At 65.4% G+C, this 57,115-nt stretch carries 48 protein-coding genes (2 of these 48 cut by a window edge); 22 read left to right on the forward strand and 26 right to left on the reverse strand.

Features of this window, described 5'->3' with window-relative positions; translation table 11 throughout:
• Positions 1-318 carry the 5' end (the start) of a pyridoxine 5'-phosphate synthase gene (locus AC1HIY_RS12955; protein WP_479577167.1) on the reverse strand. Its footprint begins 405 nt before the window's first position, so only the first 318 of its 723 coding nucleotides appear in the window; the start codon lies at positions 316-318; its stop codon lies beyond the left edge, outside the window.
• On the opposite strand from AC1HIY_RS12955, the gene AC1HIY_RS12960 reads away from it, so the two are divergent.
• The 6 genes from AC1HIY_RS12960 to radC all read left to right on the forward strand — a co-directional run bounded on the left by AC1HIY_RS12960 (position 289) and on the right by radC (position 5,454).
• Positions 289-999, forward strand: coding sequence for a hypothetical protein (locus tag AC1HIY_RS12960; RefSeq protein WP_479577168.1), 711 nt, complete (start codon positions 289-291; stop codon positions 997-999). The genes AC1HIY_RS12955 and AC1HIY_RS12960 overlap by 30 nt on opposite strands.
• A 122-nt stretch (positions 1,000-1,121) precedes the next feature.
• On the forward strand, positions 1,122-2,042 hold the full coding sequence (locus AC1HIY_RS12965) for a hypothetical protein (protein ID WP_479577169.1): 921 nt from the start codon (positions 1,122-1,124) through the stop codon (positions 2,040-2,042).
• A 91-nt stretch (positions 2,043-2,133) separates the two neighbouring features.
• Entirely contained in the window at positions 2,134-2,787 is a 654-nt protein-coding gene (rsmD, locus tag AC1HIY_RS12970; protein ID WP_479577170.1) for a 16S rRNA (guanine(966)-N(2))-methyltransferase RsmD, read from the forward strand.
• Complete coding sequence (gene coaD / locus AC1HIY_RS12975; protein ID WP_456427371.1) at positions 2,784-3,260, forward strand: pantetheine-phosphate adenylyltransferase; 477 nt, start codon at positions 2,784-2,786, stop codon at positions 3,258-3,260. Before rsmD ends, coaD begins: the two co-directional genes overlap by 4 nt.
• Before the next feature lie 135 nt (positions 3,261-3,395).
• Positions 3,396-4,604, forward strand: coding sequence for a pyridoxal phosphate-dependent aminotransferase (locus tag AC1HIY_RS12980; RefSeq protein ID WP_479577171.1), 1,209 nt, complete (start codon positions 3,396-3,398; stop codon positions 4,602-4,604).
• A 103-nt stretch (positions 4,605-4,707) separates the two neighbouring features.
• Positions 4,708-5,454 (forward strand): RadC family protein, encoded by a 747-nt coding sequence (gene radC / locus AC1HIY_RS12985; RefSeq protein WP_479577172.1) that lies wholly within the window; start codon positions 4,708-4,710, stop codon positions 5,452-5,454.
• 2 nt (positions 5,455-5,456) lie between these two features.
• On the opposite strand, the gene AC1HIY_RS12990 is transcribed toward radC, so the two are convergent.
• The gene (locus tag AC1HIY_RS12990) at positions 5,457-6,503 is read right to left on the reverse strand and encodes an endonuclease/exonuclease/phosphatase family protein (RefSeq protein WP_479577173.1); all 1,047 of its coding nucleotides are present in this window, start codon (positions 6,501-6,503) and stop codon (positions 5,457-5,459) included.
• A 202-nt stretch (positions 6,504-6,705) separates the two neighbouring features.
• Between AC1HIY_RS12990 and AC1HIY_RS12995 the strand changes: the two genes are divergently transcribed.
• Together AC1HIY_RS12995 and AC1HIY_RS13000 are read left to right on the forward strand one after the other, a co-directional pair.
• Positions 6,706-8,145, forward strand: a complete 1,440-nt coding sequence (locus AC1HIY_RS12995) for a glycine--tRNA ligase (RefSeq protein ID WP_479577174.1) — start codon at positions 6,706-6,708, stop codon at positions 8,143-8,145.
• Between the two features lie 571 nt (positions 8,146-8,716).
• Positions 8,717-10,306: a sensor histidine kinase gene (locus AC1HIY_RS13000; protein WP_479577175.1), complete on the forward strand. Its 1,590-nt coding sequence runs from the start codon at positions 8,717-8,719 to the stop codon at positions 10,304-10,306.
• Here the strand turns inward: AC1HIY_RS13000 and AC1HIY_RS13005 are convergent.
• From AC1HIY_RS13005 to AC1HIY_RS13040, 8 genes are all read right to left on the reverse strand, one after another.
• Entirely contained in the window at positions 10,284-11,546 is a 1,263-nt protein-coding gene (locus AC1HIY_RS13005; protein WP_479577176.1) for a dipeptidase, read from the reverse strand. The genes AC1HIY_RS13000 and AC1HIY_RS13005 overlap by 23 nt on opposite strands.
• A gap of 96 nt (positions 11,547-11,642) precedes the next feature.
• The gene (locus AC1HIY_RS13010; RefSeq protein ID WP_479577177.1) at positions 11,643-12,434 is read right to left on the reverse strand and encodes a helical backbone metal receptor; all 792 of its coding nucleotides are present in this window, start codon (positions 12,432-12,434) and stop codon (positions 11,643-11,645) included.
• Between the two features lie 13 nt (positions 12,435-12,447).
• Positions 12,448-13,947 carry a UDP-N-acetylmuramate:L-alanyl-gamma-D-glutamyl-meso-diaminopimelate ligase gene (gene mpl / locus AC1HIY_RS13015; protein WP_479577178.1) on the reverse strand — a complete coding sequence of 500 codons (1,500 nt, stop codon included), beginning with the start codon at positions 13,945-13,947 and terminating at the stop codon, positions 12,448-12,450.
• Between the two features lie 117 nt (positions 13,948-14,064).
• Positions 14,065-14,382, reverse strand: a complete 318-nt coding sequence (locus tag AC1HIY_RS13020) for a hypothetical protein (RefSeq protein ID WP_479577179.1) — start codon at positions 14,380-14,382, stop codon at positions 14,065-14,067.
• An 85-nt stretch (positions 14,383-14,467) separates the two neighbouring features.
• Positions 14,468-18,391 (reverse strand): efflux RND transporter permease subunit, encoded by a 3,924-nt coding sequence (locus AC1HIY_RS13025; RefSeq protein ID WP_479577180.1) that lies wholly within the window; start codon positions 18,389-18,391, stop codon positions 14,468-14,470.
• Positions 18,392-18,433: 42 nt separating this feature from the next.
• Positions 18,434-19,576, reverse strand: a complete 1,143-nt coding sequence (locus AC1HIY_RS13030) for an efflux RND transporter periplasmic adaptor subunit (protein ID WP_479577181.1) — start codon at positions 19,574-19,576, stop codon at positions 18,434-18,436.
• A gap of 93 nt (positions 19,577-19,669) precedes the next feature.
• Positions 19,670-21,295, reverse strand: coding sequence for a TolC family protein (locus AC1HIY_RS13035; RefSeq protein WP_479577182.1), 1,626 nt, complete (start codon positions 21,293-21,295; stop codon positions 19,670-19,672).
• Positions 21,296-21,297: 2 nt separating this feature from the next.
• The gene (locus AC1HIY_RS13040; RefSeq protein ID WP_479577183.1) at positions 21,298-22,014 is read right to left on the reverse strand and encodes a TetR/AcrR family transcriptional regulator; all 717 of its coding nucleotides are present in this window, start codon (positions 22,012-22,014) and stop codon (positions 21,298-21,300) included.
• A 359-nt stretch (positions 22,015-22,373) separates the two neighbouring features.
• Here AC1HIY_RS13040 and AC1HIY_RS13045 point away from each other — a divergent pair, with 359 nt between their 5' ends.
• The 6 genes from AC1HIY_RS13045 (at position 22,374) to AC1HIY_RS13070 (ending at position 32,646) form a co-directional block, all read left to right on the forward strand.
• On the forward strand, positions 22,374-23,267 hold the full coding sequence (locus tag AC1HIY_RS13045) for a DUF4097 family beta strand repeat-containing protein (RefSeq protein ID WP_479577184.1): 894 nt from the start codon (positions 22,374-22,376) through the stop codon (positions 23,265-23,267).
• Positions 23,268-23,653: 386 nt separating this feature from the next.
• Positions 23,654-24,289: a TetR/AcrR family transcriptional regulator gene (locus AC1HIY_RS13050; RefSeq protein ID WP_479577185.1), complete on the forward strand. Its 636-nt coding sequence runs from the start codon at positions 23,654-23,656 to the stop codon at positions 24,287-24,289.
• A gap of 134 nt (positions 24,290-24,423) precedes the next feature.
• Entirely contained in the window at positions 24,424-26,313 is a 1,890-nt protein-coding gene (locus tag AC1HIY_RS13055; RefSeq protein ID WP_479577186.1) for an AMP-dependent synthetase/ligase, read from the forward strand.
• Between the two features lie 60 nt (positions 26,314-26,373).
• Positions 26,374-28,788, forward strand: coding sequence for a 3-hydroxyacyl-CoA dehydrogenase/enoyl-CoA hydratase family protein (locus tag AC1HIY_RS13060; RefSeq protein WP_479577187.1), 2,415 nt, complete (start codon positions 26,374-26,376; stop codon positions 28,786-28,788).
• Between the two features lie 70 nt (positions 28,789-28,858).
• Positions 28,859-30,046 carry a thiolase family protein gene (locus AC1HIY_RS13065; RefSeq protein WP_479577188.1) on the forward strand — a complete coding sequence of 396 codons (1,188 nt, stop codon included), beginning with the start codon at positions 28,859-28,861 and terminating at the stop codon, positions 30,044-30,046.
• 86 nt (positions 30,047-30,132) lie between these two features.
• Entirely contained in the window at positions 30,133-32,646 is a 2,514-nt protein-coding gene (locus tag AC1HIY_RS13070; protein WP_479577189.1) for an acyl-CoA dehydrogenase, read from the forward strand.
• Between the two features lie 205 nt (positions 32,647-32,851).
• Here the strand turns inward: AC1HIY_RS13070 and AC1HIY_RS13075 are convergent, their stop codons facing one another.
• The 8 genes from AC1HIY_RS13075 to AC1HIY_RS13110 form a co-directional block, all read right to left on the reverse strand.
• Positions 32,852-33,562: a hypothetical protein gene (locus AC1HIY_RS13075; protein WP_479577190.1), complete on the reverse strand. Its 711-nt coding sequence runs from the start codon at positions 33,560-33,562 to the stop codon at positions 32,852-32,854.
• 40 nt (positions 33,563-33,602) lie between these two features.
• On the reverse strand, positions 33,603-34,481 hold the full coding sequence (locus AC1HIY_RS13080; RefSeq protein ID WP_479577191.1) for a 2-keto-4-pentenoate hydratase: 879 nt from the start codon (positions 34,479-34,481) through the stop codon (positions 33,603-33,605).
• The gene (locus tag AC1HIY_RS13085; protein WP_479577192.1) at positions 34,456-35,289 is read right to left on the reverse strand and encodes an SDR family NAD(P)-dependent oxidoreductase; all 834 of its coding nucleotides are present in this window, start codon (positions 35,287-35,289) and stop codon (positions 34,456-34,458) included. Before AC1HIY_RS13085 ends, AC1HIY_RS13080 begins: the two co-directional genes overlap by 26 nt.
• Before the next feature lie 149 nt (positions 35,290-35,438).
• On the reverse strand, positions 35,439-35,837 hold the full coding sequence (locus AC1HIY_RS13090) for an ACT domain-containing protein (RefSeq protein ID WP_479577193.1): 399 nt from the start codon (positions 35,835-35,837) through the stop codon (positions 35,439-35,441).
• Positions 35,838-35,876: 39 nt separating this feature from the next.
• Positions 35,877-37,574 (reverse strand): acyl-CoA carboxylase subunit beta, encoded by a 1,698-nt coding sequence (locus AC1HIY_RS13095; RefSeq protein WP_479577194.1) that lies wholly within the window; start codon positions 37,572-37,574, stop codon positions 35,877-35,879.
• A 189-nt stretch (positions 37,575-37,763) separates the two neighbouring features.
• Positions 37,764-37,958 (reverse strand): general stress protein CsbD, encoded by a 195-nt coding sequence (locus AC1HIY_RS13100; RefSeq protein WP_479577195.1) that lies wholly within the window; start codon positions 37,956-37,958, stop codon positions 37,764-37,766.
• Between the two features lie 149 nt (positions 37,959-38,107).
• A complete protein-coding gene (locus tag AC1HIY_RS13105; RefSeq protein WP_479577196.1) occupies positions 38,108-38,566 on the reverse strand; it encodes a hypothetical protein in 459 nt (152 codons plus the stop codon).
• Between the two features lie 102 nt (positions 38,567-38,668).
• A complete protein-coding gene (locus tag AC1HIY_RS13110; protein ID WP_479577197.1) occupies positions 38,669-39,397 on the reverse strand; it encodes a hypothetical protein in 729 nt (242 codons plus the stop codon).
• A 464-nt stretch (positions 39,398-39,861) separates the two neighbouring features.
• Between AC1HIY_RS13110 and AC1HIY_RS13115 the strand changes: the two genes are divergently transcribed.
• Positions 39,862-41,490 (forward strand): AMP-binding protein, encoded by a 1,629-nt coding sequence (locus tag AC1HIY_RS13115; protein WP_479577198.1) that lies wholly within the window; start codon positions 39,862-39,864, stop codon positions 41,488-41,490.
• A gap of 129 nt (positions 41,491-41,619) precedes the next feature.
• Here the strand turns inward: AC1HIY_RS13115 and AC1HIY_RS13120 are convergent, their stop codons facing one another.
• The 4 genes from AC1HIY_RS13120 to AC1HIY_RS13135 all read right to left on the reverse strand — a co-directional run bounded on the left by AC1HIY_RS13120 (position 41,620) and on the right by AC1HIY_RS13135 (position 45,566).
• Positions 41,620-42,363, reverse strand: coding sequence for an MBL fold metallo-hydrolase (locus AC1HIY_RS13120; protein WP_479577199.1), 744 nt, complete (start codon positions 42,361-42,363; stop codon positions 41,620-41,622).
• 76 nt (positions 42,364-42,439) lie between these two features.
• Positions 42,440-43,480 (reverse strand): polyprenyl synthetase family protein, encoded by a 1,041-nt coding sequence (locus AC1HIY_RS13125; RefSeq protein ID WP_479577200.1) that lies wholly within the window; start codon positions 43,478-43,480, stop codon positions 42,440-42,442.
• A 125-nt stretch (positions 43,481-43,605) separates the two neighbouring features.
• Positions 43,606-44,634, reverse strand: a complete 1,029-nt coding sequence (locus AC1HIY_RS13130) for a FecCD family ABC transporter permease (RefSeq protein ID WP_479577201.1) — start codon at positions 44,632-44,634, stop codon at positions 43,606-43,608.
• Positions 44,631-45,566, reverse strand: a complete 936-nt coding sequence (locus tag AC1HIY_RS13135; RefSeq protein WP_479577202.1) for an ABC transporter substrate-binding protein — start codon at positions 45,564-45,566, stop codon at positions 44,631-44,633. Before AC1HIY_RS13135 ends, AC1HIY_RS13130 begins: the two co-directional genes overlap by 4 nt.
• A gap of 197 nt (positions 45,567-45,763) precedes the next feature.
• Between AC1HIY_RS13135 and AC1HIY_RS13140 the strand changes: the two genes are divergently transcribed.
• From AC1HIY_RS13140 to AC1HIY_RS13150, 3 genes are all read left to right on the forward strand, one after another.
• Positions 45,764-46,732: a diacylglycerol/lipid kinase family protein gene (locus AC1HIY_RS13140; protein ID WP_479577203.1), complete on the forward strand. Its 969-nt coding sequence runs from the start codon at positions 45,764-45,766 to the stop codon at positions 46,730-46,732.
• A 252-nt stretch (positions 46,733-46,984) separates the two neighbouring features.
• Positions 46,985-47,695 carry a deoxyribose-phosphate aldolase gene (deoC, locus tag AC1HIY_RS13145; RefSeq protein WP_479577227.1) on the forward strand — a complete coding sequence of 237 codons (711 nt, stop codon included), beginning with the start codon at positions 46,985-46,987 and terminating at the stop codon, positions 47,693-47,695.
• 15 nt (positions 47,696-47,710) lie between these two features.
• Positions 47,711-48,265 (forward strand): SPOR domain-containing protein, encoded by a 555-nt coding sequence (locus tag AC1HIY_RS13150; protein ID WP_479577204.1) that lies wholly within the window; start codon positions 47,711-47,713, stop codon positions 48,263-48,265.
• Between the two features lie 33 nt (positions 48,266-48,298).
• Here AC1HIY_RS13150 and AC1HIY_RS13155 read toward each other — a convergent pair whose 3' ends face one another.
• From AC1HIY_RS13155 to ppgK, 4 genes are all read right to left on the reverse strand, one after another.
• Positions 48,299-48,466 (reverse strand): hypothetical protein, encoded by a 168-nt coding sequence (locus AC1HIY_RS13155; protein WP_479577205.1) that lies wholly within the window; start codon positions 48,464-48,466, stop codon positions 48,299-48,301.
• 787 nt (positions 48,467-49,253) lie between these two features.
• Positions 49,254-49,724, reverse strand: a complete 471-nt coding sequence (locus tag AC1HIY_RS13160; RefSeq protein ID WP_479577206.1) for a cupin domain-containing protein — start codon at positions 49,722-49,724, stop codon at positions 49,254-49,256.
• A gap of 10 nt (positions 49,725-49,734) precedes the next feature.
• Complete coding sequence (locus AC1HIY_RS13165; protein WP_479577207.1) at positions 49,735-50,853, reverse strand: RuBisCO large subunit C-terminal-like domain-containing protein; 1,119 nt, start codon at positions 50,851-50,853, stop codon at positions 49,735-49,737.
• A gap of 79 nt (positions 50,854-50,932) precedes the next feature.
• The gene (gene ppgK, locus AC1HIY_RS13170; RefSeq protein WP_479577208.1) at positions 50,933-51,694 is read right to left on the reverse strand and encodes a polyphosphate--glucose phosphotransferase; all 762 of its coding nucleotides are present in this window, start codon (positions 51,692-51,694) and stop codon (positions 50,933-50,935) included.
• A gap of 212 nt (positions 51,695-51,906) precedes the next feature.
• On the opposite strand from ppgK, the gene AC1HIY_RS13175 reads away from it, so the two are divergent.
• The 4 genes from AC1HIY_RS13175 to AC1HIY_RS13190 all read left to right on the forward strand — a co-directional run.
• Entirely contained in the window at positions 51,907-52,041 is a 135-nt protein-coding gene (locus AC1HIY_RS13175) for a hypothetical protein (protein WP_479577209.1), read from the forward strand.
• 44 nt (positions 52,042-52,085) lie between these two features.
• Complete coding sequence (dnaG, locus tag AC1HIY_RS13180) at positions 52,086-54,002, forward strand: DNA primase (RefSeq protein WP_479577210.1); 1,917 nt, start codon at positions 52,086-52,088, stop codon at positions 54,000-54,002.
• A 347-nt stretch (positions 54,003-54,349) separates the two neighbouring features.
• Complete coding sequence (gene ppk1, locus AC1HIY_RS13185; RefSeq protein WP_479577211.1) at positions 54,350-56,569, forward strand: polyphosphate kinase 1; 2,220 nt, start codon at positions 54,350-54,352, stop codon at positions 56,567-56,569.
• 228 nt (positions 56,570-56,797) lie between these two features.
• A protein-coding gene (locus tag AC1HIY_RS13190) for an energy transducer TonB (RefSeq protein WP_479577212.1) crosses the window boundary here: on the forward strand, positions 56,798-57,115 show its 5' end (the start). 342 nt of this gene lie beyond the right edge of the window; only the first 318 of its 660 coding nucleotides appear in the window; the start codon lies at positions 56,798-56,800; the stop codon falls past the right edge of the window.

Below are 57,115 nucleotides of genomic sequence, written 5' to 3' on the forward strand. Positions count from 1 at the left end.
GTCGAGGCCGCCTTCGGTGGTGACCTCCTCGCGCCGTTCGGGAACGAGCGTGGCGAGGTCGGGCCGCGTCTCACAGCAAATCTGCACGATCTCCGTATTCGTGGAGAGTTCGAAATCGAGTTTGCCGCGCACGGTCTCCCGGAGCAGGCGCACGTCTCGGTCGGTGATGTGCCGGCGGTCTTCCCGGAGGTGGAAGACGATGCCGTCCGCGCCGGCAAGTTCGCACAGAACCGCCGCCTGGACCGGATCAGGGAAGCTTTCCCGGCGCGCGTTGCGGAGGGTGGCTACGTGGTCGATGTTGATCAGCAGGTCGGTCACGAAGAATCGGAAAGCTTGGAAGCAACTATTGACGAACGCGATAGTCTAGAAAAAGGCGCGCCGGAAAGCAACCCGCCGGTTCGCCGGGTTCGGAGCGGCGCGCGGCGCGCGGTTGCATTTCGGGAAGGCGACCTGTATTTTCCCGCGTTCCGTTCGGACCCCTTCTTCCCCTTCGAGCGGACTTCCCGCCATCTTTTTTGCACAAACCATATCGGAGCACGACGCATAATGGGCCAGCGTTTCCGAGTTGCCCTCCAGATCGTTCTGGGCATTGTCATCGTCATACTTGCCTACTATCTCTACGTCTCCATCACCGAGCCGTACAAGGTGATTGAACGGCAGAAGGAATTGACGCGTCTGACGCGCGAACGAATGGATGACGTGCGCACGGCGCTGGTGCTCTATGAGCGCGACAAGGATCGTTTTCCGCTTACGCTCGACTCGCTCGTGATGTATGTCAAGACGGACTCCGTGTTCATGCTCCATGCCGACAGCATTTTCGGCGGTCCGGTCAACCCGGACTCGCTCCCGTACTCGCCGCGCACCGGCAAGCCTTTCGAGTATGCGGTGAACGATACGGCCAAGGTGAAGATTTATCTGCTCAAGGACCCCGATTCCGACGATCAGATCGGCTCGCTGATCCCCGACGTCACCCTGCTCAATGCCGCCAATTGGGAGTGAGCGTTGACCGCCACGGCCTGTCCGCCGGGGATGTGAGGTCGGCCCCGTTCCGGAGGGCTTGAGGGGACCCGGCTCCGGCCCAGAATCCCACGATCATTCGCAGCGATCATTCGCAGTGGCGTATGGATGCACAGGCACGAGCAGGCATCGATCTCTATGGTAGCGTCATGCGTTATGCCGAAGTAGAGCAGATCGACGGACGCTACCGTCTCCTTCGGCTGGGCAGTTGCGACTTCGAATTCGACGTGGCCCACGAGGTGTTCGAGCGCCGGGATCCGGCGCATCTCGAGACGGTCTCCGAAGCCATCGGCGACGTGTTCAGCGGCTCGGTTGCTTCCGAAGTGCGCGTGGTGGCGCATCCACCGGAGGGGTTGGCGTTTTTTTCTCCGGTGGCCGCCGGGACGCCCGCGCCGGCGACGGAGACGCAGCTTCGCCGCGAGGCGGCGCTGCTGACCGAAGGCGGCCGCTTCGGCGGCGTGCACCTCACCTCCGACGTCGCCTGTGAGGCGACCCTGGCGGACGGAGCGGCGGTGACGTGGCATCAGGTCCTGGCCGTGCCCCGGGTCATCCATACCCGCTTCGAGCGGGTCCTGCGTGTGCTCCCGGCCCATGCCTTCCGCCTCATGACGAGCATGCACGGGGTGGCGAACACGCTCAATCGCCTCGTTTCCAAAGGCCTCGCCCCGCCCGAAGACGCTCCGTATACCCTGTCGCTGGGCTGGTATCCCACCCACGTCGAGGGCCTGATCACGCGGCAGGGACAGTGGCGGTTCAGCCAGCCTTTCGACCCCGGCGCTCCCGCCGACGCCGCATACTTCACGCTCGCGCTGCTCGATCACCTCGGCCTGACGCCGTCGGACGTCGGTCGGGTGTTCTTCTACGGCGTCGAACTCAAGGTGGGAGCCTTCGAACTGTTCGAGAAGCTCTTCGAAAGCATGCCGGTGAAACTCAACGCCATCCCCGTCGTGGACCTCGACCCGAGCAGCCTGTCCTCGGAGTTCGACGTCGAAGCGTATGCGCCGTGCATCGGCGTCACGCTCTGAGACGCTCGGTTCACGCGGCGCCCGGGGGAAACCGTCCGGGGGCGTAGCGGGTTGAGAGACGCGTCTATCGGAACCATAACCTCCTCTTCCCATGCGCATCATCAGCGGACGCCTGCGTCGGAGAAGCCTGCATGCCCCCCGCGGCCACCTGACCCGCCCCACGACCGATCGCACGCGGGAGTCGCTCTTCAGCCTCATCGAGAGCCGTATGTCGCTCGAAGGGGCCGACGTGCTCGATCTCTTCGCGGGCACGGGCGCGCTCGGTTTCGAGGCCGTCAGCCGGGGGGCGCATGCGGTCACGTTCGTGGAAAAGGACGGACGCGTGCTCAAATACACCCGACGCAATGCCGCCGAACTCGGGGTGGAGGAGTATTGCGTCTTCTTTCGTGCCGACGCCGTCCTGTACCTCGAGCGGTATCACGGCCCGCCTTTCGACCTGATCCTCGCCGATCCGCCGTATGATCTCCCCGCCCTCCCGCGCCTGCCTGATCTGGCCCTCCGGAGCCTGAAGCCGGGCTGTCTGTTCGTCCTCGAACACGACCGGCGTCACCGCTTCGAGGCGCATCCCTCGCTCGAAACGACCCGTTCGTACGGCCGCACCATCGTCTCCGTCTTCCGGAAAGAGGAAGCCCCCGCCGCCGAAGGGGACGCCGCCGAAGGAGACGCCGCCGAAGGAGACGCCGCCGAAGGGGACGCCGCAGAAGGCGCCGGCGGCTCAGGACCTGAAGCCCGCACATCGCCATGACCCTCGCGCTCTATCCCGGCACTTTCGATCCGTTCACGAACGGACACCTCGACGTTCTCGAACGGGCCTGTCGGCTGTTTGACCGGGTGGAGGTGACCGTGGCCGTCAACGTGGGCAAGACGCCGCTCTTCACACTCGAAGAACGCTGCGATCTCATCCGCCGGTGCGCCGCCCATCTGCCGGGCGTGACCGTGGCGACGTTCGAGGGGTTGCTCATGGACTATGCGCGGGCGCGTGGGGCGACGGCGCAGGTGCGCGGGCTCCGGCAGGTGAGCGACTTCGACTATGAGTACCGCATGCTCTTCGCCAACCGTCGCCTGCATCCGGGGCTCGAAACGGTCTTCCTCATGCCCTCCGAGGCGCACGCGCTCATCCACGCCTCGCTCGTCCGTGAGATCCACCGGTGGGGCGGAGACGTGTCGTCGTTCGTGCCGCCTCCGGTGCTCGAAGCGCTCCGGGCAAAACGGAAGTGACTCGGCCGACCGGGCCGACTCTCGCGGCTTCGTTCCCTCTCAAACTCCCCGGAATCTTCCCGGGGAGCAGTTCCGGGTTTCGGAGCGCGGGCGTAACTTTTTAGCCGCGTACATCAACCCTTGAGCTTCGAACGTATGACCGTATCCGAACCGACTTTCAACCCGAACGTGGCGGCGATGAAGCCGTCGGCCACGCTGGCGATGACGGCGCGCGCCAAAGAGCGCATCCGGGCGGGTTTCCCCGTCGTCAGCCTGAGCGCGGGCGAGCCCGACTTCGACACGCCGGCGCCCATCGCCGACGCCGCCGTGGCGGCGATCCGGGAGGGCTTCACCCACTATACGATGAATGCCGGGATGCCGGAGCTTCGGGAAGCCATCTGTGAGAAGCTCGCGCGCGACAACGACCTCGCGTACACGCCCGATCAGATCCTGTGCTCGAACGGCGCAAAACAGTCGCTCGCGCTCACCATTGCGGTGCTCGCTCGTCCCGGGGACGAGGTGCTCATCCCCGCGCCGTACTGGGTGAGCTATCCCGAGATGACCCGTTTTGCCGGAGCCGAGCCGGTCATCGTGCCCGCGACGGTCGAGAACGACTATCGCCTCACCCCGGAAACCCTCGAAGCCGCCCTGACCGAGCGTACGCGGATGCTCGTCCTGTGCTCGCCCTCGAACCCGACCGGATCGGTCTATTCGCCGTCGGAGCTCGAAGCGCTCGCCGGGGTGCTTCGACGACACCCGCAGGTCTACGTCCTCTCCGACGAGATCTACGAGTACATCGTCTATGACGCCGAGCACGTCTCTTTCGCGTCGCTTCCGGGGATGAAGGAGCGGACGATCACGATCAACGGTTTCTCGAAGGGCTATGCGATGACGGGGTGGCGGCTGGGCTATCTGGCGGCGGAGACGGCGATCACGAAGGCTGCCGCGAAGGTGCAGAGCCAGTTCACCTCCGCGCCGTGCAGCATCACGCAGAAAGCGGGCGTGGCCGCCCTCGCCATGGACATGGAGCCGATCCGGGCGATGGTGGCCGCCTTCCGCGCGCGCCGCGACTACGTGCTCGAGCGCCTCGCCGCCCTCGAGGGGGTGCGCTGCCCGAAGCCGGAAGGGGCGTTCTACGTGTTCCCCGAGGTGGCGGACTATTTCGGGCGAAAGACGCCGGAGGGAAAGACCATCGAAGGGAGTGAAGACCTGTGCTTCTACCTTCTCGAAGCCCACGACGTGGCGCTCGTGCCCGGCCATGCCTTCGGCGCGCCCGGCGGCGTGCGCCTCTCCTATGCCGCCTCGATGGAGGACCTCGAAAAGGCCATGGACCGCATCGAGGCAGGGCTGTCGGCGCTCCGCTGAGAGGCGTTTTTCCGGGGCGGAAGGTTATGAATCGGGCCGGTTGTGTGTTTAGGGGACGAGGACGCCGAGGCGTCCGCACCGTATCACGTTTTCCCGAAGCGCCATGTCCAACGAAGCCCTTCCCTCCATCATGCCGGCGGGTGAGCCGGAGATCCGGTATCACGCGCCCATCCATCAATGGGACGAGGCGGATCGTCCCCGGGAGAAGCTCATCGCGCGCGGTCCCGCCGCTCTCACCGACGCCGAGTTGATCGCGCTCATCTTCGGCACGGGCACGCATACGAAGGACGGCCCGGTCTCCGCCGTGCAACTCGGGCGGGCGCTCCTTCAGGCGTATCCTTCGCTCCACAACCTCTCGAAGCGTGAGATGAAGGAGATGACGCGCGTGAGGGGGGTGGGACGGGCGAAAGCGGTGAAGCTCATGGCCGCGTTCGAAATCGGGCGGCGGGTGGAGTCGCAGCGTGGCGGCGAGCGGGTGCAGGTGCGCACGCCCGAAGACGTGGCCGCCGTCTATGGACCGCTCATGCGCGACCTCAAGCGCGAGGTGTTCAAGATCGTCCTTCTGAACACGGCCAACTATATCATCGGCGACGAGACGGTGAGCGAGGGCGGGCTGGCAGCGAGCATCGTCGAGCCGAGGGGCGTCTTCCGACGGGCCATCCTCGAGAACGCCGCCGCCGTCATCTGTCTCCACAACCACCCGTCGGGCAACCCGGAGCCGAGCCGCGAGGACATCCGCATCACGCGGCAACTCGTCGAGGCGGGGAAGCTCATGGGCATTCCCGTGCACGACCATCTCATCATCGCCGGAGCCGGATACACCTCGCTCGCCGAGCGCGGGTTGATGTGATCTCAGAGCGAGAGCCGGACGATGACGGGGCGGTGGTCGGAGAGCGCGAAGGCGGGGACGTGCGCCGAGAGGATGCGCCACTGCGGGCCGACGAAGACATAGTCGATGCGGAAGAGCGGACGGCGGGCATGGTAGGTCGCGCCCCATCCCCGGCCCGCGTGTGCGAAGGCGTCCCGGAGTCCCGTGGCGAGGCGGCGATAGGCCCACTCGTGGGGGGTGGCGTTGAGGTCGCCGCAGAGGAGGAAGGGGAGCGTTTCGGCGTCGAGGCGTGTGCGGAGGCGGTCCGCCTGATCGGCTCGGGAGCAGACGTCTTCCCGGAGGCGACGGAGCTGCCCGCGCCAGGCGAAGGGCGCACCCCCACGCCGCCGCCACGGCCGGGCGAAGGTGAACGAGCGGAGGTGCGCGTCGTACACGACGAACTCGCGCCCGTCCCACCGCACCCGCGCCCGTGTGACGCCGCCGCCCTCCCCGAAGGGCAGGCGGGTCAGTTCGAGCACTTCGAGGCGCGTGACGATGGGGTTGGGGATGAGCCAGTCGAAGGGAAGGGGCAGGTCGTAGTGCCGACGCAGGGGTTCGGCGAAGAACGGCGGCTCGGAGGCGGGATAGATCCGGGCGAGCGGCAGGAGGTTGGCAAGGACGGGCTCCTGAAGCGCCAGGAGGTCGGGCCGCTCCCGCCGGAGGAGGTCGAAGAGCGGATGGCGGCGCGGCAGACGGCGGCGGGTGTGCGCGTTGAACGTCATCACCGTCAGCGCCGAAGCCGGGACGGGCCGCTTCCGGCGGACGAGACGAGGCCACGGGACGAAACGCACGGCGATGAGCGCCAGCAGCGCCAGGTGGACCCCGACGAGCGCGTCCGGAGCGAGCGGAAGGACGACCGGCGTGAGCGCGGCGAGCGCAAGCGCGGTGAACGGCAGCCCCACGGCGGCGATCTGAAGGCCCCACCACCGGCGCGGGCGCACGTGACGCGCGAGGCAACCCCCGGCGAAGGCCGCGACGAGCACGGCGTACGGTATGACGGGCAACAGGTGAAGCATGGGGCGGATATACATCCTACCAGACGAGCAAGCCGGCCTGATCGGGTCACGCTTCCTCTAAATCATTCAGATTTCAAGTGAAAACATTGAAACCAAGGGCGGGAGCCGGTAGTTTTCCGGTCCGTCATACAGGCATCTCCCCGTCGAGGTGCCTTTTTTCTTAGCGGCCGGCGCGCTTCGGCAACCGGCGCTCCCACCTCGTCTTCCGTCTCGAATCATGAGCGACCTTTTCGAAAAAATCGTCTCGCTGAGCAAGCGGCGCGGGTTCATCTTCCAGTCTTCCGAAATCTACGGCGGGCTGGCGGCTACGTACGACTACGGCCCCCTCGGCGTTGAACTCAAACGCAACGTTCGGGAACGCTGGTGGAACGCGATGGTCTACCGGAACGACAACGTCGTCGGGCTGGACGCGGCCATCCTCATGCATCCGAAGGTGTGGAAAGCCTCGGGCCACGTCGACGCGTTCAACGATCCGCTCATCGACGACCGGCAGTCGAAGATGCGCTATCGCGCCGATCAACTCATCGAAGGGCATATCGCGCGGCTGCGAAAGAAGGGCAAGGAGGAACGCGCCGAGGCGGTGTACGAAAGGCTCGTGCAGGCCCTGAACGCCGAGGACATGTGCGGCGCGCTGTACGACCTCATCATGGAGGAGGAGATCCGCTCGCCCGACTCCGGCGCTTTCGACTGGACCGAGGTGCGGCAGTTCAACCTCATGTTCTCCACCCACATCGGCCCCCTGACGGAAGAGGAGAACCGCATCTATCTCCGCCCCGAGACGGCGCAGGGCATCTTCGTCAACTTCCACAACGTGCGCGAGACGGCCCGGTTGCAGATCCCGTTCGGCATTGCCCAGATCGGAAAGGCGTTCCGCAACGAGATCGTGGCGCGGCAGTTCATCTTCCGGATGCGCGAGTTCGAACAGATGGAGATGCAGTATTTCGTCAAGCCGGGCGCACAGATGGAAGCCTATGAGATGTGGCGCGAGCGGCGTATGCAATGGCACGTCGACAACGGCGTCCGCCCGGAAAAACTGCGGTGGCACGAGCACGAGAAGTTCGCCCACTATGCCGACGCCGCCCACGACGTTCAGTACGAGTTTCCCATCGGATGGCAGGAGGTCGAGGGCGTCCACTCGCGCACGGACTACGACCTGAGGCGGCACCAGGAGTTCTCCGGGAAAAAGATGGAATACTTCGATCCGCACACGCACGAGCGGTACATCCCGTACGTGGTCGAGACGTCGGCCGGACTCGATCGGACGATCCTGATGCTCCTGTGCGATGCGTATCACGAGGAGGAGGTCAACGGCGAACCGCGCAACCTGCTTCGCTTCCACCCGAAGCTTGCGCCGATCAAGGCGGCGGTGTTTCCGCTCGTCAAGAAAGGGGGGATGCCGGAGGTGGCGCGCGCCCTGCAGGCGGACCTCCAGCCGCATTTCTACACCGTCTACGACGAAAAGGGGGCCATCGGGCGGCGCTATCGCCGGATGGACGAAGTCGGCACGCCGTATTGCATCACCGTCGACGGCCAGACGCTCGAAGACGGCACGGTGACGGTCCGCGAGCGCGACACGATGGCGCAGGCACGCCTCCCGAAAGAGAACGTGGCGGCGTACGTCCGGGACAAGATGGAGGCCTGGTCGCCGCCCGCCTGAACGCGACGGCGTGTGCCGCGTGCGCTGGGCGCGCGTCAGGCTCCATATCAACGGGTTTCGCCGTTGCTCAGGATTCCGATCACGCGACGTGTTGCGTCTGGTCATGCGTCCGTCCGAAAGGACCCGCTTCCGGTTTGCGGACCGGCCGAACCGTCATTGAACCGTCTCCGGGCCGGTCATTTGACGATGAGGTTTCGAAAGAGGCGCAGTATTCGTACCTTCGCACCGCACACCCTGAGTTTGGCCTGATGATTGAAAAGGGACCTGACGCTGAATAAAGCCGGAAACCCCACCACCCTTCCGGCGCATAATTGCTCCCACGGCGTTCTGGAATGAACCATCGTGTTCGTTTTTCAGACGTTCTCCCGGAGTTTTTATGTCGGCGCGGGAGACGCCCTTTTCTTCCCCCCATCGATGGAGTACGTCGACACCGATCCCCCCGTCGGTGCGGCGGGTCATATACGGATTTCTCCACAGGCGAGACAGCATGTTTGGTAGCTCAGAAGTACGGGCGCCGGTTCCTGAACCTCCACATGGGAGAGAAATGCCGGGACCGGATCAGGAAGGATTCATGACGCGCCTCGCCCGCATCGCGGTGCAGGCATGTGATATGTCGCTGGCGGCGCTCTCGCTCGTGGGCCCCGAAGGTCGGCACCGGATCGTGGCTCTGTGGGGGCGGAAGGGGCTGCTCGGGGCCGAGACGCTGGCTTTTTGCGACGAAGTGCTTCGGAAGGGCGCGCCGCTCGCACAGGAGACGGAGTGTCCCGGCGGTTCGAGAGGGCGGAAAGGGAGGGCTTCCGGGCGCTGTTTTGCCGCCGGGATGCCGCTGCGGGAGCCGAACGAAGCGGCATGGGGCACGCTGTGCGTCTTCGGCGACGAGGCCCCGGGAGCCTCGCCGAGGGTCCTCGCGGCGCTGGACGACCTGGCGCAGATCGCCGTGGAGCGGCTCCGGGCGCAGGGCGCGCGGAAGCAGGCCGAAGCGGCGGCCGCCACGCTCCGCTCCTTCTATGAGAACGTGCTCCACGAACTGCCCATCGCCGTGGAGGTGCTCGATGCCGAAGGACGGTTCGTATGGGCGAACCGGGCCGCCGAAGCCGAGAGCGAAACCCGCCTCGACCGGATGATCGGCAAGACAACGGAAGAGCTCGGGCGCGACTTCGAGCGCAACGCCTCGCTGTACCGGCAACGGCACGAGTGGATCATGCAGGTCGTGGCGCGGAAAGAAATCAGCGACCTCGAGGAGACGATGCGTCTCCCCGACGGAACGGTGCGGCATCTGTTTCATGTGGCCGTCCCGGTGCTCGGCGCGGACGGCGCGGTCGATCACGTCATCGGATACCGCGTCGATCAGACGGAGACGAAGGCGTACGAACGCGACCTCGTGGCGGCCATCGATCGGGCGGAAGCGCTCAACCGGCTCAAGTCGGCCCTTCTGACGAACATGAACCACGAGGTGCGCACGCCGCTGACGGCCATCATCGGTTTCGCCGATATCCTGAGCCGGAGCGCCTCCGCCGAGGGGCGTGAGTTCGCCGGGCTGATCCACAAGAACGGACGCCGGCTGATGGATACGCTCAACGCCGTGCTCGATCTGGCCCAGCTCGAAAGCGGAAGCATGGAACTGAGGCCGATGCCCTTCGATCTCGCCGCGCTCATCCGGGAAGTGCTGGCGCTGTACCAGACCGAAGCGGACGCGCGCGGCCTCCACCTCCTCTTCGAGGCGCCCGAGCGCCCCTACATCATCGTCGCCGATTATCTGGCCGTGCACCGCATCGTCGGCCACCTGGTCTCGAATGCGCTCAAGTTTACCGAGCGAGGCGGCGTGACCGTCCGGGCGGAGATGGACCGTGCGCACGTGGACATCCGTGTGGAGGATACGGGGGTGGGCATCAGCCCCGCCTTCACGCCGCAACTCTTCGAAGCCTTCACGCAGGAATCGAGCGGACTGGACCGGAGCTTCAACGGCATGGGCCTGGGGTTGGCCGTCGCTAAGAACCTTCTGGACATGATGGACGGCGAGATCTTCGTCGAGAGCGAGAAAGAGGCCGGAAGCATTTTCGTCGTTCGGATCCCACGTCAGGCCTCCGACCTGATGAGGGGCGACGGGTTGCCGTCACGACAACGGGAGGTGCGTCATCTCATGGGCGATCATGAGGGGTAGACGGGGCGGCCGACGCCCCTGAGGCCGCCTGCTTTTCCCGGGCCACGCGCTCGACCTCGGCCCATACCCGCAACGCATTGCCGCCGAGAACCTTCTCGAGGTCCTCATCCGAGTAGCCGCGCCGGAGAAGCTCTGCGACGAGGTTCGGGTATTCGGAAACATCCTGAAGGCCCTCCGGAAGGGCGAATACGCCGTCGAAGTCGGAGCCGAGGCCCACGTGATCGATGCCGACGAGATCGACCACGTAGTCGATGTGATCGGCCACGTCGGCCACGGAGCCGACGGGATGGGCGCGCCGCTGTTCGGCATAAAAGGCAAAGCCCTCGGGGTCGTCCTCCGAAAGCCCGCGCTTCTCCATCTCTTTCCGGATCTCTTCGCGGATGGCCGCCCCTTCGTCGGCGTACTCGGAGCGGAGGAACGAGGAGCCGAAGTTGATCATGATGACGCCGCCGCGTTCGGCAAGGGTCCTGATGAGGTCGTCGCTCATGTTGCGCTCCCATCCGGGCGTGAAGTGCCGCACGGAAGAGTGCGAGGCGAAGACCGGCGCTTCGGTGACGCGCATCACGTCTTCGAACGCGGCGTCGGAGATGTGTGAGACGTCGACGATGATGCCGAGGCGGTTCATCTCACGGACGACGTCCTCGCCGAAAGGACTGAGCCCGCCCCACGTGCCGGTGGTGTCGTACGAAGAGTCGGAGATGCGGTTGTCCGTCGCGTGGGTGAGCGTGATGTACCGGATGCCGCGCTCGTAAAAATGCGTGAGGTTGGCGAGGTCGTCCTCGATGCCGGAGCCGTTCTCCATGCCCATCGGCAGCGAGATCAGGCCCTTCTCATGGTTTCGGCGGACGTCCTCGACGGAGGCGGCGAGGGCAAACTTGTCCGGCGCGCGCGCGACGAGGCCCTCCACCATGTCGATGAGCGAGTCGGCGAGGGCCTTCGAGGCGCCGGGCGTGTCCTGGAGCCGGGCGGGGAGGTAGATCGACATGAACGGGGCGTCGAGGCCGCCGGCTCTGGCGCGGGGGTAGTCGAAGTCGCCGCCCACGGTGGCTCCCGTGACGTCTTCCTCGTGTTCGCGGAGCCGATACGGCACGTCGATGTGCCCGTCCACGATGATGTATTCGTGCGCGAGTTCGAAAGCCTTCGCCCGAAGCTCTTCGTCGGGAGCGGGCGCTTTGTCACAACTCATGAGTCCGAGGGTGAGGAGGAAGGGGACGGCGATGAGGATGCGGAGACGAGCCATGGATTCGGGGATGAAGGGTGGGAACGTGTGGCGCCCAAGAATACGAAATGAAACGGAGAACGAGAAGGGCGGGCGGGGTGGAAAGCGGCGGCTTGCTCATTGCCGGTCGACGAGGGAGCGGCGGAGGCGGTCGAGATAGGCGGGGGAGCGGCGGAGGCGGCTGCCGTACCACGAAAAAAGCTCGCCGTCGACGAAAACGATGGGGACGTCGGGGAGGAAAGCCCGGAGTTCGTCGCGGTGTTGCTCGGAGAAGGGGAACGGCTCGCTCGAAAGGAGCACGACCTCGGGGCGGGCCGCGACGAGCGCCTCGGGCGTCACCTCGGGATACCGCGTCCGGTCGGCGAAGACGTTCGCGAATCCCGCCCGCGTCATCACGTCGTGGATGAAGGTGTCGCGCCCGGCGCTCATGTACGGTTTACGCCAGATGAGGTATGCGGCGCGCAGGGGCGCTCGGGCGGCGAGGCCGGCGAAGCCCGCTTCGATCTCGTCGGCGAGCGTATCGGCCCTTTCCGCTCGTCCCGTCATGCGCCCCACGGTGCGGATCATCGCCGTGGCGCCCGGCACGTCCCGCACGTCGGTGACGAAGACGCGCGCGAAGGCGTCGAGCGCCTCCACGTCGGCGCGGGTGTTCTCCTCGAGGTTGGCCAGGACGAGATCCGGCGCGAGCGCCCGCACCCGTTCGAGGTTCACGTTTTTCGTCCCCCCGACGATGCGCTTGCGTGCGTTCCAGCCTTCGGGATGCACACAAAACCGGGTCAGGCCGACCACTTCGGCGTCGAGGCCGAGGTCGGCGAGGAGTTCGGTCTGGCTGGGCACGAGCGAGACGATGCGGCGCGGGGGGGCGTCGAGCGAGAGGGTGTGTCCGCGCGCGTCGGTGAAGGGAGGCATGGGGCGGGAAGGACTATTGGCGGTCCGAAACGGTTCTTTTCGAGCGGCGGGCGAGCCTCGAGAGCAACTTCTCGTGGATGCCGCCGAAGCCTCCGTTGCTCATGATGAGGGCCACGTCGCCGGGGCGGAGGTGGGCGGCGAGCGGCGGCAGCAGGGCGTCGGCGCTCGGATAGACGGCGGCGGAGAGGCCGCGCGCGCCGAGACTGCGAACGAGCCGGTCGATGTCGATGAACTCCTCGGGACGGTCGTTATGGCGGAACGGCGGAGCGCTGAGGAAGACGGCGTCGGCTTCGTCGAATGCCTGCCGGTAGCCGTCCTCGAAGATTTTCCTCCGGCTGGAGTTCGAGCGCGGTTCGAAGACGGCGGTGAGGCGTCGCTCGGGCCATCGTTCGCGGGCGGCCCGGAGGGTCTCGCGCACGGCCGTGGGGTGATGGGCGAAGTCGTCCACGACGAGCACGCCGTCGGCCTCGCCGCGCACCTCTTGCCGCCGCCGGATGCCCTTGAAGGTCGTGAAACCTGCCGCGATCGTCTCGGCGGAGAGCCCTTCGTCGAGGGCGACCGCGCAGACGGCGAGGGCGTTGAGGAGGTTGTGGCGTCCGCTCATCGGGAGGAAGATCTCGCCGAGCGCTTGACCGTCGGCGACGAGTGTGAAGCGTTGCCCGTCGGCGCTCGCGCGGACGTCGCGCGCGGTGACGGCGGCGTCGGGGTCGAGGCCGTAGGGCCGGACGCGCGCCCTCGTGTGGGCGGCAAGGGCGCGCACCTCCGGGTCGTCGCCGCAAAGAGCAAGCAGGCCGTCTTCGGGCACGAGCGCGACGAAGGCCCGGAAGGCCTCGCGGTAGTCGTCCCACCCCTCATAGATGTCCGCGTGGTCGAACTCCATCGAGGTCACGAGGGCGCTCGTGGGCCGGTAGTGCATGAACTTGGGCCGCTTGTCGAAATACGCGCTGTCGTATTCGTCGCCCTCGACGACGAAGTGCGGCCCGCTCCCGACGGCATAGCTCATGCCGCCGTTGCGCATCACGCCGCCGACGAGGAAGCCCGGGTCGAGCCCCGCCGAGCGGAGCACGTGCACGAGCATGCTCGTGGTGGTCGTCTTGCCGTGCGTTCCGGCGACGACGAGCGAGCGGCGGTCGCGGATGAAGTACCGGGTGAGCGCCTCGGGAAGTGAGAGCTGAGCGAGGCCGCGGTCGCGGGCATACGCCGCCTCCGGGTGGGTGGGCGTGCATGCGTTCCCGACCACGACGAGGTCCGGCGGAGGATCGAGGTGCGCCGGGTCGAAGCCGTGGTGCACGGGAATGCCGAGTTCGGCGAGCCGGGTGCTCATGGGCGGGTACACGTTGGCGTCCGCACCGCGCACCCGAAAACCGGCCTGCTGAAAGAGGCCCGCCAGCGATCCCATGCCCGTCCCGCAGATGCCGATGAGATACACGTCGTCGAGGGCTTCCGGGGCGGGCGCGTCCGGGCGCTCGAAGATCCGGAGGTGCGCGTCAGGCAGGTCGGCGATGTTTTTCATGGAAGGAAGAGCCGGGAAAACGAAAGCGAGAAGATACGCGTCGGGGCAGGTTCGTCCGGGAGCAGCCTTGCGAAAGTGCGGGGAAGATTACCGGAGCAGAGAGGGCGGAGGGGGCGTTCACAACTTCCAGTGAAGGGTGGGCGCGGTCGTGGTCGGGAGGGTGTCTTCCCCGCAGGGATGATCCTTCTCGATCGTGCGGATCTTCATCGAGCGCACCTCGCCTTTCTTCCCGTCGATCTCGAAAACCTTATACCGGCGGTAGGAGCCGAACGCATCCCAGGGGAGAGGCAGGGAATAGCCGAGGGTGATGCGCCAGACGTGCCCGTCGGCGTCATACTCGGTCTCTTCGGGCAGGACGTTCGTGAAGGGCTGATCGTGGTACAGATCGGAGAAATAGGCTTCGGCTATACGCACCGCCTCTTTGACGTCGATCATGGCGCGGGAGGATAAAAAAAGGGGCTTCACGGGTATGAAGCCCCCGGGGTCGGAAGGGTTCCGAAAGCACCGGCAAATCCCTGCGTCACGGCCGTTCGGTTGGTTCGGCTACTTCCGCTCCGGCGCCGTTGCCATGCTCCTCGTGCGGGATGGCCGCGCGCGTCTCCGCGATGGGCGTCTTCGTGAACCCGTCGCCGACGGTCGTCGGGGCGGCGTCGTCCGGCGCGGGGGCGGCCTTGAAGAGGGCGGTCAGCCGAAGGGCCAGCGAGTCGAAGGACGAGTACATGATCGGCACGATCACGAGCGTGAGGAACGTGGCAAAGGTCAGCCCACTGATGATGGCCGTCCCCATCGGTCCCCAGAACTGCGTGTTCTCGGATCCGAACTGGAAGTCGGGGTCGAGCCGGGTGAGCAGTCCGACGAAGTCCACGTTGATGCCGAAGGTGAGCGGGATCAGGCCGATCACGGTGGTGAGGGCCGTCAGCACGACCGGGCGCAGGCGCGTGGCCCCGGCTTCGATGATGGCGTCGTGCTTGTCCATGCCCCGCGCGCGAAGCTGCATCGTGTAGTCCACGAGCACGATGCTGTTGTTGACCACGATGCCGGCAAGGCTGATCACCCCGATGAAGGTCATCAGCCCGAAGGGGGTCCGCGTGAGGATCAGGCCGAGGATCACGCCGATGAGGCTGAAGCCGGTGGCGACCATGATGATGAACGGCGAGCTGACGTGATTGAACTGCGCCACCATGATCATGAAGACGAGCGCGACGCCGACCAGGAGCACCACCGTGAGGAAGCCGAAACTCTCCTGTTGCTCCTCGTTCTCGCCGGTGTATTTCACCGAATAGCCGAGTGGAAGCGACTCCACGTAGGGGGCAAGGAACGTCCGCACTTCGCCCAGCACGGCCTGTCCGTTGTACCCCGGCGCGACGTTGCCCGTGACGGTGGCCACGCGCGAGAGATCGAGGCGGGTGATCGAGCCGAGACCGCCGGAGAGTTCGAGGTCCGCGATGGCCACGAGCGGGATCTGACGCCCGTCCTTGAGCACGGTCAGGTTTTTCAGGCTTTCGAGGTTCGCCCGGTCCTCCTCCCGCAGCCGGACGACGATGTCGTATTCATCCTCGCCGGTGCGGTATTTCCCGGCGTCGATGCCGTTGATGGCGGCGCGCACGGTGCTGGCGACGAGGCTGGTGTTCAGCCCGAAGCGGGCGGTGCGCTCCCGGTTGATCCGGACCTTGAGCTCGGGGCGGCCCGTGTTCAGGTCGTCCGTCACGTCCACAAGCCCCGGGATGCGCCCCGTCTCCGAGGCTTCGACGAGCCGCTGCCGGATCTCCTTCGTGATCCGAACGATTTCGTCGAAGTTCTCCCCGGAGACCTCGATGTTCACCGGCGCGCCCGTGGGCGGCCCCTGCCGGTCCTTGTCGAACTCGATGGTCGCGCCGGGGATGCCCTGAAGCTGTTGGCGGAGCTTGGTGAGCGTCATCTGGCTCGATTCCGCCCGGTCCGAATAATCGACGATGTTGAGCGTCACGCGGGATTTTTCGGGGCTCGGCGCCCCTCCGCCGAAGCGCGCATCGCCGCCCACGCCCACGTTGACGAGCATGTTCTTGATGTTCGCCTTCACTTCCGGGTTCCGGTCGAGCAACTCGTTGATGCGATCCTGAACCGTCTGTGCGATCTCGTTCGACGCCTCGATGTTCATCCCGAGCGGGCCTTCCGCCGTGACCATGATCTGACGCGGGTCGGTCTCGGGGAAAAACACGACGCCGGTCGGCTCCATGGCGTACATGACGAGGATCGAGACGAGCATGCCGAGCGTGCCGGTGAGCAGGCGCGCTCGGTTGTCGGTGAGGATCAGGTGCGTGCGCCGCTTCCGGTTGGTGAGCACGCCGATCAGGCCGACCCCGACGATCGTCGCGGGCAGCGCCATCAGTTCGATCACCGTGCCCGGGCTCACCTCGCGGGCGCCGAGCGACATCAGGCCGAGGACGACGAGCGCGAGCGCGCCGAAGCCCAGACCGCCCTTCACGCTCGCCCGACCGCCGAGGTAGATGCTCTCCAGGGTGTGGAGGACGATTCCCAGCAGACCGACCACGGCCAGCACGCCGCCCGGAACAAGGAGGATCACCCCCGCTTTCGGAGCCACGGAACCGACGATGCTTCCGAGCAGCAGGAGGGTCAGTCCGCCGGTGAAGGAGCCGAGCGCAAACGTGTTCCGAAGCATCGCGCGGGGGACCGAATAGTCGCGCCGGAGCATCCAGTCGAGGAGGCGTCGGTACCGGGCGATGAGGTTCGGGAGGCCGCTCCGCACGAAGCGGTCGCCGAGGGGCTTGAAGGCGCGGACGTGGAGCAGGTACAGGAGCGGGATCGCCGTGGCGAGCACGAGGAGCGTGCGCCAGTTCGCAAAGCCGAGCACCATCGCCAGGAGCACGACGACGACGGCCGAGGCGAGCTTCGCCGCGCGCTTCATCGGCGGGCGCTCCTCGCCTTCGAGCTTGATGAAATATCCCGTGACGACCGGGTTGATCACGATGGCTACGAAGAGCGAACACGTCAGCGTCACGATGAGCGTGAGCGGCATGTACGACATGAACTCGCCGATGATGCCGGGCCAGAAGAGCATCGGCACAAACACGGCCACCGTCGTGGCCGTCGAAGCAACCACCGCCCCGCCGACCTCCGCCGTGGCGAGCCGGGCCGCCTCGAAGCGCCCGTGCCCTTCCTCGCGATACCGGTAAATGTTCTCCACGATCACGATGGCATTGTCCACCAGCATGCCGAGCGCGATGATGAGGCTGAAGAGAATGATGAAGTTCAGCGTGTAGCCCAGCGTCTGAAGCACGATGAACGAGATGAACATCGAGAGGGGAACGGCGATGCCCACCAGCGTCGCATTGCGCACGCCGAGGAAGAAAAGCAGCACGGCGATGACGAAGATGAGGCCGCTGATAATGTTGTTTTCGAGATCCTTGATGAGTTCATTGACAAACTCGCTCATGTCGCCCGTGATGACCACCTGTGTGCCGCTCGGCATCGGGAAGGCATCGAGCTTCTCGTGGACGGCTTCGACCGTCTCGAGGATGTTGTCGCCGGAGCGTTTCTTGACGTTGAGGCTGATGACCTGCGCCGACCGCGTCATCTCTTCGGGCAGCGCGTAGAGGTTGCCTTCTTCGTCTTCCCGGTGAAACTCCTGAAGCCGGGCGAAAGACGTTCGGTCTTTGAAGCCGAAGAGCACCGAGGCCAGGTCGCGGACATAGATGGGCGTCTCTTCCGGCGTCTTGACGACGAGGTTGTTGATCTCTGAAGGCTCCTCGAACTCCCCGTCGACGCGGATGAGGTAGTTGAGCCGGTCCACGTCGATCGAGCCGCCGGGAATATTCGTGTTCTCGTTCCGGATCGTCTTGATCAGGTCGTCGAACGTAAGGTTGTAGCCCTGAAGCGCATTCAGGTCCACGTTCACCTGCACTTCTCGGTCGAGCCCGCCGACGACGTCCACCTCGAGCACGCTCGGAATGGATTCGAGCTCTTCCTCCAGATCCTCGGCCACTTCCTTGAGGCGGGCGAGCGAATAGTTGGCGCCGAGGTTGATCGTCATGATGGGAAATTCCTGCACGTCGATCTCGTTCACCATCGGCTCTTCGGCGTCCTCGGGAAGGTCGGTCTTGGCGATGTCCACCTTGTCCCGCACCTTCTGAAAGGCGTCGTCCATCGACACTTCGGGGTCGAACTCGATGATGACCGTCGAGATGCCTTCGGTGGAGGTCGAGCGGATCTCTTTGATGCCGTTGATGCTCTGCACTTCGAGCTCGATGGGCTGCGTGACGAGCGACTCGATGTCGTCCGGACTCGCGCCCTGATAGAGGGTCGTCACGACGATGTTCGGGATCTCGATGGACGGCTGGGCTTCCTTCGGGATGGTGACGTAACTGTACAGCCCGCCGATGACCAGAATCACCGTCAGCACCATGACGCTGGTGCGGTACTTGATGGCGAGGTTCGTGATTTTCATGCGATGAGGTCTCGGTCAAAGGGTTCGAGAGAGGAACTCCTGTCAGTCGGTGGCAACCTGAAGGGAGGAATCGACGATTTGCACGACGTCGCCGTCGGTCACCTTCGATTGCCCGACGACGATGACCTCGTCCCCGGGGTTGAGCCCCTCCGAAATGACGGTGCGCCTGCCGTATGAGGGCCCGAGCGTGACGGACCGCCGCCGGGCGACGGGGCCTTCCGGGGTGTGCTCGACGACGAAGAGGGTCGTGCCGTTTTCGTCGAGGAGGACGGCCGTCTGCGGCACGACGAGCTGGTCTTCGAGGCGCGCCCGCGTCACGTACACCTCGGCGATCATCTCCGGCTTGAGGGTCCCGTCCGCATTGTCGAGGATAACCTCGATGGGGAAGGTGCGGTTGCTCGGGTTGATGACGTTCCCGACGAACGAGACGCGGGCCGACCGCCGGGGGATGCCGTAGGCGTTGAAGCCGATCTCGACCGAAGCCCCCGTCCGGATGTCGAGGGCGTATCGCTCGGGGACGCCGGCGGTCACTTTCACCTTCTTCGCATTGACCACCCGGGCCACGGGGGCGCCCGGCATCACCTGCTCGCCGACCTCGACGAGGTGCGCCTCCACGACGCCGGCGAAGGGCGCCGTGATGCGGGTGTATCCGAGCTGTTGCTCGGCCTGCGCCAGCGCCGCCCGGGCCTGGTTCAACTGCGCCTCGGCCTGGTGCTTCTGGCTGCGGATGTTTTCGAATTCGAGCGCGCTGATGATGGAATCGCGGTAGAGGGGTTCCTGACGACGGTAGGTGTCTTCGGCGAAGGCGAACTGCGCCTGCGCCGTCTCGACGAGCGCGCGGGCCTGTTCCACGGCGGCGCGGGCCAGGCTCGGATCGAGGCGGGCGACGGTCTGTCCCTTGACGACGCGCTCTCCGAGGGGCGCGAGCGCGCGCACGGTGCCCGACGTCTGGGCCGAGAGTGTGGCGTCGTCCGACGTATCGACCGCCCCGGTGATCTCAACCACGTCCACGAACGTAGTCGGCTCTACGACGACCGTCTCCACACGCACGGTGCGATGGGATGAAGGGGGGGTGGCCGGCTCTTTCGGCGGAGCCTCGCCGCTGTCGCTGCCGGCGCATCCGGCCAGGGCGAGCGTGAAGATCAGAACGGCTGCAGGGACGAACGGGCGAAATCTATGTTGCATCGGATGGCTCATACGGGTAGGAGACTCGGGCGCCGGGAGGACGCCGAAAATGGGCAGGCGGGATTGGACGCGCGTGTGGTTCATGTCCGGGGCTCAGTTGCTCGTGAGTTGCACGTTGCCCGAAGCAGGCACCGGCACGCCGACGGCGGCTTCGAAGGCGCTGCGGGCGACCATGAGGTCGTGGACCGCCTGGAGATAGTTGAGGCGGCTCTGGTCGAGCTGTTCGGACGCCTGCCGCACGTCGAGCGGGCTGGCGACGCCCTCCCGGAGCCGGGCGGTGGCGTACTCGTAGCTCAGCTCGGCGCGGGCCACGTTGCGTTCCTGCGCGGCGATGCGTTGCCGGGCGGCGTCGAGGTTGCGGAGCGCCCGCTCGACCTCCAGCCGCACCTGATGCGCCAACTCTTCATACTGAAGCTGCGCCTGGCTCGTCGCGATTTTGCGCTGCTGAATCTGCTGGTGGGTCTGGAACCCGTTGAAAAGGTTCCACGACAGGCGCACCCCCGCGTTGACGTTCCATCCCCAGTAGTTTCCACTGAAGAAATCGTTCTGCCGGGTCGTGAAGGAGAACGGATCCGTCGGGTCCGAAATCACCGCGAGCCGGTCGTCGGGGACGTTGCCGATGTAGCCGAAGTTGGCGAAAGCGTCGAGGTTGGGCAGGTACCGGGCACGCGCCACTTTTTCCTGCACCTTCTGCAACTCGACGTTGATCCACGCCTGCTCCAGGTCCGGGCGACGTTCCAGGGCCAGTTCGGCGGCCTTGTCGGCGGAGATGTTGAGGAACCGGCTCGGGTCTTCGGCTTCGAGCGCGCCGCGAAGCTCGATCGGCTGCTCGACCGGGATGCCGAGGAGCAGTTTGAGGTCGTCCGTGGCCTGAGCGGCGTCGTTGCGGGCCTGCACGAGTTGGGTCTGGAGATTGGCCAGTTCAACTTCCGTGCTCAAGCGCTCGAACTTCGGCGTGACCCCCTGCGCCACGCGCCTGCCGACTTCCTGAAGCGTCTCGGCCGTCCGGGCGACGCTCTGTTCGGTCACATGGGCGCGCTCGGAGGCCAGGAGCGCGCGGTAATAGGTTTGCTTCACCTGATCGATGAGCAACTGTTCCTGACGCTTCATGCCATACTCGTTGAAGGGCTCCAGGTATTTGTCGGCCCCCCTCGCGCCCCAGATGGCCCGCCCGTCGAAGATCTTTTGTGTGATGCTCAGACTGGTGTTGAACTGATTGGGCACATTGAACGGGTTGCCGTTGTCGGAGGGCGGGATGCCGGCGGCGTCAAGGCCGGCCTGCCGGCGCGCGAAGAACTCGGCCACCGAGATCGGCTGCGTGGCGGGGTCGTCGTCCGTGCGGGCCTGCTCGTTGAAAGCAAGCCAGTCGACAAAACCAAGCGTCTGGAAGAAGCCGCCGGCCTGGCTTCCGGAGAAGGGGTTGATGGTCTTGATGTTGCGGGTGTAGCTCGAACTCAGGTCGACCTGAGGCACGAGTTGCCCCCAGCCCTCCTTGACCTGCGCCGCGGCGTTCTTGACATCGAGACGGCTGCGCTGAATGGCATAGTTGTTCACGAGCGCGATCTGGATTGCTTCGTCGAGCGTCATCGTCAGCGGCGCGCTCGTGGCGGCCGGCTGCGACTGCGCGAAGGCGCGGGCCGGAACGAGAAACGTCAGAGCGAGGAGGCCCGTGAAGAGGATGCGACTGTTCTGCATGCGATGGATAAAGGGTCTGTGCATGGTCACTCGGTTGGCTGAGGCGTCGCGGCGGTGGGGGGGGGCGCAGGCGCGGCAAGCAATCCGTCAAAGAGCATCGTGGTGAGGAACGTCGCCATCTCGTCCGGAGCGTCGCAGGAGGCGGGGCAACCGTCCCGTTCCCCGGCTTCGAGCATCATGTGCGTCTGACATCCCTTGATGTTGCCGAGAATCATGTGCGCGAGCGCATGCGCCGGCAGAGGCTTAAGCTCGCCCCGTGCGATGGCGGCTTCGATCGGCGGAACGAGCGCCTCGACCACCCGCCGACGCTGGCGTATGAAAAAGCGCGCCTTCGCCGAATCCTCGCTGAAAATCATCAGATGCGCCTCCTTGATGAGGATCATGAAGAGATTCTTTCGTTCGAGGAAGAAGCGGAAACAACCGGCGATGAAGGTGTGGAAGAGTTCCCGTATGGGATGGCGTTCTATCCGTTCAGGCGTGAAGGAAGATGCGATGAGCCGGCAAAGATCGTCGTAAATCTCCTCGAAGATGGCGAAGAGGATGGCTTCCTTGCCGCCTTCGAAATAGTTGTAGAGCGTGCCTTTGCCGAACTCCGCCCGTTGGGCGATTTCATCCAGCGTGGCGTGCGTGTAGCCTTTCTCGGCAAAGACGGCCTGCGCGGCTTCGAGCATGGCCCGGCGGCGCATCAGGCGCTCCCGCTCCCGACGGCTCAGTTTGACGGGCTCTGCAAACTGCGTTTCCATAGGCGGTGTCGTGAAGAGAGGGACCGGTCGCGAGAGGCGGGTTCCCGAAGAACCGCACCCCGACTGACAGCCCCGGGTCAGGTGTGTCGAAGGTTGGAGCTTTTTGCCTGGAGCGCTTCCGACCTGTTGCCTGACTCATTGAAAAAAAGTGACTGATGAGTCATGATTTGGACCCGTACGTCAAATTGGAGTCCGGGATTCACGGCGATTGTTAAGAAAGTGCCAAGAAGGGGGAAGGGCGAGGGCGCGCAGAGGAACGCGGGGGCGGCCTGGAGCGCGCGGTCATGCAACCCGTCGGGGCAGACTGCGTAGGGACAACGTGCTTGCGGCCCACCCATAGAAAAACAAAGGAAAAGACGATGCTCCGACGCCTGACCGGTATACTCTTGATGACGGCGCTTACGGTCGTTGCCGTGCGTGCGAGTGTGAGCGCCGAGGAACGGGACACCATTAAAAAATCCTTCAAGGTGCACGCCGGCGGCACGCTCTATCTCGATCTCGATCACGGCAACGTGGTGATCGAAATCGGGAGCGACGACGTGGTGAACATCGAGGTGGATCGCATCGTCGAGGCCGAGGATCGATACGCGGCCAAACGCATTCTCGAGCAGCATGACCTGGATTTCTCACAGTCGGGCGATGACGTGCGGTTGCGTTCGCGTTTCGAAGATGATCAATGGTCGCGCAAGCTGTGGGGAAAGTCGACGCGTTTCAAGGTACGGGTGCGCATTCAGGTGCCCGAGCGGTATAACATCGACTTCACCAACGGTGCGGGCAACGTGGAGATCGACGGTGTGACCGGGCGTGTGGAAGGGCGTACGGGGGCGGGCAACGTCATCGTCGAGGCCGTGCACGGGCCGGTCGGCGTCAGTTCCGGCGCGGGCAACATCGAGGTGCGGGGCGCGGTGGGTCGCACGGAGGTGGTCTCCGGGGCGGGCAATATTACGATTCAGGATATACAGGGAGAGGTGCGGGCGCATACCGGCGCAGGCAACATTACCGCCCGGATCACCGGCCCGCTGGAAGGAGACTCCCGCCTCGATTCCGGCGCGGGCAACGTGACCGTCTATCTGGATGACGGCATCGGGGTGAACGTGGACGCCGTGGCGAGCGTGGGGGCGGCCAGTTGCGAGTACGGCCTGAAGGTTAAAGGGCGGTGGATGAAAAAGTCCTTCGGGGGAAGCATCAACGGCGGCGGTCCGGGCCTGACGCTTCGGTCCGGCGTGGGCAACGTGGCATTGAAGAAACTCTGATCCCCGCTCGGGTGCGTCGTCTGCCCTTCCGGCCGCCACCGGGATTCTCCGGAGACGAGCCGCTCCATCTTTGCCGTTGAAGTGAGGGCGTGTGCGTTCGGTGTATCGCCGAAGAGGCGCCCGCCGATCTCATCGCACGAGGGCGACAAGCCCGGCGCGTTCACTCCTCTTGCCGGACCCGCTGATGTGCCGGGTCTCTTTGCCCATCTCTTGCTCTGCGGGGGTTCCTACCCCGCTTCCTGATTCGGGTCGGGCGGCTTCGCCGGTCTGCGTCCGTCTTTTCCCCACAGGCATCTTCTCCTTTCCCCCCACAGGATTTTTCGGGATATCGTCTTGACAAAATCTTGAAACTTTGCTTACTTAACGCTGTTAAGTCTGGAGTGAATATGGAAGAGAAGCAGCGCATGAACGGGGATCTCCGGCGTCGGATTCTGGATACGACCCGGCATCTTCTGGTCAGCGAGGGTTACAACAGCCTCTCGATGCGGAAAATCGCGCGCGCCATCGGGTACAGCGCTACGAGCATTTACCTGCATTTCGAGAGCAAGGACGCTCTCGTGCACGCGCTGATCGAGGAAGGGATGGCGCAGAAGTACGAGACGCTGCGCGCCATCGCCGAGGCGCACCGGGAGGACGTGATCGCGCGGCTGAGAGCGTTGTGCCGGGGGTACATCGACTTCGGGATCGACAACCCCGAGTACTATGAAATCATGTACATGCTGCATCCGGAACAGATGGCGCGTTTTCCCGCCGAGAAGTACCGTCGCGCGCGGAGAAACCTGGAAGTGATCGTCGATACGTTGCGGGAGGGGGCCGAGGGCAAGTTGCTGCACGTGGAGGATCCGCTCGTGGCCGCGAGCGCGATCTGGGCGGCTTTGCACGGGGCGGTGTCGCTCTTGTTTTCCCGGCGCATGGATGTCCGCGTCGACCGGGAGGCGTTCATTGATACGGTCATCACGCAGACGCTCCGGAGCTACATCGTCGCTCCGGAAGGGGCGGATGCCGGGGTTTCCACGGTCTGAGGCGCCGGACGCTTTCGGAAGCGCTTCTGGGCCGGAGCGTCGTTTTTTTGGAGCAGAAGTTAACAGTGTTCACCTTGCTGTAACTTTTTGAAGGAAACCTCCCCTCAAGGGTGGGCGGATGCACGAGACCTTGTATGCTCACCACACTACGAATCAGTCAGAAGCCGATGAAGAGCCGGATCTATACAGCCCCGCCTGAAGACGGAGCGCCCGTGCTGGGGCGGACGTTGCCGTCCCTGCTGTACGAAGCCTGCGAACGGTATGCGAATCCCCGCGCCTTGAACCAGCCGCACGGTGACGACTGGCGGGCATTCTCGTACGAGGAGTTCCGCATCCGAGTGGAAGAAATGGCCCTCGGGCTCCAGTCCTTTGGCCTTCAGAAAGGCGACCGGGCGGCCTTTTTCATGGAGAGCGACGTCTATTTCTGCCTGGCGGACATGGCGTGTCTGATCGCAGGCGTCATCGACGTGCCGATCTATCTGACGCACACGGAGGAGGCGCTCCGGTACGTGCTCGATCATTCCGAGGCCAAAGCGCTCTTCGTTTCCAACCTCGAACGTCTGGCCGCCATCGCGCCGGTGCTCGAAGAGACGCCGCACGTCAAGACGGTCATACTGGCGGAGCCGGAGGAAGGAGGCGCGCTGCCCCCCCTGCCCGAGTCCGTGGGACTGGTGACGATGGAGGCCATTCGGCAGGTCGGACGCACCCGGCGCGAACGGGAGCCGGAAGCCGTCGCCGCGATGCTCGAACGGATCGACCCACAGGATCTCGCCACGATCATTTATACGAGCGGCACGACGGGACTGCCGAAGGGGGTCATGCTCACGCACGAGAACATATCGTCGAACGCGCTCACGGCGTTCCAGTGCATGACGGACTATGAGGCCGGTCCCAGGGGAGAGGTAGTGCTCTCGTTCCTTCCCATGACGCACGTCTTTGCGCGGACGTTGTACTACGGCTATCTCGGCTATGGCACGAGCGTCTATTTTACCACGCCGAACGAGTTGACCACGGCGTTGCCGAAGGTGCGTCCGACGCTCTTTGCCACGGTCCCGCGCGTGCTCGAGAAGGTCTATGCCCGCATCCTCGAACGCGCGGGCGAACTGCCGAAGACCAAGCGCCGACTCTTCCGGTGGTCGCTTGCGGTGGCCGAAAGTTATGAGCTCGGACGCCGGCAGCCGCCGATGTATCGTCTCAAACGTCGCGTGGCCGACACGCTCGTCTTCGACAAGTGGCGCGCGGCGCTCGGCGGGCGCGTCAAGCACGTCATCTGCGGCGGAGCCGCCCTCAACGCACGCCTCGCCAACACCTTTGCCGCCGCCGGCATCGACATCCTCGAAGGCTATGGCCTCACCGAGACGAGCCCCATCATCACGTTCAACCGGCCCGGCCGCAACCGCGCCGGAACGGTGGGGCAGCCGATTCCGGGGGTGGAGGTGATGATCGCCGACGACGGCGAGATCCTCACCCGGGGGCCGCACGTGATGAAAGGCTATTACCGCGACGAGGAGCGCACCCGCGAGGTGCTCGACCCCGACGGATGGTTCCACACCGGCGACATCGGTACGTTCACCGAAGAGGGCTATCTCCGCATCACCGACCGGAAGAAGGACCTCTTCAAGCTCTCGACCGGCAAGTACGTCGTCCCGCAGCCCCTGGAAAACCGCCTCACCGCCGATCCGCTCGTCGAGCAGGCGGTGGTGGTCGGGCCGGGCTACAAATACGCCACGGCGCTCATCTTCCCGAACGAGGAAGGCGTGCGACTCTTTGCCCGCACGCAGGGCATCGACGATACGCTGCCGTTCGACGAACTGCTCGAACACCCGAAGGTCGTGGCGCGCTTTCAGGAACTCGTCGACCGGGCGAACATGGGCATGGACCCGTGGTCCACGATCAAGAAGTTCAAGCTCGTGCCGGCGCACCTGACGCCCGAGAACGGCATGCTCACCCCCACCTTGAAAGTGAAACGATCGCTGGTCTATGCGACCTTTGCCGACGAAATCGCCTCGATGTATGAAGACTGAGGCGCGCGGCGCTTTCTTTCCTCGAACGTAATCCTTCCACTGGAGAACCGAACCTGAATCATGGAAGCACAAACGCTGGATCCCCTGACCCTCGAACGCACCGCCGGATGGACGCTTCGCCCGTTCCGGACCGTCACCGTGCTCGGGGCGGGCACGATGGGCGCGCAGATCGCCGCGCATTGCGCCAACGCCGGGCTTCAGGTCCGCCTGCTCGACATCGCGCCCGAGGAGGGCGACGACAAGAACGCCATCGTGAAGGCGGCCTTCAAGCGCGCGACGAAGCTCAAACCCAACCCGTTTTTCACGGCGGACGCCCGGAAACGCATCAAACTGGGCAACTTCGAGGAGCACTTCGACTGGGTCGGGGAGGCCGACTGGGTGATCGAGGCCGTCGTCGAGCGGATGGACATCAAGCGGCAGGTGATGGCCCGGATCGAGGCCACGGCGCGTGAGGATGCCGTCATCTCGACGAATACGAGCGGTTTGCCCATCCACGAGATCGCCGAGGGCCGGTCGGAAGCATTTCGCCGCCGCTTCATGGGCGCCCACTTCTTCAACCCGCCCCGGTATCTGAAGCTGCTCGAAGTGATCCCCACGCCGGACACCGATCCCGCGCTCGTCGCTCGCGTGACGCACTTCGGGCGCGTGCACCTGGGCAAGGGCATCGTCATCGCCAAGGATTCGCCGTACTTCATCGGCAACCGCATCGGCATCTATGCGATGCTCCTCGCGCTCCGGCACTTTACCGAGGGCGACTATACCATCGAGGAGATCGACACGCTCACCGGAACGCTCGTCGGGCATCCGAAGTCGGCCACCTTCCGCACCGCCGATGTGGTGGGGCTCGACGTCATGCTCCATGTCATCAAAAACCTGTACGAGGCCGTTCCGAACGACGAGAGCCGCGAGGTCTTCCGCGTCCCGCCGATCCTCGAAACGCTCGTGGCGAAAGGAGCGCTCGGGGCGAAGACGAAGGCCGGGTTCTACAAGAAGGAAGGCAAGGTCATCAAGTCGATCAACCCGGAGACGGGCGAATACGAGGACCCGAAGCCGATCAACCTGGGCGACCTGGACGCGATCCGGGGCGCGGGCGGGCTGGTGAAACGGTTGCGGGCGCTCTGGGCCGACGAAGGCCGCGCGGGCGCATTCTTCCGGGAGACGACGCTCGAACTGCTCGCCTACAGCGCGCGACGCATCCCCGAGATCACCGAGAGCCCGGCCGATGTGGACCGCGCCATCCGGTGGGGCTTCGGCTGGCAGATGGGACCGTTCGAGACGTGGGACGCCCTCGGATTCGAAACCGTCCTCGAAGCGATGGAGGAAAAGGGGCTCGCGCTTCCCGGATGGATCGGGGCGATGCGCGGCGACGGCGCGAAAAGCTTTTACCGGACCGAGAACGGCGTGACGCAGGTCTACATCCCCTCCCGTCGCGCGTACGTCGAGGATCCGAAGCCGGACGATGAGATCAGCCTCGCGGCGATCAAGACCGATGAGACGAAGGTCTTGTGGACGAATCCCGACGCCGCCCTCCTCGACCTCGGCGACGGCGTGGCGCTCTACGAGTTCCGCTCGAAGTCGAACGCGCTCGGGCAGTTCGTGATGGAAGGGCTCATGGAGGTCATCGAGCGGGTGGAGAACGACCCGAACCTCCGGGGGCTCGTCGTGGCGAACGAAGGAAAGAATTTCTCCGTCGGCGCGAACCTCGGCGAGGTGGCGATGGCCGTGGCGTCCGGGCAGTTCGACACGCTCAACGAGGCCATTGCGGGCTTTCAGCGGGCGATTCAGCGGGTGCGGTATGCGACGAAGCCAGTGGTCGTCGCGCCGCATCACATGACGCTCGGCGGCGCATGCGAGATGACGATGGCGTGCCCGAACCCGGTGGTGGCGGCCGAAACGTATATCGGTCTCGTGGAGCTGGGCGCGGGACTGATTCCGGCGGGCACGGGCACGATGCGCATGGCGGCGAAAGCCTCCGCGCTCGCGCCGAACGGCTTCCCCTCGGAGATTCAGGCCTACCTTCAGAAATACTTCGAACAGATGGCCATGGCGAAGGTCGCCACGAGCGCGCGTGAGGGGCAGGAGATGGGCTACGTGGCCGATCACGCGCAAGTGGTGATGAACGCGGACCGGCGGTTCTTCGTCGCCAAACAGGAGGTGATCCGGCGCTCCGAGGAGGGCTATCTGCCGCCCCCGGTGCTGACGCACATCAAGGTGCTCGGACGTCCGGCGGCGGCGGCGATGGAGGTCGGCGCGTATCAGTTCCTGCAGGGGAAGTACATCAGCGAGTACGACTTTTTCCTCGCCAAAAAGCTGGCGCACGTGCTCACCGGCGGCGACCTGACCGGCCCGCAGGAGGTGCACGAGGACTACCTCCTCGACCTCGAACGCGAAGCCTTCCTCAGCCTGCTCGGCGAGCAGAAAACGCAGGAGCGCATCATGCATCTGCTCCAGTACAACAAGCCGTTGCGCAACTGACGGCGCGGTTTCGGCTCGTTCTTTGAGCACGTTCGATGTTTATGGAATTCAACCCTTTGAGATAGAGATCATGCAAGCAAACGGAGCATATATCGTCAGCAGTGTCCGCACGGCGGTGGGGAAAGCCAATCGCGGCACGCTCAAACACATGCGGCCCGAAGCGATGGGCGCGGCGGCGGTAACGGAGGCCATGCGCCGCGTCCAGGGGCTCTCGCCCGAAATGGTCGATGACGTGATCATCGGTTGCGCGATGCCGGAAGGACCGCAGGGGCTCAACATGGGCCGGATCATCGCGCAGAAGGCGGGGCTGCCGGACGCCGTGCCGGGCGCCACCGTCAACCGCTTCTGCTCGTCCGGGCTCCAGACCATCGTCATGGCTTCGCAGGCCGTCATGGCCGGCCACGCCGACGTGATCGTGGCCGGCGGCGCGGAGTCGATGAGCCTCGTCCCGATGTCGGGCTTTTTCTTTCAGCCCGACCCCGACCTGATCGGGCACGACATCGATATGTATATCTCGATGGGCAACACGGCGGAGAACGTCGCGGAGCAATACGGCATCACGCGGGAGGATCAGGACCGGTTCGCGCTTCAGTCGAACCGGCGAGCGGTCGACGCCATCGTTTCCGGGCGTTTCGCCGAGGAGATCGTCCCGTTGACGGTGCGCGAGGTGACGTACGACGACGGGCAGACGAGGGAGGTCGAGACGGTCTTTAAGATGGATGAGGGGCCGCGTGCCGACACGAGCCTCGAAGCGCTCGCGCGTCTGCGCCCGGTCTTTCGCCGGGGCGGCACCGTCACCGCCGGGAATTCCTCGCAGATGTCGGACGGCGCGGCGGCGGCGGTGGTGATGAGCGAGCACGTGATGAAAGAGCTCGGCGTCGATCCGATGGGCCGCATCGCGGGCTTTGCCGTGGCGGGCGTGCCGCCGGAGGTCATGGGCATCGGACCCATCGAAGCCATCCCGAAGGTGCTTCGTCAGACCGGCCTCTCACTCGAGGACATCGGCCTGATCGAGCTCAACGAAGCCTTCGCCGCACAGTCGCTCGCGGTCATTCGCGAGCTCGGACTGAACGAGGACATCGTGAACGTGAACGGCGGCGCCATCGCGCTCGGCCACCCGCTCGGTTGCACGGGCGCGAAGCTGACGGCGACGCTGCTCCACGAGATGCGCCGCCGGGGCGTCAAGTACGGAATCTGCACGATGTGCATCGGCGGCGGCATGGGCGCGGCGGCCGTGATCGAAAACATGATGTTTTGACACTTTTTGTGCGGAATCATGGCCGGGTGCGCGCGAGCGACGAAGGCGGAGGACGCAGTCAGTAAACCAACGGAAGAGGTTCAGCCATGAACGTTCCCTTTTATCATTTTCTCGCCGGCATATCGACGGCGGCGGCGGTGATCGGCGTCATCGTCCTGGTTCTGGCGCTCGGGTACGCCGGCGCGCCCCTCTGGCTATGGACGGCGGCCACGGCCGTCGCGCTCTACGGCTTCGGCGCCCCCGCCTGGCTGTGGATCGTCTTCGGCGTGCTGGCGGCCCTGTTCAACGTGACGGCGATCCGGCGCGGGCTGCTCAGCGCTTCGATCATGAAACTGATGAAGGCGCTCCACTTTCTCCCGGCCATCTCCGAGACGGAGCGCACGGCCATCGAGGCGGGCACCGTGTGGGTCGAGGGTGAACTGTTCTCCGGCAAGCCCGACTTCAAACGCATCGTCAACGAGCCGTATCCCGAATTGACCGAAGAGGAGCAGGCCTTCCTCGATGGTCCGGTCGAAGAACTGTGCCGCCTGACGAAGGACTGGGATGTGTGGCAACATCGCGAACTGCCGCCCGAGGTCTGGCAGTATATCAAGGACCAGCGGTTCTTCGGCATGATCATTCCGAAGCAGTACGGTGGCCTCGGCTTCTCGGCTCTGCTCAACAGCGCCGTCGTGCAAAAGCTCTCCACCCGGAGCGGTCCGCTGGCGACGACGGTCATGGTGCCGAACTCGCTCGGTCCGGCGGAACTGCTGATCCACTACGGCACGCAGGCACAACGGGATCATTACCTCCCGCGTCTGGCTACGGGTCAGGATATCCCGTGCTTCGCGCTTACCGAGCCGGGAGCAGGCTCCGACGCGGGAGCCATTGCTTCGAGCGGCGTCGTCTTCAAGGGCGAGGACGGCAAGCTGTATCTGCGGCTGAACTGGAAGAAACGGTACATCACGCTCGGCGCCGTCGCCACGGTGATCGGGCTGGCGTTCAAACTGCGTGATCCGGACAACCTCCTCGGGAAGGGGACGAACCCCGGCATCACGTGCGCGCTCATCCCGGCGGATACGCCCGGCGTGGAGCAGGGCTACCGGCACGACCCGCTCGGCGTGCCGTTCTGGAACTGCCCGCTCGAAGGACACGACGTCGTCGTCCCCATCGATGCCATCATCGGCGGCGTCGACGGCGCGGGGAACGGCTGGCGGATGCTCATGGAGTCGCTCGCGGCGGGTCGCGGCATCTCGCTCCCGGCCTCGGCGGCCGGCGGCTCGAAGCACGTCTTCCGCGTCGCCTCGGCCCATGCCACCGTCCGGCGGCAGTTCGGGCTGTCCATCGGCAAGTTCGAGGGCATCGAAGAGCCGCTGGCCCGCATCGGCGGCTGGACGTACCTGCTCGAAGCCGCGCGCGTCTATACGTGCGGGGCGCTCGACCAGGGCGGCAAGCCCGCCGTCGTCACGGCCATGGCGAAGTATAACTTCACCGAACTCGGGCGGAAGATCATCAACGACGGCATGGACATCCTCGGCGGCAACGCCATCTCGCGCGGGCCGCGCAACCTCCTGGCCCACGGCTACATCAACCAGCCCATCGCCATCACGGTCGAAGGCGCGAACATCCTCACGCGCACGCTCATGATCTTCGGGCAGGGGGCGATCCGGTGCCATCCGTATGCCTTCAAGGAAATCGCGGCGCTCGGTTCGGGCGACCTCAAGGCGTTCGACGCCGCGCTGTGGAAGCACATCGGTCATGTGGGGCGGAACAAGGTCCGTGCCCTGCTCCTGAGCCTGACGCGCGGCTATCTCGGCGGCTCGCCGATCGGCGGCCCGGCGGCGCGGTACGTGCGGAAGCTGAACTGGGCCTCGGCCTCGTTCGCCTTCTTCGCCGACCTGGCCATGGGCACGCTCGGTGGCGATCTCAAACGGAAGGAGAAGATTACGGGCCGATTCGCCGACATCTTCTCATGGATGTACCTGGCCTCGGCCGTGATCCGTCGCTTCGAGGCCGAGGGTCGGCGGAAGGAGGACCTGCCGTTCTTCCACTGGTCCATGCAGTATGCCATGAAACAGATCCAGGACGCCTTCGACGGGCTGTTCGCCAACTTCGAGGCGCCGGGGATGACCTGGCTCATCCGGGGACCGATCGCCCTGTGGTCCCGGCTCAATCCCATCGGAACGGGGCCGAGCGACCGGCTCGGGCATCGGGTGGCGCAACTCATGCAGACGCCGGGCGAACAGCGCGAACGCCTCGCCCGCGGCGGTTACGTGCCCGACGATCCGGAGGAGGCGCTCGGACGGCTCGAACGCGCCTTCCGCCTGACGGCCGAGGCGCACGAGGTCGAGCGCAAGCTGCGCGACGCCGTGAAGGCGAAGAAGCTCGAGAAGGCTTCGCCGGGCAAACTCGTGCGTCAGGCCCTCGAGAAAGGGATCATCGATGCGAAGGAAGCCGAACTGCTCCGTGAAGCCGAGGCGGCGCGGGAAGACGCCATCCAGGTCGATGCGTTCACGCTGGAGGAATACAAACGCACCGCCCTCCGCCGCGAAGTCTCCGGCGGCGACGGCGCGGGTCCGGAAACCACTCCGGCTCCCGGCGGGACGCCCGTGACGGCCTGATCCGAAACCACCTGCACTTGTGACGAGAAGGTTCGTCGCTGCGGCATCCCCGAGGGCGCAGCGACGAACCTTCTCGCGTGCATGCCGCGCGAGGCGAGCCGTTGTGCATGGTTCGGAGGCGCAGAAGACGCACCCCGGTGCGGCCAGGTTCGGCGTCTCGTGAAGGACGTCCTCGTCCAGCGGACCGCACCGGCTCGAGCCCGACTCAGGACGTGTGCATCAGGGTGCGGAGGGTGACGTGGCGGCTCTCGGGGGTGAACCAGCCGTAATGGCCGGGCAGCCGCTCTTCTACGGCTACCGCGAAAGCGTCGAGGAAAGGAAGCGCGCCCGGAGGAAGGTCGTACACGAGCGTCGTGCCGGGGTGATAGGCGCGATAATAGGCGAGGTCGTGCTCGGTGCACGTCAGGAGGTCGAGGTAATGATCGAGGTGCGGCTCCGTGAACTGACGAAGGATGTGCTCGACCCGGGCGCGATGGGCCGGAGGGGGCGCGTCGTTCGGGTCGGGCGGGCCGCCTTCGAGCGGGATGCGGTGCGTGATGACCCGCTTTTCGAGGCTGCGGCAAAGGTAGACGACGACGGACAGCGCTTCGACGGTCTGTGGCTGAAGTTCCGGACCGATGGCCTCGTTCCATGTGGCGCACACTTCGAGGAGGATGCGGGCCTCGGCGCGGGTGAGGGTGCGGCCCTCGTTGAGCGCCGCCAGCGTCACCTTCGGCCACCGGCTGCCGGGATACTCGGGTCGAAGACCGGGGATGCGACGTTCGATCTCCCGCTTGATGTTTAACAGCGTCTCGGAGAAGCCGTCAAAGGCGAACGTGAGCACGCCCGACCAAGCCGTGAAGAAGGCGCGGGGCCGCAGACGCGTGGCCCGGTGGGGCCGGATGATGCCGCTCAATACATCCAGTTCGGACGTCATGGCCCCTCCCGAAAGCTCTGTGACACACGCGGGCGCATCGTCATCGGAACGTCACCGTGACTTCGACGGGATCGGAGGTCAGACCGGTGTACCGGGCCGTGATGGTCTGTCCGGAGCGGACGGGCATCAGCGGGGTCAGACTACCGAGGGAGAGGAGGTCTCCCGGTCGAAGCGCGACGCCGTCCGGGGCCAGTGAATCGCGGAGCCACCGCACGACGTGCACCGGGTGGCCGAGGAGCGTCGCGCCGTTCCCTTCGGCGAGCACGGCGCCCGTCGAGTCGAGGAGCGCCACACGGAAGCGGCCCAGCCGTTCGTATGCGTCGTCGAGGGCGGCGAGGGGGATCGCATCGCCCACGATGCCCAGCCGCGCCCCCACGTTGACGGCGGCGAGCGCGGGCGCGTCAAGCGTCACTGCCGGGTCGTACGTCAGGTCGGGCAATTCGAGGAACGGGATCACGGCGTCGAGGGCGGCGAGCAGTTCGTCGTCCGTCTGTGCCCGGTTGAGGGCTTCGCTCCCGACGCGCACCAGGAGGTCGCCTTCCAGGAGCGGGCGGGCGCCGAAGCGGGCGGGTATGACGGCGCCCGAGGGGCGAAGCATCTCCCGGAGGAGCGTGCCGCGCACGGGCCGGTCCGTGCCGAAGCGCGCCTGCGCCGCCGCGCTCGTGAGTCCGGCTTTGTACCCTGCCGGCGGGCCGAAGCGGGGTTCGAGCGCCGACACGAAGGATGCCTGAATCGCCATGGCATCCGCCATCGTGAGCGTGTCGGCAAGCGGCGGAAAGAGCCGCATCGCCGCGTAGTCCGTCGCCATCCGCCGGGCGTCCGGGCCGGGCTTGCCGGCGCATCCGAGGAGGAGCGCGGCGCAGAGGACCGCCACCGCCGGGAGGCGGAATCGTTCAGGCTTCGGACGAGGTGCGCGCATGGGACCGAGATTTGAGGAGCAAGCGCCAGTTCGAGCCGGCGTTCCGGCGGATCAGTGTGCCGAGCATCGACTTGCCGAGCCAGGCGAGGAGGCGGTTCGTCAGGCCGGGGATGACGATGACCGCGCCGCGTGCGAGCGCTTCGAGAGACGCGCGCACGACCGCATCGGAGGACATCCAGAGGAAGTCGGGGATTTGCGCGCGGTTGAACGAAGAAAAGGCAGGGGTGTCGTGGAACTCGGTGCGGGTGAAGCCGGGGCAGAGCGCCTGCACGGTCACACCCGTGCCCTCGAGCTCGGCGTGGAGGGCTTCGGAGAAAGCGTTGAGATAGGCTTTGGTGGCGGCGTACGTGGCGTTTCCGGGCGTCGGCCACCAGGCTGCCACGGAGGAGACGTTTACGATGCCGCCCGCGCCGCGCGCGATCATGCGCGGCAGCGCGGCCCGCGTCAGGCGCATCGTGGCGAGCACGTGCACATGCACCATGTCCAACTGACCCTTGAGCGGCAGGTCGGCGAAGCGCCCGACCGTCCCAAACCCCGCATTGTTGACGAGCAGGTCGAGCGTGTCGCAGTCGATGAGGCGGGCTTCGACGCGGGCGACCCCCTCGTCCGTGGCCAGGTCGGCGGCCAATGCCTCGGCCGCTACGCCCTGCTGCGTGCGGAGCTCCTCGGCAAGCGCGGCCAGGCGTTCCACCCGGCGGGCTACGAGGATGAGGTCATAGCCCCGCTCGGCCAGACGGCGGGCGAAGACGGCTCCGATCCCGCTCGAAGCGCCGGTGATGAGCGCGGTTTTTTTCTCAGGAGGTTGCATGATCTGTCTCGTATGGCATGAATCGATGGGCTGTGCCGGCTGCATACCCCTCACGCTCCAACTCCCCGATGCCCGGATGCTGCAGCGCCCTCATTATAAGAACTGCGATCTCGAAAGCAAGGGGGAAGGTCCCCATCCGTGCATCGCCGTCAAGAGAGCACCGTGTGTCCGGCTTCCGCGAGCGTCCGTACGGCGCGGTCAAGCGTCTCGGCGCGGACGAGCACGTAGTCGGTGTCGAAGGTGGAGAGGGCAAAGAGCGAAAGCCCGGCGTCGGCGAGTGGTTCGGCGAGAGCCGCCAGGATGCCGGTCAGTGCGAAGTCTAGGGGGCCGTGAATCTTGAAGGCGCGGAAGCCGCGCTCGCATCGCACGCCGGGCGGGACGGCGGTCTCCGCGCATACGACGGATAGCTCATCCGGCGTTCGCGTGACCGAGGCCAGGGGGCCCGCATCGGCCCATGAGGGGTGCTCGGCATCGGGCGCGAGGCGGCAGACGGCGAGCCGGGGCGGGAGGATCGACAGGGTGAGCGAGACGCCGCGTGACATGGCCATCGGAGAGAGGGGCGGAGGAGTACGGCGTCCGCCCCGGGATTACGTCTGGATCACGCCGGGGTTGAACGCCGCCATCTCGGGGTTGTGGTCGGCCATCGCGATGCCCCGGCTGATCCACCGGCGCGTGTCCACCGGGTCGATGATCTCGTCCACCCACAGGCGGGCGGCGGCGTATCGGGGCTTCGTGTGCGCCTCGTACTTCTTTTCGATGGAGTGGAGCAGCGCCTGTTGCACCTCCTCCGACGGCGCTTTGCCCTGACGTTTGAGCTTCGCCAACTGGATCTGAAGGAGCACCTTCGCGGCCTGCTGCCCGCCCATGACGGAGATCTTGGCCGTGGGCCAGGCGAGCATCAGGCGCGGGTCGTAGGCCCGCCCGCACATGGCATAATTGCCCGCGCCGAACGAGTTGCCCACCACAACGGTGAACTTCGGCACGACCGAGTTGGCGACGGCATTGACCATCTTTGCGCCGTCCTTGATGATGCCGCCGTGCTCGGCGCGCGTGCCCACCATGAAGCCTGTCACGTCCTGGAGGAAGACGATGGGGATGCGCTTCTGATTGCAGTTCATCACGAAGCGCGCCGCCTTGTCCGCCGAGTCGGAATAGATGACGCCGCCGGCCTGCAGCTCGTCGGTGTGCGCCTTCTTGCCGGCCTTGGCCTTCACGGTGATGCGCTGGTTGGCCACGATGCCCACGCTCCACCCGTCGATGCGGGCATAACCGGTGAGGAGGGTCTGGCCGAAGCGGGCCTTGTATTCGGTCCACGAACCGGCGTCGACGATGCGGGCGAGGACCTCGCGCATGTCGTAGGGCTGGTTGCCGCTCGTGGGCATGAGGCCGTAGATCTCCTCCGGGGCGAAGGCGGGGGGGACGGGCGCGATCCGGTTGAAGCCGAAGTGCGGGCGTGGGCCGAATTTGCTCACGAGGTCGCGGATCGTGGCGAGGCACGTCGCGTCGTCGGGCATTTCGTAGTCGGTCACGCCGGAGACCTGCGAGTGCGTGGCCGCGCCGCCGAGCGTCTGGATGTCCACGTCTTCGCCGATGGCCGCCTTCACGAGGAAGGGACCGGCCAGGAAGACCGACCCCGTGCCGTCGACGATGAGGGCTTCGTCGCTCATGATGGGCAGGTAGGCTCCGCCCGCCACGCAGTTGCCCATGATGGCGGCGATCTGCGGGATGCCCCGGCTCGACAGGATGGCGTTGTTCCGGAAGATGCGTCCGAAGTGCTCTTTGTCGGGGAAGATCTCATCCTGCATGGGCAGGTAGACGCCCGCCGAATCGACGAGATAGATGATCGGGAGGTGGTTCTCGAGCGCGATCTCCTGGGCGCGGAGGTTCTTCTTCGCCGTGATCGGAAACCATGCGCCCGCCTTCACGGTGGCGTCGTTGGCGACGATGAGGCACAGCCGTCCACTCACATGGCCGAGGCCCATCACCGTGCCGCCCGCCGGGCAGCCGCCCTCCTCCTCATACATCCCGTCTCCGGCGAAGAGCCCGAGCTCCATGAAATCATCGGCGTCGTCGAGGAGCGCGGCGATGCGCTCGCGGGCGGTCATCTTGCCGCGCTGGTGCTCGCGTTCGATGCGTTTCGGGCCGCCGCCGAGCCGGATCCGCTCCGCATCGGCACGCAACGCTTCGAGCAGGCTGCGATAGTGTTCGGCCCGCTTCTGAAACGAAGGCCGGTCCGTGGGCGCGGGCGAGCCGAGGGTGGAGCGATCGACGGAGGGGGTCGGCATACGGGCAAAAGGGTTGAACCAGAAGGGAGGGCGTGCGAAACCGGCTCTTCACTCATGAGACGGGCCGGAGGCCGGGAAGGGGGCGAAGTTACCGTCCTTCCGGGCCAAAAAAAAGCCCGACCACGAGGGCCGGGACTAAAGATACCTACCGGAGCCGGCATCTGATCGGACAAGGCCGACGTGTCCGCCTTACAGTAAGGCAGAGATTTTCTGAAAGATCTCGGAACGCGGCTCGCCCGTCTTCTCGTGAATCAGGGTTACCATTTTATCTAGATTGCCACGCGCCTTTTTCATCTCTTTGTCCCCGAAATCGTATTCGCTCCAGAGGGTCTGGATCTGAGCTTTGACGCGCCCCCAGCTTTCATTCATACTCGCGGTCGCCATGATGCCTCCATTGGGTGGGTTGTAAAATCTCTTGGAGTAGTTTTGACCACGCGAAGGGGGGACAGGTTTCCATTTTGACGTAATCTTCTTCGCAAGACGTGGCCCTTTCCCGGCGAGGGGCGTATAGGCCGGCTTGTCTTTCGAAGGAATTACATTCCTGCGGTCAGGCGATGCCAGAACATCAGGATGAAGACCGTCACCCAGAGCAGGTGCCCGATGCCGGTAAACATGCTGATCTTCCGTTGCGCCAGGGCCGCCGCATCCGTCCGTTCCTCCTGGAGCGCATGCCGCATCGCCCGCCACTGGGGGCGGAGCCCGAGGTAATGGAGGGCGATCATAATGAGCACCAGAAGCATGCCCGTGTGAATGTTTGGGCCGTAGTTGGCGGGCCCGCCCGTCACGAAGGCGCCGAGGCCGAAGACGAACGCGAGGAGCAGGAAGATGCCGATTTCCCGGATGCCCCGATCCAGATTCTCGGCCACCGTCGTCGCGGCGTCGTGGTCGAGGGCAAGCAGGAGCCGGGTCTGCGTGCCGAGCCGGAGGGTGAGCCCGAACCACGCGGCGGCCATGAGGACGTGAAGGACGACGAACAATGCCTGGAGAAACATGGCTGTTGTGCGGTAGGTGGGGAAAAGCGTTGCACAAGATAGGGCTTCCCCGCCGAAGACCCGAAGTTTCTCGCGCCGTGCGCGCGTTTCTCCTCGAAGAATTCAGGCATCTCCGCCGGGGAGCGAGAGCCGGCGGAGCAACTTGCGCTTGGCTATGGGCAGCACCGTGGGCTCGTACGGGAAGTCGAGCGCCGTCTCGATGAGATACGTGGCCGGATTGGGGAACTCCCGGCGTTCCGCCAGCAGATCGAGCTTAACCACCTGCGGCGCCACGTCAACACCGGCGTATTCGATGGTTTTGACGTGCGTGGTCTTCAGGCTACGGAACCGTTCCTCCGCACTCGTGAAGATGGACAGGTGGTACTGGAGAATGTACATGCGTCGGGAACGCCGGTCGGGCACGAGGAGGTAGCCTTCCTCCACGTACGAGGGCACCAGCCCCACCTCTTCGATATAGAGATGATCCTCGACGAATTCGAAGATCGTGCGCCCCTCCTCGATGGCGTCCTGGATCAGCGGAAGGGCCCACTGGATGAGCTCCTCGATGAGGCCCATGTGCCCCGTTCCCAGTTCCGGCTTTTCGAATAGCACCTCGCGCGTCTCCGGGTCAATGCCCTTGAGAACGCCCGGCAGGGACTTCTGAAGGTCGTCGAGGCTGCCGAGAAGACGCCGGAGAGCGCCGTGCACCTCGACGAGTTCGCCCAGGTGCGGGTAGATGATGTTTCGCGAGAACGCTCCGCGTATCCGTTTCAGGTGATCGAGTATCCGGTACTGAGCGCCCTCGAAATCAGCGCCGGCGCTCAGGAAAAGATCGAGGCTGAGTCGGGACATATCGCTACCTTTACGGTTGTCAACTTCGAAAAGCACAAGCTGTGTTTTCTGAGGGAAATAGTCAACGCAATGCGCCGACCGAGGTTCTTGTCCACCGCTTTCGACGAACTGGGGCGCCGGGCCTCAAGCAATTGTTTATCAATCGTATCGACCGGGCGGACGCGAGCTAAAGACAGGCGTCGAACGGCCGGGCGGATGACGGAAAAAAAGGCAAGCGTCGGAGCTTTTCAAGGCGCGCCGCCCGAGCGAAGCGCGTCCGATCGGGCAGCGGGAGGGGCGCGTGTTTGAACTTTGCTTGATTCCGAAGCGAAACGGCGGGAGCGGCGTTCAAAAGGTGTTCATCCGACGTTCGACGGGCAGCCGGGATGCTCGCGGGGATCGTCTCCGCGCGTGCGGGCGCTGAGGGAGGCCGTGCCGGATTCGTCGGCGTTTGCGACACCGATTTCTCATGCGGAGGCACGACCATGACGGCTCTATCCTACACCCACGGCGTTTCCCGGACCCCGCTTCTCGGCGAAACCATCGGCGACAACCTCCGGCGCACCGTCGCGCGCTTTCCCCACCGCGAAGCCTTCGTCGACAGTTCCCGGGGGGTGCGCCTGACGTACCGCGAGCTGTGGGACGCCGTCGATCGCGTGGCGCGCGGGCTGATGGCGCTCGGCGTGGCGCGCGGCGACCGCGTGGGGATCTGGTCGCCGAACCGGCACGAGTGGGTGCTCGTGCAGTTCGCCACGGCGCGCATCGGGGCCATCCTCGTCAACGTCAATCCCGCCTATAAGACTTCCGAGCTTGCGTACACACTCCGGCAGGCCGGAATCAGCCTGCTCATCATGGCGCAGGGCTTCCGGAAGACGGACTATCGCCCCATGATCGAAGAGGTGCGCGGCAAGTGTCCGGCGCTTCGGCGCGTGATCCTCTTCGAGGACGACTGGGACGAGCTGCTCGCGCGCGCCGAGACGGTGACCCCGAACGACTTGCGCGCGCGCGAAGCCCTCCTGCAGTTCGACGACCCCATCAACATCCAGTACACCTCGGGCACGACGGGGCGTCCCAAAGGCGCGACGCTGACGCATCACAACATCCTGAACAACGCCTTTTTCGTCGGCGAGGCCCTCCGCTACACGGAGCGCGACCGGGTGTGCATCCCGGTGCCGTACTATCACTGCTTCGGCATGGTGCTTGGCAACCTCGCCTGTGTCACGCACGGCGCGTGCATGGTCATCGCCGGCGAAGCGTTCGACCCGGAGGCCGTGCTCGCCACCGTCGAGGCAGAGCGCTGTACGTCCCTCTACGGCGTCCCCACCATGTTCATCGCCGAACTCAACCACGAGCGCTTCGACGCCTACGATCTGTCCTCGCTCCGCACCGGTATAATGGCGGGCGCGCCGTGCCCCATCGAGACCATGCGCGAGGTCATGAGCCGCATGCACATGCCCGAGGTGACCATCGCCTACGGCATGACGGAAACCTCGCCCGTCTCGACCCTCACGGCCCCCGACGACCCCGTCGAGAAGCGGGTGACCACCGTGGGGCGTGTGTTGCCGCACGTGGAGATCAAGATCGTCGATCCCGGGAGCGGGGCCGTCGTGCCGCGCGGGGAGCGGGGGGAGCTTTGCACGCGCGGATACAGCGTGATGCGGGGCTATTGGGACGATGAAGCCGCCACGCGCGAGGCCATCGACGAGGCGGGATGGATGCACTCCGGCGACCTCGCGGTGATGGACGAGGAAGGGTACGTCGGCATCGTCGGGCGCATCAAGGAAATGATCATTCGCGGAGGAGAGAACATCTACCCGCGCGAGATCGAGGAATATCTCATGCGGCATCCGGGCATCGAGGTGGCGCAGGTCATCGGCGTGCCCTCGGAGAAATACGGGGAGGAGGTGATGGCGTGGGTGAAACCCAGGCCCGGCGTCACGCTCACGGCAGAGGACCTTCACGCCTATTGCAAGGGCAACATCGCCACGTACAAGATTCCGAAATACTGGAAATTCGTGGAAGCCTTCCCGCTGACGGTCACGGGGAAGGTGCAGAAGTTTCGGATGCGTGAGATCGCCGTCCGCGAACTCGGCCTCGAACCGGTGACGGCGTGAAGGTTCGGGACGTGCCGTGTTTCGTAGTGGGAGGGCACGAACGCGAGCCCCTGACGCGAACCGAATGGGGGGTGGAGAGGTGTTGACGCGACCGGGGGGAGCCCATGACGGCGAACGCAGGGAGCCTCTTCAGAACGGATACGCGCCCAGTTCCTCGGCCAGGTCGGTGGCGGCGAAGTGGCGTCGCGGCTCGGCGAGGTCGTCGTCGGAGAGGTTCGGGGGGAGATGGGTAAGAAGCAGGCGCCTGGCCCGGGCGCGGGCGGCGAGGCGGGCGGCGTCGGCGGGGGAGGTGTGTCCGTAGCCCGGTCCGTTGGCCTCGTGGACGAGCACATCCGCCGCTTGCGCCAGGCGTTCGATGCTGTCGCTCGGCTCGGTGTCGCTCGAATACGTGACGACGCCGCCGGTGGCTTTGCTCTCCACGCGCACGCCCGTCACGGGCACGGTGTGCGTGCCCGGCGAGGCCGTCACGCGCCACCGGTCGTCTTCGAAGACCGGCGCGCCCTCCCGGTGGTCGATCTCCTCCCACACCAGTTCAGGGATCTCCCAGTGGCCGATGTTGAAGGCCGAGAGGCAGCGCCATGCCTGCTCGATGGCGGGCGCGATGCCGTAGACGGGAAGCGGCTCCGTGCGACCGGCCAGCCAGATCTTCTCGATGAAGAGCGGAAAGCCGCTGACGTGGTCCGGATGCTCGTGCGTGATGAAGAGGCCTGAGATCGTGCCGGGATCGAGGCCGGCCTTCAGGAGCCGCTGCACCACGTCGCCGCCACAGTCGATGAGAAACGTGGAAGGACCGTCGGAGAAGGCAAGCATGGCGGTGTGACGATGCGGGTCCGTCAGGGCCGCGCCGGTTCCGAGGAGATGAAGCGTGGGCATTGCGGCGTGCGTGGGATGAGAGGGGATTCGACGTCCGTAATCTACGGAAATGCGGGCGTTTCCGGGACGCGGGCGGCTATCTTTTGCGCCGCACGGTATAGTCGGTCAGGTCGATGAGCGCGTCGCGGGCTTCGGTGGGAGGGAACGCGGCAAGGAGGTCGCGGGCTTCCCGGGCGAGCTCGGTCATCCGCTGCCGGGCATAGGCAATGCCGCCCGTCTCCTCGACGAACGCCCCGACGGTCCGGATGTCGGCGCGGCTTTTCCTTTTCTTCCGAACGATCCGGAGGATGCGCTTCCGATCGGCTCGCCCCGATTCCCGGAGGGCGAAGATGAGCGGGAGGGTCAGCTTTTTTTCCTGAAGGTCGATGCCGAGCGGCTTGCCCACGTCCTGCACGCCGAAGTCGAAGAGGTCGTCGCGGATTTGAAAGGCGAGGCCGAGCTTCTCTCCGACGACGCGCATCCGCTCGATGTCCTCGGCGTCGTCGGTGGCGCTGATGGCCCCGCACGTCGTGCACGCGGCGATGAGGGAGGCGGTCTTGTCGGAAATGATGCGGAAGTACGTCTCCTCGTCGATGTCGAGGTGACGGGTCTTTTCGATCTGAAGGAGTTCCCCCTCACTCATGCGCCGGACGGCGTCGGAAACGGTATGGAGGAGCGGATAGTCGTGATGATCGAGGGCGAGGAGAAGGCCCCGGCTGAGGAGGAAGTCTCCCAGGAGCACGGCGATCTTGTTCTTCCACAGCGCATTGATCGAGAAGAGCCCGCGCCGTCGTTCGGCGTCGTCGACCACGTCGTCGTGGATGAGCGTGGCCGTGTGGAGCAGTTCGACGAGCGCCGCGCCCCGGTAACTCGACTCCGAGATGCCGCCGCAGGCTTTCGCCGAGAGCAGGACGAGGATCGGGCGGATGCGCTTGCCTTTCTGATGGAGGACGTATCGGATCACCTTGTCGAGCAGGCCCACCTTCGTGCGCATCGCGCCCCGGAAATACCGGCGGAAATGAGCGAGTTCGGCTTCGACGGGGCGGCGCACGTCGGCGAGGGTGATCGTGCGCGTCAAGGGTGCAAAGGCGCTCGCGGGCGCGTCCGTTTCCGGCTGCGCCGGGGGGAGGTCAGGCATGAACAAACCTGGCTTTCAATTTTTTTTGAAACTTGACGATCATATACGCCCCCTCGGAAAAGAAGTTTGGAGCCGTCGGGGTTCGGGAGGAATTTCGGAGGGGGCGCCGCGTCCGGGAAGCGGCGTCATCCGAAGCGGTACGGGTTGCGGCGAAGGAGCGCGAGGAAGAACGGCGCGCCCGCGAGCGCCGTGATGATGCCCACGGGGAAATCCTGCGAGGGCAGGATGGCGCGCGCGCCGAGGTCGGCCCACAGGAGGAAGACGGCCCCGGCAAAGAAGCTCATGGGCACCACGCGGCGGTGCGATACGCCTACGAGCGCGCGCACGGCATGCGGCACGATCAGGCCGACGAAGCCGATGGCCCCGGAGACGGCCACGAGCGCGCCCGTGACGAAGGCGGCCAGCAGGATGAGAAGGCGCTTGACCGTCTCGACGGGCACGCCGAGGTTGAAGGCGGGTTCCTCGCCGGTGAGAAGTGCGTCGAGCGGGCGGGCGAGGGCCGTCAGACACACGAGGCCGAGCACGGCGGTGAGGGCGGGAAAGGGGAGCAGGCTCCAGTGCGCCCCGTTGAGCGAGCCGAGCAGCCAGAAAAGCACGGCGCGGAGCCGGTTCGGATCGGGCGAGACGAGCGTGATGAACGACGTGAGGGACGCCATCAGCGCGGACATCGCCACACCGGCCAGGAGCAGCCGCGCCACCGAGACGCGCGTGCCGGTGCGCGCCGTGAGGTAGACGACGGTGATCGCGAGCCATCCGCCCAGGAAAGCGGCAAGAGGCATCGTGAGCGCGCGCGTGAGCAACGGCGGCAACAGGCCGAGGAAGAAGAGGGAAGCGCCCGCCGAGGCGCCGCTCGAAATGCCCAGGATGTACGGCTCGGCCAGCGGATTGCGCACGAGCGCTTGCATCGCTACGCCGATGATGGACAGGCCGCCGCCGACGATCATCGCCAGGAGCGCGCGCGGAAACCGGAGCTGCCACACGATCTGCTCCACCGTAGCGTCGGGCGCCGCGCCGCCGGCGAAAGGCAGACGGCTTCGGAAAACGCCGAGCACGTCCCTGAAGGGGATCGACTCGCTTCCGAAAGAGACGGCCGCGACCGTCGAGACGACGAGGAGCGCCGCGAGGAGCAACGCGGTGACGACGGGTTTCCTCATGGACGTTCCTCCGTCGCTTCCGCCGCGAAGAGCGAAGGGTGAAGCCGGGCGGCCAGCCGCCGCGCTCCCTCGACGAGCCGGGGACCCGGACGCAAAAACAGGTCGGGCGCGAAGCTGAAAACCCGCCCGTCACGGATCGCAGGGACGACGGTCCACGTCGGGTGAAGTTCGAGGAGGCGGGCGGGATCGTAGTCTTCCCCGAACGCGCCGACGATCACGTCCGGAGCGGAGGTGAGGACGAACTCGTCGCTGAGGATGGGCGCTTCCGTCGTGAGATCCTCGGTGATGCTCTGCCCTCCGGCGAGGAAGATGAGTTCGTGGATATAGCTTTCCGGTCCGAAGGCGAAGAGCGTGCCGTCGCCGATGAGAAAGAGCACGCGGGGCCGCTCCTCGATGGCTTCCGAGCGCGCGCGGAGGTCCTCGACGAGCCGCTGAAGCGAGTCGGCGGCGGCACGGGCGTGCGCGGCGGCGCCGAGGAGGTCGCCCGTCGTGCGAAGGACGCGCATCACGTCGCCGAGCCGTTGAAAAGAGAAGAAGACCATCGGGATGCCGAGCGCGGCGAACGTCTCGGCGTCGCGGGGATTGTTGATCTGCGTGACGCCCATGACGACGTCGGGACGCAGCGCGGCGACGGCTTCGAAGTTCATCGGGAGGGCGCTGAAACGGGGGAGCGTATCGACCGCCGGCGGGTAGTCGTCCGCCGTCGTCACGCCGACGAGCTTGCGGCCCGCTCCGGCGGTGAAGACGATCTCCGTCAGGCTCGGCGCGACGGTCACCACGCGGGCGATGGGCTGCCGCAGTTCGACGGTTCGTCCGAGGTCGTCGGTGAACGCGCGCACCTCTCCGCCCGAGGGGGCCGGCGACTTCGCACATCCGAACACTCCGGATGTCGCGAGGGCGAGAAAGACGAAAAACGCTCGAAAAGGGTTCATTCGAGGGGTTGCGTGCAAGGGTTGGGAACGACTAAACGGGCATGTAAGGGTGGGCGGTGCGTGTTCCGGGGAGCACGGGTTGTCGAAGACGATACCCGGGCAACGCACGATTTCGCCCGGAGGACGATAGGGCATGGGGGACCCAAAATACAATCGCGCGCCGTATGTTTGCGGATCATTCACCGACGAGGGCATTTATGCGGATCACGGCTATCCTCAACCCGGCGGCGCGGAACGGAACGGCGGGACGCCGACGGGCGAAGCTCGAGGCGGCTTTCCGCGCGGCGGGATTGCCGGTGCGGTGGGCGATGACCGAGGGGCCGGGGCACGGGGCAGCCCTTGCTCGCGCGGCGGCGGAGACGTCGGACGCGGTGATTGCCGTCGGGGGCGACGGTACGGTCCACGAGGTCGGACGCGGGCTGATCGAGGGCGGTGGAAGCGCGGCGCTCGGCGTGGTTCCTTTCGGCACGGGCAACGACTTCGCCCGCGCGCTCCGGATGCCGGGGTCCGCCCGGGCGGCGATACGGGCGCTCGCCCACGCCGAGATCGTCGCGGTGGATTACGGACGGGTGCGATGGCGGGAGGAAAGCGACGTGCGCGAAGAGGTGTTCGTGAATGCGATGGGGCTCGGCTTCGATGCGCGGGCGGCGGATGAGGGCGCTCGGACGAAGCGCCTGCCGGGTCTCTCGGCATATCTCCTTGCCGTGTTTCGGGCGCTTCGCCGGCGCGTGGAGCCCGGGGCGCGCCTCTTCGTCGGAACGCCCGAACATCCCGGCGCGCCTCTCTTCGACGGGAAGCTCCTCTTCGTCACGGCGGGCAACGGCTTCAGCTCCGGCGGCGGCTTTCGCCTCACGCCTCGGGCCTCGCTCACCGACGGCCTCCTCGAGGTGCTCGTCGTCGAAGCCGCCCCGACGCGACGGATCCTCTCCATCCTGCCGTTTGCCCTGTGGGGACGGCATCTCGGCTTTCGCGAGGTGCACGCCCACCGCGTCTCCGCCTTCTTCGCCGACCTCGACGCACGCGTGCCCCTGCACGCCGACGGCGAGGTGCTCAGCCGCGCGGCCAGGGGCATCGCCGTCGAGGTGGCGCCGGGAGGGTTGCGCGTGCTCGTTCCACAGGGAACCGGGAGCGCCTGGGCGGTTCCGGGGGTGAAAAATGCTTCGTAGCTGTGCATTTTTCGTCAAACCGGGCTCCGAACCCATTCGGGCGGTCGACGTACACCATCTTTTCCCGGCAGATCGTATCTTCGAACCATGGACGGAACGCAAAAAGAACAGGTGATTCGCCGTCTCGAAGCGCGGGTCAAGGAGACCGTGCCTCCGAGCGTCGGCGGTGAGCGGCGGTTGCACGACGCATTGCACCGCATGGTGAACGCGGGGGCGTGCCGCTTTGGCGTCTGCGCGGACAAGCCGGACGAGATGGGTTTTTCGGCCTGTGAGCTGGCCCCTCCGCTTGCGCGTATGATCGACCACACGGCCCTCAAGCCCGACACCACCGAGGCGCAGATCCGCAAGCTGTGCGACGAGGCGCGACGGTACTGTTTCGCCTCGGTCTGCGTCAACCCGTGCTATGTGCCGCTGGCAGCCGAGGAATTGCGGGGCACACCCGTCGCCATCTGCACCGTCATCGGCTTCCCCCTCGGCGCGACGCAGACCGCCACGAAGGTGTTCGAGGCCGAGCTGGCCATCCGCGACGGAGCAACCGAGCTCGACATGGTGCTCAACGTGGGGAAGCTCAAGAGCGGGGCGTTCGAGTATGCGGAGAACGACATCCGGGCCGTCGTCGAGGCGGCGCACCGGCAGGGCGCGGGGGAACGCATCATCGTCAAGGTGATCCTCGAGACCGCGCTTCTGACGAATGAGGAGAAGGTGATCGCTTCGGTGCTTGCCCGGAATGCCGGGGCCGACTTCGTCAAGACCTCGACGGGCTTTTCGAAAGGCGGGGCCACGGCCGCCGACGTGGCGCTGATGCGCCGGGTGGTCGGGCGCGGTATGGGCGTAAAGGCTTCCGGCGGCGTTCGCTCACGGGAGGACGCCGAGAGCATGATCGCGCACGGGGCCACCCGCATCGGGGCGAGCGCTTCGGTCGAGATCGTGAAAGGACTCGTCGCCGGCGGCGACGGCTATTAATCGGAGGAGCGGCGGATGGTGCGGAAGATGAAAGGCGCCCGGCACGTGCTCCTGGGTCTGTGGATCGGCGCGGCGCTCTCAATGAGCGCGTGCTCCGGCAGCCGAAGCGCCGCCGGCCCCGAGCCGTCGAGCGACGACACGGCGGCCGAAGAGATTCGCCTCTCCGACTACGAAGACTTCGATGCCGGGGCGTACCGGGATCGTCCGCCCGAGCGGTCCGTCTCCGTCGAACACGACGTCCCTTCCCGGCTGCTCGGCGGCCGGGTCGAGCAGGGCGCCGAACAGCTCGTGCAGGGCTATCGCATCCAAATCTACCAGTCGCTCGACAAAGAGGATGCTTTCGAGCGGGAGAACGAAGTGCTGGCGTGGTGGGAGACGGTGCCCGAAGCGGAACGTCCGCCCGGGCTCGGGCCGGATTTGCCGGTGTACGTGCGGTACCATCAACCCTACTATCGCGTACGGATCGGAGATTTCACGTCGCGAGAGGCGGCAGAGGAAGTGCTGGCGCTGGTCATGACGCGCTTCCCGGGGGCGTTCATCGCTCCGGACATGGTGCACGTGGTGCGGTGAAGAGCGGCTTCGGGGGAAAGAAGGGCGCGAGGATCAGGAGGCGATGCCGGGCAGTTCGTTGACGGCAAAAGCGATGACCAGCGCAAGACTCAGAAAGCTGAGGATCACGGCGATGACCTCGAAAGAGAGCCGAACCGTGGTGGGGCGTTCCTCCGATGCGGAAGGAGCCGGAAGGTGGGGCGCGAGGTTCGTGTGGGTCATGTCAACCTCCGTCAGGGTTTGAGCTTTCGGTGGGAAGGGGAACGGACCGAAGACTTGGCAAAGATGATGCCTGATTGAACATGTTGTGAAGACGAAAAGCGCTGCGAGCAGTCCGCCGGCGTCTTCACTCGGGGGGAAAGGGCCGATGTTTCCGTCCGTGGGCACAGGGAAAGGGACGGCGCAGAGGGCGGGATTCATGAAGTGCGTGCGGCGGCGCGTCCGCTTCCGAGGACATTCACCGGGAAGAAGTGGCGACCGGCGAAGACAAGAAAAGCCTCTCCTGTGGGGACACAACCGGGCTTTCGTGGAGAACGTCCCGGCCCCCGGAGAGGCTCTGATCATGCGGGCTCGAGGATCTCACCCTGCGGGCACTAAAAGGCTTTCCGCTCACACGATCGTCGGTATGGCCTTGCCCGAAAAGGGGAACTGCGATCCCAGGTATTTCAGCCCTGTTTAGACAGACAACGGAGGGAGCGGGTCTGGTCGAACTACCTCAAACGGCTCCCTGTCTGTATCCACCGAGATGAGACTCTCGGTATAAAAAAACCCCGTCGCACGCGAATGAAGCACAAAAGGCGGGATGAATGATCACCTGCCTGCTTCATCCGCGTGGACAGGGCAAACTCACCAAGGTGAGCGGGTTGTGATCACCCATTATTGAAACCCCCTTACCCTACAACTGCAGGGTATGACCAATATATCGCAGGGCGGTGGACCCTGTAAATGGGGAATGACCCTATTGAGGCATGGGCATTTTTCCCAGAACAGGAGATGGCCGAGCCGCGGATCAGAGGCGGATGAAGTCGCGGAGCACGGGATGGGCACGGAGGGCGGCTGCCTCGTCGGGTGTCGGGCGCATCGGGCGGTCGCGATCGCAGGGGACGAGGCACACGAAGCCGAGCGGCGCGTCGGAGGCGGCGCGGAACTGATGCCAGGTCATAGGGGGGACGTGGACGAGATCGAACGGGGTCACCGGGGCGACGGTCTCGCCCACGAGCACCCGGCCTTGTCCCCGGAGGACGAAGACGGCATGGGGATGTTCGTGGCGCTCGAACGTGGAATGGCCGCCGGGCGCGATCTCGAAATATCGCACCTGGGTGGGAAATTCCGCCGTTCCTTCGAAGAGCACCTGGCGCGTGATGTCCCTGAAATGTGTGCCTTCGGGTTTGTAAACTTTTACCGGAACGTCGTCCCAGCGAAACCCGGATGCGGTTTGATGGAAACGTCGGACGGGGGCGGGGTTGTTCTCGGCGTCCATGGGGCAAACCTCAGGGCTGGAGGGGCGTCGAGAGGGCGGCCCGGGCGATGCCTTCGGTGAACGCGCGTGTGCGTTCGAGCAGCGCGTCTCCGGCTTCGAGCAGACTCCCGCCGATGAGCAGGATGGCGTCCGTCCCGAACGTCTCGACGAGTTCGGCGGCCCGCTCGACCTGCATCCCGCCCGCAGGCACGGGGAAAGCCGGGCGAAACGGGGGCCACGGGCATCGGAGCGCCTCGGCGACGTCGAGGCAGACGTCGCGGGGAAAGCTGAACCGCCCGCCGTAGTTGGCGAAGATGACGGCGTCGGCCCCGAAGAGCCGGAAGAGCTTGCCCGGCAGCAGGTCGGGTCGCATCCGTGCCGCGCCGGTGAAGCTCGGGTGCGCCAGCACGGGCACGTCGAGCCGGCGGTGCGTCAACTCGTGGAAGAAGGGCAATCCCACGAGCATGGGCGCGACCATCACCGCCTCGGCTCCGGCCTTCCGCGCGAACTCATATTGCCGGAGGATGGTCTCGGGCGTGCCGGAGAGGTTGGGCACGTAAACCGATCGCGCGCCGCTTCGGGCCGACCCTTCGGCGACGGCGTCGAGACAGGCACGGACGCGCGCCTCGAAGGGGCAGAACGGGTGGTCGGCGAGGTAATGATCGTCCTTGATGAGGTCGACGCCGCCCTCGGCAAGCGTGCGGCAGAGGGCAGCCGTCTCCTCGACCGACAGGCCCACGGGCTTGAGGGCGGAAGCCGTCAGCGGGCGCTCGTGGATGCCGAGGCGCGCCCGCAGGCCCTCGATGCCGAAGCGCGGCCCGCGGAAAAGCGAGGCCAGCGGCTCCGGCAGCGTGAAATCGTCGAGTCGGACGCCGGCGTGCATGGAACTGTTGCCGAAGAGCACGTTGAGGAACTGCGCGGGGTCGGCGGCGGCGGTGTGCACGGGCAACGCCAGCGTCACGCGGAAGCCGCCGGCGGGATCGGGGACGGGGGCGCTCCGACGGCCCATCATGTGCGCGCGCACGAACGGGTAGCGCAGGCCCACCACGCGCGGCGTCTCGATGGTCTGTTCCAGGTGCACCGCTTCGGCAAGTGCTTCGGCGCCGTCTGCCGCGACGTCGAGGTGGTACGTAGCTTCGAAATAATCCATCCGGGATCCGGCTTCATGCGTAAAAACGAGCCCTCGTGCGCGGCGGGGCAGGCAACTTCGGGCGAGAGGGCGGCGGCGCTCACACGGTGACTTCAGGCTCGTAACACATGCGCGCGCTGTAGGCGGCGCCGATGATGCCGGCCTCGTTTTGAAGGAGCGCCGGCGTCAGGTCCGCCTGCGTCTTGAGATGACCGGAAAACTTCTCCCATTTCTTCGGCCGACTGATGCCGCCGCCGATGATGAGGAGGTCCGGCGCGAAGAGAAACTCGACGTGTTCGAGGTACCGTTGAAAGCGTCGCGCCCAGGCCTTCCAGGGGAGGTCGTCGCGTTTGCGGGCGCTGTCGGCGGCGTGAGATTCGGCGTCGCGCCCGTCGAGTTCGAGGTGGCCGAGTTCGGTGTTCGGGACGAGGATCTGATTGATGAAGAGCGCCGAGCCGATGCCGGTGCCGATGGTGAGGACCATCACGAAATCGTGCCGGTCACGGCCCGCGCCGAAAGCCATCTCGGCCACGCCGGCGGCGTCGGCGTCGTTGAGCACGAAGGTCCGGCAGCCCGTTTTCTCCTCGATGAGCCGCGCCGCATTGACGCCGATCCATCGCCGGTCGATGTTTGCAGCGGTGAGCACCGTCCCGTGCTTGACCCGCCCCGGGATGGTGCATCCGACGGCGCCTTTCCATTCGAAATGCTCGACGATTCGATGCACGGCCTTGACGACGGCCTTGGGCGTGGCGGGCTTCGGTGTGGGGATGCGGAAGCGTTCCGCCGCCAGGGTTCCATTCACGATGTCCACGGGCGCGCCCTTCACACCCGATCCTCCGATGTCGATGCCGAGGATTTTCAAGGATCCGAGGAGTTTTGATGACCGAAAGGGAGACGATTGACTTCGCCCGGCAAAGTACGGCGTCGCGCCCGGCGCGTCAAACGCTCATGCCGCGAAAGAAAGTAATGGAATCGGAATCAATTTAGCGCTTCTTTACCACGCCATTGAGCGCCATGCCCTATTTTATGGCGTTCGTCTTTCAACCCCAACCTGTCCGAAGAGGCCTTCTTCCCATGAAAAGATTTCTGCTCCTAGCCGCCCTTTTTCTGACGTTCGGTCTGAGTTCGTGCCAGTGCTCGGACAAGCCGCCCATCGGTCCCGTGGAAAACGCGCGCGCCTCGGTGGCTGCGCCGATGCCGCTCGTTTAGGACGCCCGACGTCTTCTCCGCTCGTTTTTGTGCTCCCTCACGCCATGTTTCTTTCGGATGAAAAGGTCGAAGAGATCCGCGCCGCCACGGACATCGTGGAGGTGGTGGGGGACTACGTGCGGCTGAAAAAGCGCGGAGCGAAATTCTGGGGACTATGCCCGTTCCACAGCGAGAAGTCGCCCTCGTTCAGCGTGGATCCCGAGCACAACCTTTTTTATTGTTTCGGTTGCCGGAAGGGCGGCGACGTGTACACGTTCGTCCGGGAGATCGAGGGCGTCGGCTTCTTCGAGGCGGCGAAGGCGCTTGCCGAGCGGGCGGGGGTGCCGCTGCCGGAAGACGCCGCGCAGAAGGAACGGGCCAACGAGGTCGAGTCGATCTATAACGCGCTGCTCTTTGCGGCCCGTTTTTTCTATATCCAGCTCACCCAGACCGAGGCGGGGAAGCCCGCGCTCGAATACCTGCGCGGACGCGGCTTCACGCAGGAGACGGTGGAGAAATTCAGGCTCGGATATGCGCCGGATGCGTGGGATCGGCTGCTCCGCGCGGCGGAGGCGAAGCACATCGGGGCGGAAACGCTCGAGAAGGCGGGACTCGTGATCCCGCGTCGGGAAGGCGACGGCTATTACGACCGGTACCGGGGACGCGTCATTTTTCCCATCCTCTCGCATGTGGGGAAGGTGCTCGGCTTCGGCGGGCGCATTCTGTCGGCGGATAAGGATCAGCCGAAGTACATCAACTCGCCGGAGACCAGGGTCTATAACAAGAGCCGGGTGCTCTACGGGCTGTACCACGGGAAACGGGCCATCCGGCGGCGCGAAGAAGTGATCCTCGTCGAGGGGTACACCGACGTGATCTCACTCCATCAGGCGGGCGTGGAGAACGTCGTCGCCGCCAGCGGGACGGCGCTCACGGCCGAGCAGGTGAAGGCGCTTCACCGGTATTGCCAACGCATCCTTCTGCTCTATGACGCCGATGCGGCAGGGGCCAGCGCCACGCTGCGCGGCATCGAACTCGGCCTCGAACAGGGCATGAGCGTCTATGCCGTGGCCCTGCCCGGCGGTGAGGATCCGGACTCGTTCGTGCGCGCGCACGGCGGAGAAGCCTTCGATGCGTACGTGAAGAAGCATCGCCAGGATTTCGTGGCGTACATGTATGCGCAGGCCCGGCGCACGGGCACGCTCGACACGCCCGAAGGGGAAGCCGGCACGCAACGGAGCATCCTCAGGGCGGTGGCGCGCATCCCCGACCCGCTCGTCCGGGAGTCGTACCTCCGGCGGGCCAGCGAGGTGCTCGGCGTGCCCGACATGCAGCTTCGGAGCGTGCTCGAAACGATCGGCCGAAACCACCGGCGCGAGGAACGCCGGCGCGCGCCTCGTCCGCCCGCCGCACCGGTCCCGTCTCCGCCTTCGGCGAGCGCGCCGCCGCGCCCGTCTCCCGCGCCCGCCGTGACCGTCGTGCGGGAACCGCTGCCTCAGGAAAAGATCCTCCTCCGGCTCATGATCGAGCACGGCGCGCCCATGATTGAGTTTATCCTCGGGCACATGGCGGAAGAGGAGTTCACCGAAGGTCCCGCCCGCGAGGTGGTGCGGCACCTGCTGACGATGTACGAGAACGACGACGTTCAGCCGAAGCGCCTCCTCGAGGGCGCGTACGGCCGGACGATCCAGAGCCTTGCCGTTGCCGTGATGGTGGATCCCTACGAGCCGTCGGAAAACTGGCAAAAGCGGCAGAACATCAACGTCCCGCGCATCAACGAGGACCCGGAAGAGACGGCCGCGAGCGCCATGATGATTCTCAAGCGCATCCGCGTCGACGAGGCCATCCGGCGGCAGAAAGACGCGCTCTTCCAGGCGCAGCAGCGCGGCGAGGACCTGCGCGCGCATCAGGAGCGCATGATGGCGCTTCACCGGCTACGGAGACAAATCGAAAACCGCGCCTTTCTGGGCACGGACACCGCTTGATCCCGGGGGGCGGCGCGCAGGGGCGGGTGTTCTTTTCTCGAAGGCAGAGCATCTTCCGAACCGGGCGCTCGTCTATGCCGACATCCCGCGATTCGGATGTGGGGAAAGGCCTGACGGTCCGGTGGTTGACTTGCCCACAGCCGATGCAGGGCAACCCCCGGCGATTTCGATGAACATACGCGCCTTTCTTAGAAGATTCCGCGCGCGACTTCGGGAAGCGTCCGGCAGCGTGCGTCGGCACTCGGGATCGCGTGATTACGGCGAGAGTACACATAAACGCCTGCCGTGGCACGTGATGGGGTGGCAAGGCATGAACGATCAACCCTTTTGAGATCAATCGAACGAATATGAGCATCAGAGAAGAAGCACGACACGTCGAGATAGAGCCGGTGAGCGGCAACGGGACGATGGGGGCAGCGCCGACCTCTGCCGTGCTTCGCGCCACCGCGCCTCGTCCGGTGCCGAAACGCGCCGGCCTAGACGACCCGAGGCTCTATTTCAACCGCGAGTTGAGCTGGCTCGATTTCAACTGGCGTGTGCTGCATCAGGCCCTCGATACGCGCACGCCGTTGCTCGAACGGGTGCGGTTCCTTGCCATCACGGCCAGCAACCTCGACGAGTTCTTCCGCAAGCGCGTCGGCGGGCTGAAGCGACAGGTGGCGGCGGGCGTGCACAAGCTTTCGCCCGACGGGCGGACCCCCGCCGAGCAACTCGAACTCATCAGCCTGGCCGTGCGGCCCATGTACAAGACCCTCACGGAAACCTGGGAGCAAACGCTCAAACCCCTCCTCCGTGACAGGGCGCACATCCACATCCGCGATTACGCCACGCTGAACCGGCGTCAGAAAGAGCGGCTCCACAAGTACTTCATGGCCAATTTCTTCCCGGTTCTGACGCCCCTCGCCGTCGACCCGGGGCACCCCTTCCCGTTCATCTCCAACCTGAGCCTTTCGCTGGCCGTGACGCTGCGCCATCCGAAACGCGGCACCGAGCACTTCGCGCGACTGAAGGTGCCCACGAACCGGGGACGGTGGATCGCCCTCGACGAGCCCGGGCATTTCGTGCCCATCGAACAGGTTATCGCGCACAACGCCCACGAACTCTTCCGCGGCATGGAGATCGTCAGCGTGCACCCCTTCCGCATTACCCGGAACGCAGACGTGCGGCGGGACGAGGAGGAGGCGGACGATCTCATCGAGATGATCTCGGACGAGTTGCGGGAACGTCGCTTTGCCAAGGTGGTCCGGGCCGAAGTGGACGCCCGCATGACGGACGAGATCCGCAGCCTGCTCATGCGAGAACTCGATCTGAAGGAGGAAGACCTCTATGACGTCGAAGGACAGATCGACCTGACCGACACGTTCTGGTTGGCCGATCTCGATTATCCCGAACACAAGTACGAACCGTGGGAGCCGGTCATCCCGACGCGACTGCTTCATGAGGGCGAGGCCAAGGATCGGCCGAACATTTTCGCCGTCATCCGGAACGACGATCTGCTCGTGCATCACCCGTACGAATCTTTTCGAGCCAGCACCCAGCGCTTCATCGAAGAGGCCGCCGTAGATCCGAAGGTGGTCGCCATCAAGCAGACGCTCTATCGCACCTCCGACGAGTCGCCCGTCGTGGACGCGCTCATCCGCGCCGCCGAGAGCGGCAAACAGGTGGCGGTGCTCGTGGAGGTGAAAGCCCGGTTCGATGAGCAAAACAACATCGAGTGGGGGCAGATCCTCGAAAAGTCGGGCGTGCACGTGACGTACGGACTCGTGGGGCTGAAGACGCACACGAAGACGACGCTCGTCATCCGCGAAGAGGCCGAGGGGCTGCGGGCCTATTGCCACATCGGCACCGGAAACTACAACCCGAAAACGGCGCGGCTCTATACCGACTTCGGGCTGCTCACGTGCGATCCCGACCTGGGATTCGACCTGATCAACCTGTTCCATTATCTGACCGGGTATTCGCCCGAACAGCATTATCGCAAGCTCGTCGTGGCCCCGCGCGACATGCGGAAGACGTTCCTCCGGCTGGTGCGCGGCGAGGTGGCCAACCAGAAAAAGCACGGCAACGGCCGCATCATCGCCAAGATGAATGCGCTCGACGACATCGAGATGATCCAGGAACTGTATCGCGCCTCGAAGGCCGGCGTTCAGGTCGATCTCATCATTCGCGGGCATTGCCGCCTGCGTCCCGGGCTGCCGAAGTTCAGCGAAAACATACGCGTGATCAGCATCCTGGGGCGGTTCCTCGAACACAGCCGGGTCTACTTTTTCGGCAACAACGAGGACCCGCGCCTGTTCATTGGCAGCGCCGACTGGATGCGCCGCAACCTGGACGACCGGGTGGAAGCCGTCGTGGAGGTGGAAAAACCACTGCTCAAGGCCCGCCTGATCCGGACGCTGCGCTTCGCCATGGCGGATCGGCGGACGGCGTGGGATCTCCATCCCGACGGCCGGTATGTGCTTCGGATGCCCTCGAGGCCGGAGGAGGAGGTCGGCTTTCAAGAAATCCTGATGCGACGCGCCCGCAACCGCACGCTCCGCGCGGATACGCCGTGGGACATCGACTGAGCAAGCCGGAGGCCGGCGCTTTCCCGGGAGGCGGGGACGAGGCGTCTTTGTGCCGCTTGCAAGGCCTCTGGAAACAGGAACATAAAAAGAGCAGGCGGCAACATTCTCCGCTTTCCGTCGTCATGTAACGTAGTGTTCCCCAGTTTATATGTTGTCATGATCGGCCGCCTCGAACATCGTCCCCTTTCTCTTCCAGAGCGGTTTGAGCGCCGTCGCGAAAGCTACCGCATGCGGATCCTGGCGTCGATGGTGGCAAGCCTGCTCGTCGTGCTTACGGCGGTTCGTCTTCCGATGTCTCAGTCACCGGTCAAGGTGGGATGGGAGTTCCCCCGGGACGAGCGAACGATTCAACTCGAAGACCTGCAGGAAGAACGTAAACCGGAGCCGGCCTCCGGTGTGCCGATCACGTTCTTTGCCGACCCCGAACCGGTGGAGCGAACCGAAGGTGTGGATCGGAACGTCGTGGAGGAGGCTTCGCCGGAAGAGCAAGCCCCGCCGTTGCCGGACGTCCCGATGGAGCGTATGGTGCTCGCGTTCGCCGAGAAG

Source organism: Rhodocaloribacter sp., from assembly GCF_056451265.1.

Excerpts from the sequence above, each read along its gene's own strand:
- deoC (WP_479577227.1), top strand. The coding sequence starts at position 46,985 with ATGGGTTTTTCGGCCTGTGAGCTGGCCCCTCCGCTTGCGCGTATGATC.
- AC1HIY_RS13175 (WP_479577209.1), top strand. The coding sequence starts at position 51,907 with ATGAAAAGATTTCTGCTCCTAGCCGCCCTTTTTCTGACGTTCGGTCTG.
- radC (WP_479577172.1), top strand. The coding sequence starts at position 4,708 with ATGTCCAACGAAGCCCTTCCCTCCATCATGCCGGCGGGTGAGCCGGAG.
- AC1HIY_RS13105 (WP_479577196.1), bottom strand. The coding sequence starts at position 38,566 with ATGTTTCTCCAGGCATTGTTCGTCGTCCTTCACGTCCTCATGGCCGCC.
- AC1HIY_RS13070 (WP_479577189.1), top strand. The coding sequence starts at position 30,133 with ATGAACGTTCCCTTTTATCATTTTCTCGCCGGCATATCGACGGCGGCG.
- AC1HIY_RS12980 (WP_479577171.1), top strand. The coding sequence starts at position 3,396 with ATGACCGTATCCGAACCGACTTTCAACCCGAACGTGGCGGCGATGAAG.
- AC1HIY_RS13065 (WP_479577188.1), top strand. The coding sequence starts at position 28,859 with ATGCAAGCAAACGGAGCATATATCGTCAGCAGTGTCCGCACGGCGGTG.
- AC1HIY_RS13060 (WP_479577187.1), top strand. The coding sequence starts at position 26,374 with ATGGAAGCACAAACGCTGGATCCCCTGACCCTCGAACGCACCGCCGGA.
- AC1HIY_RS13000 (WP_479577175.1), top strand. The coding sequence starts at position 8,717 with ATGACGCGCCTCGCCCGCATCGCGGTGCAGGCATGTGATATGTCGCTG.
- AC1HIY_RS13135 (WP_479577202.1), bottom strand. The coding sequence starts at position 45,566 with ATGAACCCTTTTCGAGCGTTTTTCGTCTTTCTCGCCCTCGCGACATCC.
- coaD (WP_456427371.1), top strand. The coding sequence starts at position 2,784 with ATGACCCTCGCGCTCTATCCCGGCACTTTCGATCCGTTCACGAACGGA.
- AC1HIY_RS13050 (WP_479577185.1), top strand. The coding sequence starts at position 23,654 with ATGGAAGAGAAGCAGCGCATGAACGGGGATCTCCGGCGTCGGATTCTG.
- AC1HIY_RS13025 (WP_479577180.1), bottom strand. The coding sequence starts at position 18,391 with ATGAAAATCACGAACCTCGCCATCAAGTACCGCACCAGCGTCATGGTG.
- AC1HIY_RS13160 (WP_479577206.1), bottom strand. The coding sequence starts at position 49,724 with ATGGACGCCGAGAACAACCCCGCCCCCGTCCGACGTTTCCATCAAACC.
- AC1HIY_RS13155 (WP_479577205.1), bottom strand. The coding sequence starts at position 48,466 with ATGACCCACACGAACCTCGCGCCCCACCTTCCGGCTCCTTCCGCATCG.
- AC1HIY_RS13030 (WP_479577181.1), bottom strand. The coding sequence starts at position 19,576 with ATGCAACATAGATTTCGCCCGTTCGTCCCTGCAGCCGTTCTGATCTTC.
- AC1HIY_RS13165 (WP_479577207.1), bottom strand. The coding sequence starts at position 50,853 with ATGGATTATTTCGAAGCTACGTACCACCTCGACGTCGCGGCAGACGGC.
- AC1HIY_RS13020 (WP_479577179.1), bottom strand. The coding sequence starts at position 14,382 with ATGATCGACGTCAAAGAGGCGGTGCGTATAGCCGAAGCCTATTTCTCC.
- AC1HIY_RS13085 (WP_479577192.1), bottom strand. The coding sequence starts at position 35,289 with ATGCAACCTCCTGAGAAAAAAACCGCGCTCATCACCGGCGCTTCGAGC.
- AC1HIY_RS13125 (WP_479577200.1), bottom strand. The coding sequence starts at position 43,480 with ATGCCTGACCTCCCCCCGGCGCAGCCGGAAACGGACGCGCCCGCGAGC.
- AC1HIY_RS13055 (WP_479577186.1), top strand. The coding sequence starts at position 24,424 with ATGCTCACCACACTACGAATCAGTCAGAAGCCGATGAAGAGCCGGATC.
- AC1HIY_RS13090 (WP_479577193.1), bottom strand. The coding sequence starts at position 35,837 with ATGGCCATGTCACGCGGCGTCTCGCTCACCCTGTCGATCCTCCCGCCC.
- AC1HIY_RS13045 (WP_479577184.1), top strand. The coding sequence starts at position 22,374 with ATGCTCCGACGCCTGACCGGTATACTCTTGATGACGGCGCTTACGGTC.
- AC1HIY_RS12990 (WP_479577173.1), bottom strand. The coding sequence starts at position 6,503 with ATGTATATCCGCCCCATGCTTCACCTGTTGCCCGTCATACCGTACGCC.
- AC1HIY_RS13130 (WP_479577201.1), bottom strand. The coding sequence starts at position 44,634 with ATGAGGAAACCCGTCGTCACCGCGTTGCTCCTCGCGGCGCTCCTCGTC.
- AC1HIY_RS13040 (WP_479577183.1), bottom strand. The coding sequence starts at position 22,014 with ATGGAAACGCAGTTTGCAGAGCCCGTCAAACTGAGCCGTCGGGAGCGG.
- AC1HIY_RS13075 (WP_479577190.1), bottom strand. The coding sequence starts at position 33,562 with ATGACGTCCGAACTGGATGTATTGAGCGGCATCATCCGGCCCCACCGG.
- rsmD (WP_479577170.1), top strand. The coding sequence starts at position 2,134 with ATGCGCATCATCAGCGGACGCCTGCGTCGGAGAAGCCTGCATGCCCCC.
- AC1HIY_RS13095 (WP_479577194.1), bottom strand. The coding sequence starts at position 37,574 with ATGCCGACCCCCTCCGTCGATCGCTCCACCCTCGGCTCGCCCGCGCCC.
- AC1HIY_RS13010 (WP_479577177.1), bottom strand. The coding sequence starts at position 12,434 with ATGCCTCCCTTCACCGACGCGCGCGGACACACCCTCTCGCTCGACGCC.
- ppk1 (WP_479577211.1), top strand. The coding sequence starts at position 54,350 with ATGAGCATCAGAGAAGAAGCACGACACGTCGAGATAGAGCCGGTGAGC.
- mpl (WP_479577178.1), bottom strand. The coding sequence starts at position 13,947 with ATGAAAAACATCGCCGACCTGCCTGACGCGCACCTCCGGATCTTCGAG.
- AC1HIY_RS13100 (WP_479577195.1), bottom strand. The coding sequence starts at position 37,958 with ATGGCGACCGCGAGTATGAATGAAAGCTGGGGGCGCGTCAAAGCTCAG.
- dnaG (WP_479577210.1), top strand. The coding sequence starts at position 52,086 with ATGTTTCTTTCGGATGAAAAGGTCGAAGAGATCCGCGCCGCCACGGAC.
- AC1HIY_RS13120 (WP_479577199.1), bottom strand. The coding sequence starts at position 42,363 with ATGCCCACGCTTCATCTCCTCGGAACCGGCGCGGCCCTGACGGACCCG.
- AC1HIY_RS12965 (WP_479577169.1), top strand. The coding sequence starts at position 1,122 with ATGGATGCACAGGCACGAGCAGGCATCGATCTCTATGGTAGCGTCATG.
- AC1HIY_RS13110 (WP_479577197.1), bottom strand. The coding sequence starts at position 39,397 with ATGTCCCGACTCAGCCTCGATCTTTTCCTGAGCGCCGGCGCTGATTTC.
- AC1HIY_RS13150 (WP_479577204.1), top strand. The coding sequence starts at position 47,711 with ATGGTGCGGAAGATGAAAGGCGCCCGGCACGTGCTCCTGGGTCTGTGG.
- AC1HIY_RS13080 (WP_479577191.1), bottom strand. The coding sequence starts at position 34,481 with ATGCGCGCACCTCGTCCGAAGCCTGAACGATTCCGCCTCCCGGCGGTG.
- AC1HIY_RS12995 (WP_479577174.1), top strand. The coding sequence starts at position 6,706 with ATGAGCGACCTTTTCGAAAAAATCGTCTCGCTGAGCAAGCGGCGCGGG.
- AC1HIY_RS13115 (WP_479577198.1), top strand. The coding sequence starts at position 39,862 with ATGACGGCTCTATCCTACACCCACGGCGTTTCCCGGACCCCGCTTCTC.
- AC1HIY_RS13005 (WP_479577176.1), bottom strand. The coding sequence starts at position 11,546 with ATGGCTCGTCTCCGCATCCTCATCGCCGTCCCCTTCCTCCTCACCCTC.
- AC1HIY_RS13035 (WP_479577182.1), bottom strand. The coding sequence starts at position 21,295 with ATGCACAGACCCTTTATCCATCGCATGCAGAACAGTCGCATCCTCTTC.
- AC1HIY_RS13140 (WP_479577203.1), top strand. The coding sequence starts at position 45,764 with ATGCGGATCACGGCTATCCTCAACCCGGCGGCGCGGAACGGAACGGCG.